53 protein-coding genes and 1 tRNA gene (1 of these 54 running past the window's edge) are annotated in these 54864 nt (G+C 73.4%); 30 read left to right on the forward strand and 24 right to left on the reverse strand.

The window, feature by feature from the left end; genetic code table 11:
* Nucleotides 1-62: 62 nt before the first annotated feature.
* The gene (locus ACFYZ4_RS36285; protein ID WP_390786000.1) at nt 63-1187 is read right to left on the reverse strand and encodes a type ISP restriction/modification enzyme; all 1125 of its coding nucleotides are present in this window, start codon (nt 1185-1187) and stop codon (nt 63-65) included.
* A 147-nt stretch (nt 1188-1334) separates the two neighbouring features.
* On the opposite strand from ACFYZ4_RS36285, the gene ACFYZ4_RS36290 reads away from it, so the two are divergent.
* Nucleotides 1335-1499, forward strand: a complete 165-nt coding sequence (locus ACFYZ4_RS36290; RefSeq protein WP_351296598.1) for a hypothetical protein — start codon at nt 1335-1337, stop codon at nt 1497-1499.
* Between the two features lie 30 nt (nt 1500-1529).
* Here the strand turns inward: ACFYZ4_RS36290 and ACFYZ4_RS36295 are convergent, their stop codons facing one another.
* Both ACFYZ4_RS36295 and hmgA read right to left on the reverse strand, forming a co-directional pair.
* On the reverse strand, nt 1530-2279 hold the full coding sequence (locus tag ACFYZ4_RS36295) for a GntR family transcriptional regulator (RefSeq protein WP_030720241.1): 750 nt from the start codon (nt 2277-2279) through the stop codon (nt 1530-1532).
* Nucleotides 2280-2353: 74 nt separating this feature from the next.
* Nucleotides 2354-3682: a homogentisate 1,2-dioxygenase gene (hmgA, locus tag ACFYZ4_RS36300; protein WP_390785978.1), complete on the reverse strand. Its 1329-nt coding sequence runs from the start codon at nt 3680-3682 to the stop codon at nt 2354-2356.
* 218 nt (nt 3683-3900) lie between these two features.
* Here hmgA and ACFYZ4_RS36305 point away from each other — a divergent pair, with 218 nt between their 5' ends.
* The 8 genes from ACFYZ4_RS36305 to ACFYZ4_RS36340 all read left to right on the forward strand — a co-directional run bounded on the left by ACFYZ4_RS36305 (nt 3901) and on the right by ACFYZ4_RS36340 (nt 15824).
* Nucleotides 3901-6093, forward strand: coding sequence for a right-handed parallel beta-helix repeat-containing protein (locus ACFYZ4_RS36305; RefSeq protein WP_390785979.1), 2193 nt, complete (start codon nt 3901-3903; stop codon nt 6091-6093).
* A 142-nt stretch (nt 6094-6235) separates the two neighbouring features.
* Nucleotides 6236-7051 carry a hypothetical protein gene (locus ACFYZ4_RS36310; RefSeq protein ID WP_390786001.1) on the forward strand — a complete coding sequence of 272 codons (816 nt, stop codon included), beginning with the start codon at nt 6236-6238 and terminating at the stop codon, nt 7049-7051.
* A gap of 196 nt (nt 7052-7247) precedes the next feature.
* The gene (locus ACFYZ4_RS36315) at nt 7248-8549 is read left to right on the forward strand and encodes a hypothetical protein (protein WP_390786002.1); all 1302 of its coding nucleotides are present in this window, start codon (nt 7248-7250) and stop codon (nt 8547-8549) included.
* 55 nt (nt 8550-8604) lie between these two features.
* The gene (locus ACFYZ4_RS36320; protein ID WP_351296672.1) at nt 8605-9225 is read left to right on the forward strand and encodes a TetR/AcrR family transcriptional regulator; all 621 of its coding nucleotides are present in this window, start codon (nt 8605-8607) and stop codon (nt 9223-9225) included.
* Between the two features lie 156 nt (nt 9226-9381).
* Complete coding sequence (locus ACFYZ4_RS36325; RefSeq protein WP_390785980.1) at nt 9382-11613, forward strand: molybdopterin-dependent oxidoreductase; 2232 nt, start codon at nt 9382-9384, stop codon at nt 11611-11613.
* Between the two features lie 73 nt (nt 11614-11686).
* Nucleotides 11687-13156 carry a citrate:proton symporter gene (locus ACFYZ4_RS36330; RefSeq protein WP_351296609.1) on the forward strand — a complete coding sequence of 490 codons (1470 nt, stop codon included), beginning with the start codon at nt 11687-11689 and terminating at the stop codon, nt 13154-13156.
* Between the two features lie 102 nt (nt 13157-13258).
* Complete coding sequence (locus ACFYZ4_RS36335) at nt 13259-14671, forward strand: aldehyde dehydrogenase family protein (protein WP_384351802.1); 1413 nt, start codon at nt 13259-13261, stop codon at nt 14669-14671.
* A 73-nt stretch (nt 14672-14744) separates the two neighbouring features.
* Nucleotides 14745-15824: a Zn-dependent alcohol dehydrogenase gene (locus ACFYZ4_RS36340; protein ID WP_351296615.1), complete on the forward strand. Its 1080-nt coding sequence runs from the start codon at nt 14745-14747 to the stop codon at nt 15822-15824.
* A gap of 61 nt (nt 15825-15885) precedes the next feature.
* On the opposite strand, the gene ACFYZ4_RS36345 is transcribed toward ACFYZ4_RS36340, so the two are convergent.
* Together ACFYZ4_RS36345 and ACFYZ4_RS36350 are read right to left on the reverse strand one after the other, a co-directional pair.
* A complete protein-coding gene (locus ACFYZ4_RS36345) occupies nt 15886-17211 on the reverse strand; it encodes a HEAT repeat domain-containing protein (protein ID WP_390785981.1) in 1326 nt (441 codons plus the stop codon).
* Nucleotides 17208-17858, reverse strand: coding sequence for a TetR/AcrR family transcriptional regulator (locus tag ACFYZ4_RS36350; RefSeq protein ID WP_390785982.1), 651 nt, complete (start codon nt 17856-17858; stop codon nt 17208-17210). The genes ACFYZ4_RS36345 and ACFYZ4_RS36350 overlap by 4 nt, the downstream gene beginning before the upstream one ends.
* 70 nt (nt 17859-17928) lie before the next feature.
* Here ACFYZ4_RS36350 and ACFYZ4_RS36355 point away from each other — a divergent pair, with 70 nt between their 5' ends.
* The 3 genes from ACFYZ4_RS36355 (at nt 17929) to ACFYZ4_RS36365 (ending at nt 20198) form a co-directional block, all read left to right on the forward strand.
* A complete protein-coding gene (locus ACFYZ4_RS36355; RefSeq protein WP_390785983.1) occupies nt 17929-19080 on the forward strand; it encodes an acyl-CoA dehydrogenase family protein in 1152 nt (383 codons plus the stop codon).
* A 119-nt stretch (nt 19081-19199) separates the two neighbouring features.
* Entirely contained in the window at nt 19200-19487 is a 288-nt protein-coding gene (locus ACFYZ4_RS36360) for a YiaA/YiaB family inner membrane protein (RefSeq protein ID WP_351296626.1), read from the forward strand.
* An 84-nt stretch (nt 19488-19571) separates the two neighbouring features.
* Nucleotides 19572-20198, forward strand: coding sequence for a TetR/AcrR family transcriptional regulator (locus ACFYZ4_RS36365; RefSeq protein WP_351296629.1), 627 nt, complete (start codon nt 19572-19574; stop codon nt 20196-20198).
* On the opposite strand, the gene ACFYZ4_RS36370 is transcribed toward ACFYZ4_RS36365, so the two are convergent.
* Nucleotides 20189-20650, reverse strand: a complete 462-nt coding sequence (locus ACFYZ4_RS36370) for a MaoC family dehydratase (protein WP_351296632.1) — start codon at nt 20648-20650, stop codon at nt 20189-20191. The genes ACFYZ4_RS36365 and ACFYZ4_RS36370 overlap by 10 nt on opposite strands.
* Nucleotides 20651-20755: 105 nt before the next feature.
* Between ACFYZ4_RS36370 and soxR the strand changes: the two genes are divergently transcribed.
* Nucleotides 20756-21199 carry a redox-sensitive transcriptional activator SoxR gene (gene soxR, locus ACFYZ4_RS36375; RefSeq protein ID WP_351296635.1) on the forward strand — a complete coding sequence of 148 codons (444 nt, stop codon included), beginning with the start codon at nt 20756-20758 and terminating at the stop codon, nt 21197-21199.
* Here the strand turns inward: soxR and ACFYZ4_RS36380 are convergent.
* The 4 genes from ACFYZ4_RS36380 to ACFYZ4_RS36395 all read right to left on the reverse strand — a co-directional run bounded on the left by ACFYZ4_RS36380 (nt 21180) and on the right by ACFYZ4_RS36395 (nt 25464).
* On the reverse strand, nt 21180-21956 hold the full coding sequence (locus ACFYZ4_RS36380) for a 3-keto-5-aminohexanoate cleavage protein (protein ID WP_390786003.1): 777 nt from the start codon (nt 21954-21956) through the stop codon (nt 21180-21182). The genes soxR and ACFYZ4_RS36380 overlap by 20 nt on opposite strands.
* Nucleotides 21956-22537: a hypothetical protein gene (locus ACFYZ4_RS36385; RefSeq protein WP_351296641.1), complete on the reverse strand. Its 582-nt coding sequence runs from the start codon at nt 22535-22537 to the stop codon at nt 21956-21958. Before ACFYZ4_RS36385 ends, ACFYZ4_RS36380 begins: the two co-directional genes overlap by 1 nt.
* 95 nt (nt 22538-22632) lie before the next feature.
* Nucleotides 22633-24042, reverse strand: coding sequence for a serine-threonine protein kinase (locus ACFYZ4_RS36390; protein ID WP_390785984.1), 1410 nt, complete (start codon nt 24040-24042; stop codon nt 22633-22635).
* A gap of 84 nt (nt 24043-24126) precedes the next feature.
* Complete coding sequence (locus tag ACFYZ4_RS36395) at nt 24127-25464, reverse strand: exo-beta-N-acetylmuramidase NamZ domain-containing protein (RefSeq protein WP_390785985.1); 1338 nt, start codon at nt 25462-25464, stop codon at nt 24127-24129.
* Between the two features lie 112 nt (nt 25465-25576).
* On the opposite strand from ACFYZ4_RS36395, the gene ACFYZ4_RS36400 reads away from it, so the two are divergent.
* The 3 genes from ACFYZ4_RS36400 to ACFYZ4_RS36410 all read left to right on the forward strand — a co-directional run bounded on the left by ACFYZ4_RS36400 (nt 25577) and on the right by ACFYZ4_RS36410 (nt 28823).
* On the forward strand, nt 25577-26350 hold the full coding sequence (locus tag ACFYZ4_RS36400; RefSeq protein WP_351296650.1) for an SDR family oxidoreductase: 774 nt from the start codon (nt 25577-25579) through the stop codon (nt 26348-26350).
* A complete protein-coding gene (locus ACFYZ4_RS36405; RefSeq protein WP_390785986.1) occupies nt 26335-28149 on the forward strand; it encodes an AMP-binding protein in 1815 nt (604 codons plus the stop codon). Before ACFYZ4_RS36400 ends, ACFYZ4_RS36405 begins: the two co-directional genes overlap by 16 nt.
* Before the next feature lie 68 nt (nt 28150-28217).
* Nucleotides 28218-28823: a TetR/AcrR family transcriptional regulator gene (locus tag ACFYZ4_RS36410; RefSeq protein ID WP_351296656.1), complete on the forward strand. Its 606-nt coding sequence runs from the start codon at nt 28218-28220 to the stop codon at nt 28821-28823.
* A gap of 4 nt (nt 28824-28827) precedes the next feature.
* On the opposite strand, the gene ACFYZ4_RS36415 is transcribed toward ACFYZ4_RS36410, so the two are convergent.
* On the reverse strand, nt 28828-29934 hold the full coding sequence (locus ACFYZ4_RS36415) for an alkene reductase (protein ID WP_390785987.1): 1107 nt from the start codon (nt 29932-29934) through the stop codon (nt 28828-28830).
* Between the two features lie 53 nt (nt 29935-29987).
* Between ACFYZ4_RS36415 and ACFYZ4_RS36420 the strand changes: the two genes are divergently transcribed.
* A complete protein-coding gene (locus ACFYZ4_RS36420) occupies nt 29988-30359 on the forward strand; it encodes a MerR family transcriptional regulator (RefSeq protein ID WP_390785988.1) in 372 nt (123 codons plus the stop codon).
* Nucleotides 30360-30413: 54 nt separating this feature from the next.
* On the opposite strand, the gene ACFYZ4_RS36425 is transcribed toward ACFYZ4_RS36420, so the two are convergent.
* From ACFYZ4_RS36425 to ACFYZ4_RS36455, 7 genes are all read right to left on the reverse strand, one after another.
* Complete coding sequence (locus tag ACFYZ4_RS36425; RefSeq protein ID WP_390785989.1) at nt 30414-31646, reverse strand: acyl-CoA dehydrogenase family protein; 1233 nt, start codon at nt 31644-31646, stop codon at nt 30414-30416.
* A gap of 11 nt (nt 31647-31657) precedes the next feature.
* Nucleotides 31658-32716 carry a phosphotransferase family protein gene (locus tag ACFYZ4_RS36430; protein ID WP_390785990.1) on the reverse strand — a complete coding sequence of 353 codons (1059 nt, stop codon included), beginning with the start codon at nt 32714-32716 and terminating at the stop codon, nt 31658-31660.
* Between the two features lie 111 nt (nt 32717-32827).
* On the reverse strand, nt 32828-33739 hold the full coding sequence (locus tag ACFYZ4_RS36435; RefSeq protein ID WP_384351776.1) for an MBL fold metallo-hydrolase: 912 nt from the start codon (nt 33737-33739) through the stop codon (nt 32828-32830).
* 125 nt (nt 33740-33864) lie between these two features.
* Nucleotides 33865-34161: a hypothetical protein gene (locus ACFYZ4_RS36440; RefSeq protein WP_351304140.1), complete on the reverse strand. Its 297-nt coding sequence runs from the start codon at nt 34159-34161 to the stop codon at nt 33865-33867.
* Between the two features lie 79 nt (nt 34162-34240).
* On the reverse strand, nt 34241-34558 hold the full coding sequence (locus ACFYZ4_RS36445; protein ID WP_390785991.1) for a DUF202 domain-containing protein: 318 nt from the start codon (nt 34556-34558) through the stop codon (nt 34241-34243).
* Nucleotides 34555-34953: a DUF202 domain-containing protein gene (locus ACFYZ4_RS36450; RefSeq protein WP_351304134.1), complete on the reverse strand. Its 399-nt coding sequence runs from the start codon at nt 34951-34953 to the stop codon at nt 34555-34557. Before ACFYZ4_RS36450 ends, ACFYZ4_RS36445 begins: the two co-directional genes overlap by 4 nt.
* A 9-nt stretch (nt 34954-34962) precedes the next feature.
* The gene (locus tag ACFYZ4_RS36455; RefSeq protein ID WP_384351782.1) at nt 34963-35493 is read right to left on the reverse strand and encodes an NUDIX hydrolase; all 531 of its coding nucleotides are present in this window, start codon (nt 35491-35493) and stop codon (nt 34963-34965) included.
* 76 nt (nt 35494-35569) lie between these two features.
* Here ACFYZ4_RS36455 and ACFYZ4_RS36460 point away from each other — a divergent pair, with 76 nt between their 5' ends.
* Nucleotides 35570-37225 carry an FAD-binding dehydrogenase gene (locus ACFYZ4_RS36460; protein ID WP_384351785.1) on the forward strand — a complete coding sequence of 552 codons (1656 nt, stop codon included), beginning with the start codon at nt 35570-35572 and terminating at the stop codon, nt 37223-37225.
* Nucleotides 37226-37312: 87 nt separating this feature from the next.
* Here ACFYZ4_RS36460 and ACFYZ4_RS36465 read toward each other — a convergent pair whose 3' ends face one another.
* Entirely contained in the window at nt 37313-37738 is a 426-nt protein-coding gene (locus tag ACFYZ4_RS36465; protein WP_351304566.1) for an ASCH domain-containing protein, read from the reverse strand.
* Nucleotides 37739-38004: 266 nt separating this feature from the next.
* Here ACFYZ4_RS36465 and ACFYZ4_RS36470 point away from each other — a divergent pair, with 266 nt between their 5' ends.
* From ACFYZ4_RS36470 to ACFYZ4_RS36480, 3 genes are all read left to right on the forward strand, one after another.
* Nucleotides 38005-38952 carry a hypothetical protein gene (locus ACFYZ4_RS36470; RefSeq protein WP_351304563.1) on the forward strand — a complete coding sequence of 316 codons (948 nt, stop codon included), beginning with the start codon at nt 38005-38007 and terminating at the stop codon, nt 38950-38952.
* A 130-nt stretch (nt 38953-39082) separates the two neighbouring features.
* Nucleotides 39083-40627, forward strand: a complete 1545-nt coding sequence (locus ACFYZ4_RS36475) for an APC family permease (RefSeq protein WP_351304560.1) — start codon at nt 39083-39085, stop codon at nt 40625-40627.
* 220 nt (nt 40628-40847) lie between these two features.
* Nucleotides 40848-42287 carry an amino acid permease gene (locus ACFYZ4_RS36480; RefSeq protein WP_390786004.1) on the forward strand — a complete coding sequence of 480 codons (1440 nt, stop codon included), beginning with the start codon at nt 40848-40850 and terminating at the stop codon, nt 42285-42287.
* A gap of 125 nt (nt 42288-42412) precedes the next feature.
* Here ACFYZ4_RS36480 and ACFYZ4_RS36485 read toward each other — a convergent pair.
* Nucleotides 42413-42500 (reverse strand) — tRNA-Leu (locus tag ACFYZ4_RS36485).
* Between the two features lie 167 nt (nt 42501-42667).
* Between ACFYZ4_RS36485 and ACFYZ4_RS36490 the strand changes: the two genes are divergently transcribed.
* From ACFYZ4_RS36490 to ACFYZ4_RS36500, 3 genes are all read left to right on the forward strand, one after another.
* Nucleotides 42668-43993 carry a M20/M25/M40 family metallo-hydrolase gene (locus ACFYZ4_RS36490; RefSeq protein ID WP_351304760.1) on the forward strand — a complete coding sequence of 442 codons (1326 nt, stop codon included), beginning with the start codon at nt 42668-42670 and terminating at the stop codon, nt 43991-43993.
* Nucleotides 43994-44123: 130 nt separating this feature from the next.
* Nucleotides 44124-44357: a chaplin ChpH gene (gene chpH / locus ACFYZ4_RS36495; RefSeq protein WP_351304763.1), complete on the forward strand. Its 234-nt coding sequence runs from the start codon at nt 44124-44126 to the stop codon at nt 44355-44357.
* A gap of 156 nt (nt 44358-44513) precedes the next feature.
* Entirely contained in the window at nt 44514-45392 is an 879-nt protein-coding gene (locus ACFYZ4_RS36500; RefSeq protein WP_390785992.1) for a chaplin, read from the forward strand.
* Between the two features lie 39 nt (nt 45393-45431).
* Here the strand turns inward: ACFYZ4_RS36500 and ACFYZ4_RS36505 are convergent, their stop codons facing one another.
* Complete coding sequence (locus ACFYZ4_RS36505) at nt 45432-45620, reverse strand: DUF5703 family protein (RefSeq protein WP_351304768.1); 189 nt, start codon at nt 45618-45620, stop codon at nt 45432-45434.
* 47 nt (nt 45621-45667) lie between these two features.
* On the opposite strand from ACFYZ4_RS36505, the gene ACFYZ4_RS36510 reads away from it, so the two are divergent.
* Nucleotides 45668-46333, forward strand: a complete 666-nt coding sequence (locus ACFYZ4_RS36510) for a hypothetical protein (RefSeq protein WP_390785993.1) — start codon at nt 45668-45670, stop codon at nt 46331-46333.
* Nucleotides 46334-46397: 64 nt separating this feature from the next.
* Here the strand turns inward: ACFYZ4_RS36510 and ACFYZ4_RS36515 are convergent, their stop codons facing one another.
* Nucleotides 46398-48617: an ATP-binding domain-containing protein gene (locus ACFYZ4_RS36515; RefSeq protein WP_390786005.1), complete on the reverse strand. Its 2220-nt coding sequence runs from the start codon at nt 48615-48617 to the stop codon at nt 46398-46400.
* Nucleotides 48602-49585 carry an aldo/keto reductase gene (locus ACFYZ4_RS36520; RefSeq protein ID WP_351301217.1) on the reverse strand — a complete coding sequence of 328 codons (984 nt, stop codon included), beginning with the start codon at nt 49583-49585 and terminating at the stop codon, nt 48602-48604. The genes ACFYZ4_RS36515 and ACFYZ4_RS36520 overlap by 16 nt, the downstream gene beginning before the upstream one ends.
* Nucleotides 49586-49685: 100 nt before the next feature.
* Here ACFYZ4_RS36520 and ACFYZ4_RS36525 point away from each other — a divergent pair, with 100 nt between their 5' ends.
* Nucleotides 49686-50735, forward strand: coding sequence for an LLM class F420-dependent oxidoreductase (locus tag ACFYZ4_RS36525; RefSeq protein ID WP_351301219.1), 1050 nt, complete (start codon nt 49686-49688; stop codon nt 50733-50735).
* 218 nt (nt 50736-50953) lie between these two features.
* Nucleotides 50954-51742 carry a ferritin-like domain-containing protein gene (locus ACFYZ4_RS36530; RefSeq protein ID WP_351594463.1) on the forward strand — a complete coding sequence of 263 codons (789 nt, stop codon included), beginning with the start codon at nt 50954-50956 and terminating at the stop codon, nt 51740-51742.
* 34 nt (nt 51743-51776) lie between these two features.
* On the opposite strand, the gene ACFYZ4_RS36535 is transcribed toward ACFYZ4_RS36530, so the two are convergent.
* Nucleotides 51777-52811, reverse strand: coding sequence for a magnesium and cobalt transport protein CorA (locus ACFYZ4_RS36535; protein ID WP_351301223.1), 1035 nt, complete (start codon nt 52809-52811; stop codon nt 51777-51779).
* An 11-nt stretch (nt 52812-52822) separates the two neighbouring features.
* Between ACFYZ4_RS36535 and ACFYZ4_RS36540 the strand changes: the two genes are divergently transcribed.
* From ACFYZ4_RS36540 to ACFYZ4_RS36550, 3 genes are all read left to right on the forward strand, one after another.
* Nucleotides 52823-53542 carry a histidine phosphatase family protein gene (locus tag ACFYZ4_RS36540; RefSeq protein WP_351301226.1) on the forward strand — a complete coding sequence of 240 codons (720 nt, stop codon included), beginning with the start codon at nt 52823-52825 and terminating at the stop codon, nt 53540-53542.
* A 74-nt stretch (nt 53543-53616) separates the two neighbouring features.
* On the forward strand, nt 53617-54207 hold the full coding sequence (locus ACFYZ4_RS36545; RefSeq protein WP_351301229.1) for a DUF3090 domain-containing protein: 591 nt from the start codon (nt 53617-53619) through the stop codon (nt 54205-54207).
* Nucleotides 54171-54864, forward strand: partial view of an SCO1664 family protein gene (locus ACFYZ4_RS36550; RefSeq protein WP_390785994.1) — the 5' portion only. The gene runs 155 nt beyond the window's last position; only the first 694 of its 849 coding nucleotides appear in the window; it begins with the start codon at nt 54171-54173; the stop codon falls past the right edge of the window. The genes ACFYZ4_RS36545 and ACFYZ4_RS36550 overlap by 37 nt, the downstream gene beginning before the upstream one ends.

A 54864-nucleotide genomic window follows, 5' to 3' on the forward strand; every position in this document is an offset into this window, starting at 1 on the left:
CGGGGGTGCGGGCCCGTCGGACCGGCAGGCGGGCCCGCACCCCCGCACCCCCGCGCCGGCGCTCAGAGCAGCGCGAACTGCCCGCCCGGGCCCTCCTCGTGGTGGTCCAGCACCGAGGCCGGCCGCCGGGCCCAGCCCGGCGGCGGCAGCACCCCGGCCGCGCGCAGCCCCTCGGCCGACAGGCCCGGCCCCGGCTCGAACGCGGCCCGCTCCGGCGCCAGATCGGCCAGCAGCGCCAGGGTCGTCACCAGGGCGAGCAGCTCCGAGGTCCAGCTCTGCGGCCACTCGGCCGGCCCCAGCGCCTCCAGCCCGTCGGCGTCCGGGCCGCGGTGCGCGGTGCGCGCGGCGAACCAGGCCTCCAGCACCCGCACGCCCTGCACCTCGTACTCCCAGGCCCCGGCGGGCACGGGAGAGACCGTTCCGCTCCCGAGGCTCAGCGTCTCGCTCTGCGCGTCGTACGCGAGCCCGTGCGGCCACGCCCCGACCGCCGAGCGGACGTACGGGCGCCGGCCGCCCGGCAGCCGCGGCGGCTCGCCCCCGCGCGCCCCGCGCAGCTGGACGGTGAGCAGCCGGTGCCCCAGCTCCAGCCCGGCCCGCCAGCGCGCGGGATCGGCGGCGAGCGGGACCTCGTAGCCGTGCGGCCCCGGCCGGCCCGCGGCGAGGACCCAGCACAGGAAGTCCTCGGGGGTGGCCCAGCCCCCGTAGCGCTCGCCCAGCAGGGGCAGCAGGCCGGGGGCGAGGTTGGGCTCGGCGCCGCCGGGGCGCCGGTGCAGCGGGCGGATCCGGCCGAGCCGGCCGGCCGGGAGGTGCGCGGTGACCAGCGGGCCGGCGGTCTCTACGAGGAACACCTGGTGCTCGTCCCGGACCCGCCAGAGCTCCGGACGGGCGGTGTCGATCAGCCGCTGGTCGGGCAGGAGCCACTGCTCGTCGAAGGGCTCGCGGAGCACCCGTACGGGGTCGGGGCAGGGGCCGGGCGCGTCGGCGAAACGGGCCGTGGCCGCCGAGCGCTGGCCCGGCAGCGCGGCCGCCCCGGCGGCGGGCCTGCGCACCCGGCTCGGGCGGAACAGCCGCTCCCGCTCGGCCCCTTCGGATCCGGTCAGGAGGGCCCAGCGGGCGCGCAGGGCCGCCGGATCGGGTGCGGCCACCCAGTCCCGGCCCAGACGCAGGCCGCCCGCGGCCCAGGGCATCAGATCGTCCAGCAGCGGTACGTCTTCGCTCACGCCGCCGATGGTAGCGACGGGATCCGATGACCGGGCTGCGTCCAGGCCGAAGCGCTACGCTCCTTATGTACGCATAACTGACAGATACGTACGGGATCGACCGAGGAGACGGTCATGAGCCAGTACGACGAATACTCGACTCCGTCGCAGGCCGAGGGCGAGCGCCTCGACGAGGACATGGACGAGAAGCAGCGCAAGGAGCGGCACCCCCAGACGATGCGGACCACGCCGTCCCAGGCGGAGGGCGAGCGCATCACGGAGACCGACGAGAAGCGGTGACGCTCCGGCCGGTCGGCGTGACCGGCCAGGTCAGTGCGCGTCGACCGTCACGGTGAAGGAGAAACGGTCGCCGCGGTAGCGGATCCGCGCCACGTCCACCACCCGGCCGTCCTCGTCGTACGTCACGCCCGTGTAGTGCAGGATCGGGCTGAGCAGCGGGACCTGGAGCAGCTCGGCCGTCTCCGGGTCGGCGAGCCGGGCCTCCACGGTGTCCGTGATGCGGCTGATGCGGACGCCCACCACGTCCCGCAGCACCTTGGTCATCGGCCAGCGCTCAAGATCGGCGAGGTCCACGGCCTCGGCGAACTCCGGCAGGACCGCGTTCTCCGCCCAGTTGGTCGGCTCGCCGCTCTCCCGGTCATGGCGCAGCCGGCGGTACGTGACCACCTCCGGCGTGGCCGGGAAATGCTCCAGCAGCTCCCCGGCCACGGGCGTGCGCCCGTGGCCGAGGATCGTCGTGCGATCACCCGACTGCTGGGCCACGATCGCGTCGACCGAGCCCAGCAGCCGGACCGGGGTGCTGCGCAGCGCGCCCGGCTCGATGAAGGTGCCGCGCCGCCGGTGCCTGCTGATCAGCCCCTCGCCCTCCAGCTCCTTGAGCGCCTGCCGCATGGTCAGCACGCTCACCCCGTAGTGCTCGGCGAGCTGCTCCTCGGTGGGCAGGCGCAGCGAGGCGTCCGGAGTGCGCCCGAGTATCGAGGCGCGCAGGGACTGCGACACCTGATACCAGAGCGGCAGCTTCCGGTTCAGTACCAGCGAGTCGGGGGCGAAGGCGGTCACGGGGCTCACGGGTGGATCTCCGAACGGGGCTGGACAAGGGTGACGTGCAGCGCATGCAGGGTATGCAGTGCAGGTCAGGCGCGGAAGTGGCGCTGCAGACCCTGCCACACGTCGTCGTAGCCGCGCTGGAGGTGATCGGCGCCGGCCGCCTGGGCGGTGGCGGTGATCGGCCAGCGGGTCTCGAACATGAAGGCCAGGCCGTCGTCGATCTTCTGCGGCTTCAGCTCGGCGGTGCTCGCCCGGTCGAAGGTCTCCCGGTCCGGGCCGTGCGCGGACATCATGTTGTGGAGCGAGCCGCCGCCGGGGACGAAGCCTTCGGCCTTGGCGTCGTAGGCGCCCTCGACGAGGCCCATGTACTCGCTCATCACGTTGCGGTGGAAGTAGGGCGGGCGGAAGGTGTCCTCGCCGACCAGCCAGCGCGGGGCGAAGACCACGAAGTCCACGCCGGCCAGGCCCGGGGTGTCGGAGGGCGAGGTCAGGACCGTGAAGATCGACGGGTCCGGGTGGTCGTAGCTGATCGAGCCCAGGACGTTGAAGCGGTGCAGGTCGTAGACGTACGGGACGTGGCTGCCGTGCCAGGCGACCACGTCGAGCGGGGAGTGGTCGTAGGTGGCCGACCAGAGGTTGCCGCAGAACTTGTTGATCACCTCGGTCGGGCGCTCCACGTCCTCGTACGCGGCCACGGGGGCCTGGAAGTCGCGTGCGGCGGCGAGGCCGTTGGCGCCGATCGGGCCCAGGTTCGGCAGTTCGAAGGGCTGGCCGTAGTTCTCGCAGACGTAGCCGCGGGCGTCGGCGTCCAGCAGCTCGACGCGGAAGCGGACGCCGCGCGGGATGAGGGCCATGTCGCCCGGCCGGGCGGCGAGCAGGCCGAGTTCGGTGCGCAGCAGCAGGCCGCCGCGCTCGGGGACGATCAGCAGCTCGCCGTCGGAGTCGCTGAACACCCGGTCCGTCATCGACGCGTTGGCGGCGTAGAGGTGGATGGCCATGCCGGCGCGCTGGGCCGCGTCGCCGTTGCCGCCGAGGGTCCACAGGCCGGACAGGAAGTCGGTGCCGGGGGCCGGGTCGGGCAGCGGGTTCCAGCGCAGCCGGTTCGGGTCCGCCGGGGCCTCGGTGAAGGGGGCGGTGCGCAGGGCCCCGTTCTCGATCCGGGTGAAGGGCGGGTGCGCGGCCGAGGGGCGGATCCGGTACAGCCACGAGCGGCGGTTGTGGGTGCGGGGCTCGGTGAAGGCGCTGCCGCTGAGCTGCTCGGCGTAGAGGCCGAGGGGGGCGCGCTGGGGCGAGTTCCGGCCGAGCGGCAGGGCGCCGGGGACGGCCTCCGAGCTGTGCTCGTTGCCGAAGCCGGTGAGGTACTCCAGTGCCTCTGCCGTCTTCCTGGCCTGCTCGCTGCCGGCGTGCTCGCTCATGTGCTGCTCCCGCTCCGTCGAAGGAATCCTATGGTCGACAGTAGGATTCCGCGGCCCGCGCGTCAACGGGGTCCCGGAGACTCGCGTTCCGGGTGGTCCGGGGAGCCGGGCGACAGGGCCCTCCCGGAAGCCGCCCGCCGGTCGGTCGCCGGGGGGCCCGGAACGGATTCGCGCAGAGGGGGATCCCAAAAGATGAACATTGCTCTACTCTCACGCGCATGTCGTGGACCCGCAGGTTCCCTGCCGTGCCGGCGGCGCTCCTCGCCGCCCTCCTTGCCCTCCTGACCCTCTTCGCCGCCGCGCCCGCCGCCCGCGCGCACGAGGAACGCCCGGTCACCCTCCCCGACGGCTCCGGATCCGTACCGGAGTACCGCGACAGGGAGCCCGACCTGGTCGTCTGCAAGACCGACCGGCCCGCCTTCGAGCGCCGGATATCCGGCTTCCCGGAAGAGCTCCGCCGACGCAACCTCGCCCTGTACGAGCGGTGCGAGCAGAGCGGCTACCGCCACCTCCAGGAAGCCGTCGACGCCGTGGACCGGCCCGGGATGAACATCGCGATCCTCCCCGGCCTGTACGAGGAGGAGCCCTCGCTCCCGAAGCCGACGGGAGAGTGCGCGGCACTGAAGGCCCCCGAGTCCTCGCTCGGCTACCAGATCCTGTCCTACGAGCAGCAGGCGCAGTGCCGGCACAACCAGAACCTCGTCGCGATCCTCGGCAAGACGAACCTGCAGATCGAGGGCACCGGCGCGTCACGGCTGGACGTGGTCGTCGACGCGAAGTACCAGAAGCTGAACGCCATCCGCGCCGACAAGTCCAACGGCATCTACTTCCGCAACTTCACCGCCCAGCGCACCACCTTCAACTCGCTGTACGTGCTCGCGGGCGACGGCTTCGTCATCGACGACGTGCTGACCCGCTGGAACGACGAGTACGGCTTCCTGACCTTCGCCAGCGACCACGGGCTCTACAAGAACTGCGAGTCGTACGGCAACGGCGACTCCGGCATCTACCCCGGCAGCGCCTCCGACATCAACGACGGCCGCGGCTACGACGTCCCCCGCTACTCCATCGAGATCACCGGCTGCCGCAGCCACCACAACATGGTCGGCTACTCCGGCACCGCGGGGGACTCGGTCTGGGTGCACGACAACGAGTTCGACCAGAACATGGGCGGCGCCTCGATGGACAGCGCCTTCCCCGGGCACCCCGGACTCCCGCAGAACCACGCCAAGTTCGAGCGGAACCTGATCCACGACAACAACCAGGACTACTACCACCACGTCGCCGACGGCACCTGCGCCAAACCGCCGATCGAACGCGGCTACGAACGCGGCGTCGTCTGCCCGCAGATCTCCATGCCTTCCGGCACCGGCATCATCACCGCGGGCGGCAACTGGAACCTGTACGAGGACAACTGGGTGTACGGGCACCGGCGCGCGGGCTTCTTCCTCAGCGCGGTCCCCGCCTTCATCCGGGGCGAGGAGAAGTGGTCGAAGCAGACGGACACCTCCCACCACAACCGGTACGCCGGGAACGTCATGGGCAAGGACAAGTCCGGCGCCGCCCGCCCCAACGGCATGGACGTGTGGTGGGACGGGCAGGGCCGCGGCAACTGCTGGCAGGACGGCCCCGACGGCTCCACCCCCGGCACGGTCCCCCAGTGCGGCGACCGCCGGGGCGACGTCTCCGGGGCTTCGGCCCGGCTGGTCGGGGAACCGGTCAAGCTGGTCCAGCTCCTCGTCTGCGCCGACTACAACGTCCAGGCGCGCAAACTCCCGGCCGGCTGCGACTGGTACGGCGCGCGCGGCCTGGAGCGGGTGGAGACCCAGCTCGCGCTCGCCGTGGCCGCGGTCCTGCTGCTGGTCGGCGGGGTCCTGTGGTGGCGCCGCCTGCGCGGCTCCCGGCTGGGCACGACGGCCACCCTCCTCGGCCTGGCCGGCCTCGCCCTGGACGTGGCCGGCTCCACCATGCCGATGACCGCCACCTTCGTCCCCGCCCTCGCCCTCCTCCTGCTCGGCCTGTGGTGGACCGGTGTGGGCCTGGCCCTGCGCCCCACCCGCCCCTGGCTGGCCCGCCTGACCCTGCTGCTGGCCGCGCTCACCTTGCTCGACGCCTTCGACAAGGCCGTCCTGATGATCCCCTGGACCCCCCTCAGCCCCGCCTGGGTCCGCGCCCTGGTGGCCGTCGTCTGGATCCTGTGGGCCGTCGTGGCCTCGGCCCGCCCCGGCACCCCGGCCCACCCCTCCGCCCTGGACGCGGCCCCGGCAGGCGACCGCACCCCGGTCCCCGCCGGCCCCGCCCCGACCCTCCCCACCGCGCCCCCCGAACCCCCGACCGGCCTGACCACCTCGACCGGCTCGGCTACCCCGGCCAGCCCGACCACCCCGGCAGGCCCGGACCCGGCGCCGTGACCGCCGCCGCCCCCTTCCCGAGCGCCCCGACCACAGGAGGCCAGCCGTGACCGGCCGCCCCGACGACGAGATCCGGTGCGACGCCTGCTGTACGCCGCCCCGCGCGGCCCGCAGGACCCGCCGAGCCGCCCGCGGCGCGGCCCTGCTCGCCCTCGCCCTGCTCCTGGCGTGCGGCGCGGCGACGGGCTGTGGCGGGCGGGCCACCACCCACCACAAGCCCGGCACCAGCCACGAGCAGGCCTCCGGCAACGTGGGCACCCTGCTGACCGCGGACGACGGCGCCGGCCACCGGCTCCGCGAGGTCCCCGCCCAGGGCGCGCCGGAGGTCCAGCTGACCGTCCGCCCGGACTCCGAGGACGGCTGGAACCTCCAACTCGCGGTGAAGAACTACCGCTTCACCCCCGACAGCACCGGCGGCGCCGCCCTCCCGGGCGCCGGCCACGCCCATCTGGAGCTCGACGGACGCAAGGTGGCCCGGCTGTACGGCCCGTGGTTCCACCTGCCCGCCACGCAGGTCCCCGAGGGCGCGCACACCCTGACCGTCCGCCTCTACGCGGACGACCACACCGCCTGGGCGGTGTCCGGCAAGCCGGTGGAGGCCATGACCCAGCTCGCCGCCACCGCCCCGGGCCCCTCCGCGGGCCACGGCCACGGCGAGACCGAGGCGGCGCCGAAGCCACCGGACCCGCAGCAGGCCGACCGGACCGTCACCGTCACCGTCCGGGACGGCAAGGTCAGCCCCGCCCCCGGCCGCACCGAGCTGCGGCGCGGGGAGCGGGTCGCCCTGCGCGTCACGAGCGACCGCGCGGACACCCTGCACGTCCACGGCTACGACAAGGAGCTCGCCCTGCCGGCAGGCCAGGAGGCCACCCTGATCCTGACGGCCGACCGCACGGGCCTCTTCGAGGTCGAGACCCACGAGTCCCGCCTCGTCCTGACCCAACTCCTCGTCCGATGACCCCACCGGGCGGCGGTGGGGCACAGACCCCGGTGGGGCGGCGGTGAGCCCCGTCGGGCCGGGCCTCGCCGCATCCAACCTCGGCGCGTCGGGCTTCGGCGCATCCGGCCTCGTCGGGCCGGGCGCCGGCGCGTCGGGCTTCAGCGGCCCGGGCTCCGGCGGCCCGGGCATCGGCGGTGGCGGAGTCGGTCAGGGCGTGGTCCTTCACCCGACCGATCCGTTCGCCGTGCTCGCGCACGGGATCGGCTCCCAGCACGATCTGCCGATCTCTCCCTTCTACGCCTTCGCGGGCGCCTTCGCCGCGCTGTTCGTCTCCTTCCTCGCACTCGGCCTCCTCTGGTCCACCTCCCGCTTCCGCGGCGAGCGCGCGGGGCTCGCCCTGCCCGCCGGCCTCCAGCGGGTGGCCGACGCGCCGGCCACCCGAACCGCCCTGCGCGGACTGGGACTAGCCGCCGCACTCGCCGTCCTGCTCCACCTCCTCCTCGGTCCCGACGACCCCGCGCACAACCCCGCTCCCGGCGCCGTCTACGTCCTCCTCTGGGTCGGACTCGTCCCCGCCTCCCTCCTCCTCGGCCCCGTCTGGCGCCTGCTCAACCCGCTCCGCACCCTGCACCGCCTGCTCACCCGGGCCCTGCGCCGCCGCGGCCCCGGCCGCCCCCTCCCCGCCCAGCTGGGCCAATGGCCCGCCGCCGCCGGGCTGTTCGCCTTCACCTGGCTCGAACTCGTCGCTCCCGATCCCGCATCCACCACCACCCTCCTGATCGCCCTCACCACCTACGCCACCGCCCAGCTGCTGCTCGCCGCCCGCTTCGGCGAGCGCTGGTTCGACGACGGAGACGCCTTCGAGGCGTACTCCGCCCTCCTCGCCCGGCTCTCCCCCCTCGGCCGTCGCAGCGACGGCCGCCTGGTCCTCCGTAACCCCTTCCACGGACTCGACGCGACGCCCGAGCGGCCCGGACTCGTCGCCACCGTCTGCGTCCTGCTCGGCTCCACCGCCTACGACGGCTTCTCCGACAACCCCTCCTGGATCAACGCCCTCCAGACCTCCCCCCTCGGCCGCACCCCCGCGGCCACGCTCGGACTGCTCGCCTCCATCGCCCTCGTCGCCACCCTGTACTGCCTGTGCGCGGCCGCCACCCGCCTCGTCAGCGGCCCGCACCCCGGCCCGCTCACCGCCTTCGCGCACTCACTCGTACCGATCGCACTCGGCTATCTCATCGCCCACTACTTCTCCCTCCTGGTAGTCGAAGGACCACGCACAGTGAGCATGGCATGGGGCACTGACAACGCCCCCGAACCCGCCCCACCACTGGGTCCAGGCGCCCTCGCCGCCCTCCAGGTCATCGCCGTCGTCACCGGCCACGTGCTCGGCGTCGTGGCCGCCCACGACCGCTCCGTACGCCTCTTCCCGCCCGCGAAGGCGGTGGCCGGCCAACTGCCACTGCTGGCGCTGATGATCACGTACACCGTCGGAGGCCTCAGCCTCCTGCTGAACTGAGGGGTCTCCTGCCGAACCGATGCCCCTGCCGACCCCGGAAGCGAGGAGCGGCATGATGGACCCCGTGCCTCCCGCCCACTCACTGCGCCGTACGCCCGTCCAGCAGCGCAGCGCCGACCGGCTCGCCCGGATCCTCGACGCCTGCGCCGAGCTCCTGGACGAGACCGGGTACGAGAACCTCAGCACCCGCGCCGTCGCCCTGCGTGCCGGAGTGCCGATCGGCTCCGTCTACCGCTTCTTCGGCAACAAGCGGGCCATGGCGATCGCCCTCGCCCACCGCAACCTGGACCGCTACGCCGACGGCATCGCAAACCGCCTCGCCGGCCTCCCGGCCACCGACTGGCGGCCCGTCGTGGACGCCGTACTCGACGAGTACCTGGCGATGAAGCGCAGCGTCCCCGGATTCGCGCTCGTCGACTTCGGCGTCCCCGCGCCGCCGTCCGAGGGTCCGGAGGCCGACCCGAACCACCAGGTCGCCGCCCGCCTGACCGAACTGCTCTCCACGCACCTCGGCCTGACCCCCGACGCCGCACTGCAGCGGGCGGTCCTCGTCGCCGTCGAGGCCACCGACGCCCTCATCCAGCTGGCCTTCCGGACCGACCCGGCCGGCGATCCCGAGATCGTCGCCGAGACCCGCGCGATGATGCAGGCGTACCTCGCCCGCGTACTGGACTGATCCCCGCCCTACGCTTCCCCGGCCCCCGGCCCCCGGTCCCGGCGCACAGCCCGCGCAGTCGGTCCCGCACGCCCCTCCCCTCCCTCCCTACCGGTCGGTATGCTCGGTGCTGCTCACCGCGTGCCCGTGCCGCAGCCTGCCGCCCATGGAGGGCCCATGCCCCGCACCGCCCTGCGCATCTGCCCTCTCTGCGAAGCCACCTGCGGCCTCACCCTGACCATCGAAGGCGCCGCGGTCACCGGCGCCCGCGGTGACCGCGACGACGTCTTCAGCAAGGGCTTCATCTGCCCCAAGGGCGCCGCCTTCGGACAGCTCGACGCCGACCCCGACAGGCTCCGCACCCCTCTCGTCCGGCGCGACGGCCGGTTGCGGGAAGCCACCTGGGAGGAGGCGTACGACGCCATCGCCGCCGCCGTCCCCGCACTCGTGCGGGAGTACGGTCCCCGGTCGGTCGGCGTGGTCCTCGGCAACCCGAACGTCCACACCATGGCCGGCGCGCTCTACCCGCCGCTGCTCCTCAAGGCCCTGGGCACCCGCAACCTGTTCACCGCCAGCACGCTCGACCAGATGCCCAAGCACGTCTCCAGCGGGCTGCTCTTCGGCGACCCGTTCGCCATCCCGGTCCCCGACCTCGACAGGACCGACTTCCTGCTGCTCCTGGGCGCCAACCCGCTTGAGTCCAACGGCTCCCTGTGCACCGCCCCCGACTTCCCCGGCAAGCTCAAGGCGCTGCGCGCCCGCGGCGGCACCCTGGTCGTCGTCGACCCGCGCCGTACCCGTACCGCCGCGCTCGCCGACCGCCACCTCGCACCGCGGCCCGGCAGCGACGCCCTGCTGCTCGCCGCCCTCGCACACACCCTGCTCGCCGAGAAGCTCGCCGCCCCCGGCGCGCTCGAGGAATGGACCGAAGGACTCGGGGAACTCGAGGCCGCCCTCGGGAGTTTCACTCCTGAGGCCGTGGCCCCCGCCTGCGACCTCACGGCCGACGAGATCCGCACCCTCGCCCGCGAGCTCGCGGCCGCGCCCACCGCCGCCGTCTACGGGCGGATCGGCAGCTGCACCGTCGAGTACGGCACGCCGGCCAGCTGGCTGGTCGACGTGCTGAACATCCTCACCGGCAACCTCGACCGGCCGGGCGGAGCCCTCTTCCCGCTCCCGGCCGCCGGCCCGCGGCCCCGCCCCGCCGGGCCCGGCAAGGGGTTCGCCATCGGCCGCTGGCACAGCCGGGTCAGCGGTCACCCCGAGGTCAAGAGCGAACTGCCCACCGCCGCCCTGGCCGAGGAGATCGAGACCCCGGGGGAGGGGCGGATCCGCGCCCTGATCGCCATCGCCGCGAATCCGGTCCTGTCCGCACCCGACGGCGACCGGCTCGACCGGGCGCTGGCCGGCCTCGACTTCATGGTCTCGATCGACCCGTACCTGAACGAGACCTCACGCCACGCCCACGTCGTCCTGCCTCCGCCGCCGCCCTCGCAGAGCGCACACCACGATTTCGCCTTCAACGGCTTCGCCGTCCGCAACCAGGTCCGCTACACGCGCGCCGCCGTCCCGCTCGAAGCCGGCCGCCTCGACGAGTGCGAGATCCACGCGCGCCTCGTCCTGGCCGTCTCCGGCATGCACGGCTCGGCCGGACCGGAGGCCGTCGACGAACTGGCCGTCCAAAGCACGCTGGCCAAGGAGACCGCCGACCCGGGCTCGCCCCTCCACGGGCAGGACCCGGCGCGCCTCGCCGGCCTCCTCACCGGCGAGAGCGGCCCCGAGCGCCGGCTCGACCTGATGCTCCGACTCGGGCCGTACGGAGACCGGTTCGGCGCGGCGGCCGAGGGGGAGCTCAGCCTGGAGCGGCTGCTCGCGCACCCGCACGGCATCGACCTGGGCCCGCTGCGGCCCCGGCTCCCGGGCGTGCTGAAGACCCGCAGCGGCAGGATCGAGCTGCTCCCGGACCCGATCGCGGCCGAGCTCCCCAGGCTGCGCGCGGCGCTCGCCGACCGCCCCGCCGCCCTGGTGCTCGTGGGCCGCCGCCACCTGCGGTCCAACAACAGCTGGTTGCACAACGTCCCGGCCCTCACCGGAGGTTCCAACCGCTGCACCCTCCAGGTCCACCCGCAGGACGCCGGCCGGCTGGGCCTCACCGACGGCGGCCGGGCCCGGATCACCGCCGAGGGCGGGAGCCTGGAGGTGCCGGTGGAGGTCACCGATGCCGTCCGCACCGGGGTGGTGAGCCTTCCGCACGGCTGGGGCCACGACCGCGCGGGCGCCCGCCTCACGGTGGCCGCCGCGGCGCCCGGTGCCAACGTCAACCAGCTGCTCAACGGCACCCGGCTCGACCGGCTGTCCGGCACGGCCGTGCTCAACGGCTTCCCCGTCGAGCTCACACCCCTGCCCTGAGCTGGGGTTTTGCTCGTATTGCTCACGCGTATACGTCTTGTTGGCGCCAGGAGGCGGCACCTACCTTCCCCCCATGCTGACCTTCCTCGGCTTCGCCATGATCGCGACTTTCCTGGTCCTGATCATGATGAAGAAAATGTCGCCCATCGCGGCCCTCGTCCTCATCCCCGCACTCTTCTGCGTGTTCGCAGGCAAGGGCGCCCACCTCGGCGACTACGTCATCGACGGCGTCGGCAAGCTCGCACCGACCGCCGCCATGCTGATGTTCGCCATCGTCTACTTCGGCGTGATGATCGACGTCGGCCTCTTCGACCCGATCGTGCGCGGCATCCTGCGCTTCTGCAAGGCGGACCCGATGCGGGTGGTGGTCGGTACGGCCGTCCTCGCCGCGATCGTCTCGCTCGACGGCGACGGATCGACCACCTTCATGATCACCGTTTCGGCCATGTACCCGCTGTACAAGCGGCTCGGGCTGAGCCTGGTGGTCATGACGGGCGTCGCGGCCACGGCCAACGGCGTCATGAACACCCTGCCCTGGGGCGGCCCCACGGCCCGCGCCGCCACCGCCCTCAAGCTCGACGCCGCCGACATCTTCGTCCCGATGATCCCGGCCCTCGCGGTGGGCCTGCTCTTCGTGTTCGTCCTGGCGTACGTCCTCGGCGTGAAGGAACGCCGCCGGGTCGGCCTCCTGGCCCTCCCCGGCGAGGCTGTGGAGTCGGAGCAGGAGGCGGAGCAGGAGTCCGAGGCCCTCGTCGCGGCCGGCTCGGGCCTCCGTACCACCGGCGGCACCCCCGCCCCCGCCCCCGCGGCATCAGGCTCGGACTCCGGTGGCGAGTCCGCGGAGGCACCCGCGTCTCCCGCGTCTCCCACGTCCCCGGCCGCGCCCGACGAGGGCGACGGTTTCCAGGGCCTCGACCCTCAGCGCCCCACCCTGCGCCCGCGCCTCTACTGGTTCAACGCCGGTCTCACCGTCGCGCTCCTCACCGCGATGATCACGGAGCTGCTGCCCATCCCGGTGCTGTTCCTGCTCGGCGCCGCCCTCGCCCTCACCGTCAACTTCCCGCACATGCCCGACCAGAAGGCCCGGATCGCCGCCCACGCCGACAACGTCCTGAACGTCGCCGGCATGGTCTTCGCCGCCGCCGTCTTCACCGGGGTCCTCACCGGCACCGGCATGGTCAAGCACATGGCCGACTGGCTCGTCGGCGCCATCCCCGAGGGCATGGGCCCGCACATGGCGCTGGTCACCGGGCTGCTCAGCCTGCCGCTCACCTACTTCATGTCCAACGACGGCTTCTACTTCGGCGTCCTGCCCGTCCTGGCCGAGGCCGGCGCCGCCCACGGGGTCTCCCCGCTGGAGATCGCCCGCGCCTCCCTGGTCGGCCAGGCGCTGCACATGTCCAGCCCGCTGGTTCCGGCCGTCTACGTCCTCGTCGGCATGGCCAAGGTCGAGTTCGGCGACCACACCCGTTTCACCGTGAAATGGGCGGCCCTGACCTCTCTTGTCGTCCTCGCGGCAGGGATGCTTTTCGGCATCATCTGACCCCGGGCCGCCCCTGGCCGAGAAAAACTACCGGCGCTAGTTTGTAGGGTGTCGGGGAGGTCGGATCCACGTGCAGACGCGTACGTACTCGGGAGGAATGCCATGAAGGCCCAGGACGGGATGTACATCGACGGCGCGTGGCGGCCCGCCGTCGGAGCCGACCGGATCGAGGTCGTCAATCCGGCCGACGGCCAGGTCATCGCCGAGGTCCCGGCCGGCACCGCCGAGGACGTGGACGCGGCCGTACGCGCGGCCCGCGCGGCCCTGCCCGGCTGGGCGGCCACGCCTCCGGCCGAGCGCGCCGCCCTGATCGGGGCGCTCCGCGACGCACTGCAGGCCCGCAAGGGCGAGTTGACCGAGACCGTCACCGCCGAACTCGGCGCCCCGCTCCCCTTCGCGAAGGCGGTCCACGTCGGAGGGTCCATCGCCGTCACCGCCTCCTACGCCGAGATGGCCGCCTCGTACTCCTTCGAGGAGCGCATAGGGAACTCCACCGTCCTGCTGGAGCCGGTCGGTGTGGTCGGGGCCATCACCCCCTGGAACTACCCGCTGTACCAAGTCGTTGCAAAGGTGGCGCCCGCTCTCGCCGCCGGCTGCACCCTCGTCCTCAAGCCGGCCGAGGACACCCCGCTGACCGCACAGCTCTTCGCCGAGGCCGTGCACGACGCGGGGATCCCGGCCGGAGTCTTCAACCTGGTGACCGGTACCGGTCCGGTCGCCGGGCAGGCGCTGGCCGCGCACGAGGGAGTCGACTTCGTCTCCTTCACCGGCTCGACCGCCGTCGGCAGGAAGATCGGCGCCACGGCCGGCGCCGCCGTCAAGCGCGTCGCCCTCGAACTCGGCGGCAAATCGGCCAATGTCATCCTGCCCGGAGCCGACCTGGCCACGGCCGTCGCGGCAGGCGTCGGCCACGTCATGAACAACACCGGCCAGAGCTGTAACGCGCTCACCCGGATGCTCGTCCACCGGGACCAGTACGAGGAGGCGGTCTCGCTCGCGGCCGCCGCCGTCGCCGAATACCCCACCGGCGACCCCCGCGAGGCCGGTACCCGCATCGGCCCGGTCGTCAACGCGAAGCAGCACGAACGCGTCCGCGGCTTCATCGCCAAGGGCGTGGAGGAAGGCGCGCGCCTCGTCGCGGGCGGGACCGACGCGCCCCACGAGCAGGGCTACTTCGTGGCCCCCACCGTGTTCGCCGATGTCACGCCCGACATGACCATCGCCCAGGAGGAGATCTTCGGCCCCGTGCTGTCGATCCTCGCCTACGAGGACGAGGAGGAGGCCCTGCGCATCGCCAACGGCACCGTCTACGGCCTCGGCGGCGCCGTCTGGGCCGCGGACGAGGAGACGGCCGCGGCCTTCGCCCGCCGCATGGACACCGGGCAGGTGGACATCAACGGCGGCCGCTACAACATCCTCGCGCCCTTCGGCGGCTACAAGCAGTCGGGCGTCGGCCGCGAGCTGGGCCCGCACGGCCTCGCGGAGTACCTCCAGACCAAGTCCCTGCAGTTCTGATCCCGCGACACCGCAGAGTCCGCAGCCCCTCCACCCTCCCCCTCCCCAGCACCGGAAAGACGAGACGACGACCATGGTCCGCGCCGCCATCCTGCCCGCCGTCGGAGCCCCGCTGGAGATACGGGAGATCGTGCTGCCCGATCCCGGTCCCGGGCAGGTCCGCGTACGGCTCGCCGCAGCCGGGGTCTGCCACTCCGACCTCTCCCTCACCAACGGCACCATGCGGGTCCCCGTGCCCGCCGTCCTCGGCCACGAGGGCGCGGGCACGGTCCTCGCCGTCGGCGAGGGGGTCACGCACGTCGCGCCCGGCGACGGCGTGGTGCTCAACTGGGCGCCGTCCTGCGGGGAGTGCCACCACTGCACCCTCGGTGAGGTCTGGCTCTGCGCCAAGGCGCTCAGCGGGGTCGGGGCCGTCTACGCGCACGACGCGCAGGGCGCCGAGCTGCACCCCGGGCTGAACGTGGCCGCCTTCGCCGAGGAGACCGTCGTCGCGGCCAACTGCGTGCTGCCCGCGCCCGCCGGGATCCCGCTGGCCGAGGCAGCCCTGCTCGGCTGCGCCGTCCTCACCGGTTACGGGGCCGTCCACCACAGTGCCCAGGTCCGGCCGGGCGAGTCGGTGGCCGTCTTCGGCGTCGGCGGGGTCGGCCTGGCCGCCCTCCAGGCCGCCCGGATCGCGCAGGCGGGCCCGGTCATCGCCGTCGACGTGTCCCCGGCCAAGGAGGAACTGGCCCGCGCGGCCGGGGCCACCGCGTTCGTGCTCGCCTCCGACACCACCGCCAAGGAGATCCGCGCGCTCACCGGCGGGCAGGGCGCGGACGTCGCCGTCGAGTGCGTCGGACGGGCCGAGACCATCCGCGGAGCCTGGGAGTCCACCCGCCGCGGCGGCCGCACCACGGTCGTCGGCATCGGCGGCAAGGAGCAGCAGATCACCTTCCACGCGCTGGAGATCTTCCACTTCGCGCGCACCCTCACGGGCTGCGTCTACGGCAACAGCGACCCCGCCCGCGACCTCCCGGTGATCGCCGATCACGTCCGCGCCGGCCGCCTCGACCTCGGCGCCCTGGTCACCGACCGCATCACCCTCGACGGCATCCCGGCCGCCTTCGACGCCATGCTGGCGGGCAAGGGCGGCCGCTCCCTGGTCGTCTTCTAGCCGCGCCACCGCCGGCCCGCGCCGCCGCCCGGCCCGCGCCCGACCGGCGCGGCGGCCGATCTCAGTCGGCAGTGCCGGCCGGCGCGGCGTGCGCGCCCGCGCCCGCCGCGGCCTCTCGCCGCCGCCGCAGGTGCCGGTGTGCATCGTCCAGCGACCAGTACCCGGGCCAGTCCTCCTGGTAACCGGAGCTGATCCAGTCCAGCACCTCCTCGCCGCGCGGATCGTCGAGCAGCACGAGCGCCCGTACCGCCTCGACCTGGACCTCGACCGACGGATCGCCCAGCAGCGGCAGCAGCGCCTTGCGGAGGTCGGCGGAACGGTCCCCGCGCTCCGCCACCGCGCGGCATCCCTGGCCGCGCACCACGGCGTCGGCGTCCCGGAGGAAGTCGAGCAGCGCCGGGCGCACGCGCTCCTCGCCCGCGCAGCCGATGAACGCCCCGGCGACCGCCCGCCGGACCGCAGCGGACGGATGGCGCGCGTGGGGGAGCAGGGCGTGGGCGACGGCTGCGCCCGACCCTACGGGGTGGCAGTCCGAGAGGCCGACGAGCAGCACGGCGAGAACATCGGGCGACGGTTCGTCGGCCGCCCACGCGAGGAAGTGGTCCCACGTCAGTACCCGCAGGCAAGCGGGCCCGTCGACACAGGGACCGGCTTCGTCGCACTCGTCGAAGAGGGCCATGCAGCGCACCACTTCGGCGCCGAAGTGCCGTACGGAGGACAGCGGATGGCCGCGCAGGGCCGCCGCCTCCTCCCATGTCCCGCGGTCGGCCCGGCGGTACAGCACGCGCACGACCGCTTCGCGCGTCACGCCGTCGAGGTCGGCCTCCGCCTCGGCGCGTGCGAGGAGTTCCGCGAAGGGGGTCCGTATCCCGTGGGCCGCCTCCAGCGCGCACAGGATCGCCGTGTGCCCGGTGCGCACCCGCACGTCGGAGCCTGCCAGCCGCAGCAGGCCGGTGAAGGAGTACGCGTCGTCCGGGACGCGGCTGAGCTCCGCCGGGCCCGTGGCCCCCGTCCGGTGGCGCAGCTCGTTCTCGGCGCCCGTCTCGTGCCAGTGCCGGGCCAGTTCCAGGGCGGTGCGCCCATCGGGGCCCGTCGGCCAGGTCGGCACCGAGGAGGAAAGGAGCAGGGAGGCGACCCCGTAGGCGCCGGCGTCGACCGCGCGGAGCAGCGGGGTCCGACCGTCGGGACCCTGACGGTCCAGCCGCGCCCCGTGGCTGCGCAGGACGTCGACCACCGGGTACGCACCACGGGCCGCGGCGATGTCCAGCGCCGTCAGGCCGTCCGTGCCGACGGCCTCCAGGTCGGGACCCTCGTGCAGCACGGCCCGTACACGCACCGCGTCGTCGGCCCGCGCCGCGGCGATCAGGTCGGTGTCCCCGTGCGTCACGCAGGCTCCTTCAGCGCCTCGTACTGGAGGGCCAGGCCGTCGAGCAGCGCCGCCAGGCCCGTCTCGAAGGCGCCCTCGTCCACCTCGCGCTGCCGCTCGGCCAGCAGGTGGGCCTGGCCCAGGTGGGGGTAGTCCGCCGGGTCGTATGCGGCGCGGTCGTCCACGAAACCCCGGGCGAAGGAGCCCACGGCCGAGCCCAGGATGAAGTACCGCATCAGCGCGCCGATCCGGGTCGCCTGCGCCGGCGGCCAGCCGGCCGCCGTCATCGCGCCGAACACCGCGTCCGCCAGCCGCAGTCCGGCGGGGCGGCGGCCCGGCCCGCGGGCCACTACCGGCACGATGTTCGGATGGTCCGCCAGGGCGTCGCGGTACGAGTGCGCCCACGCGTGCAGGGACGCCCGCCAGTCCCGGCCGTCGTCGAACATCGACAAGTCGACCCGTGCGCTCACCGAGTCCGCCACCGCGTCCAGGATCTCGTCCTTGGTGCGGAAGTGGTTGTAGAGCGAGGGCCCGCTGACGCCGAGCGCGGCCGCCAGCCGCCGCGTCGACACCGCCTCCAGCCCCTCCGCGTCCACCAGCGCGCCGGCCGCCTCGACGATGCGGTCGCGGCTGAGGAGGGGCTTGCGCGGTCTGGCCATGCGCCACATAGTAGGGCCTGGCCACCATAAACTACCGGTGCTAGTTAAACGCCCCGGACGAGACGCCCGGAGGTGCCCGGTGAACCTGGAACCGAGCGAGGAGCAGAGCGCCGTACGCAGGCTCGCCCGCGAGTTCACCGAGCGCGAGGTCGTCCCGTACGCCGCCGCGTGGGACCGCGCCGAGAGCGTGGACCGGGCCATCGTCAAGAAGCTCGGCGACCTCGGCTTCCTCGGCCTGACCGTCCCCGAGGAGTACGGCGGCTCCGGCGGCGACCACCTCGCCTACGTCCTCGTCACCGAGGAGCTCGGACGCGGCGACTCCGCCGTACGCGGGATCGTCTCCGTCTCCCTCGGCCTGGTCGCCAAGACGATCGCCGCCTGGGGGACCGAGGAGCAGAAGCAGGAGTGGCTGCCCCGCCTCTGCTCCGGCGACGCGCTCGGCTGCTTCGGCCTGACCGAGCCCGGCACCGGCTCCGACGCGGGCGCCCTCACCACCCGCGCCGTGCGCGAGGGGGACGCGTACGTCATCAGCGGCAGCAAGATGTTCATCACCAACGGCACCTGGGCCGATGTGGTCCTCCTCTTCGCCCGCACCGGCGAGGAGCCCGGCCACCGCGGGATATCCGCCTTCCTCGTCCCCACCGACACGCCGGGCCTGACCCGCCGCGAGATCCACGGCAAGCTCGGCCTGCGCGGCCAGGCCACCGCCGAACTCGCCCTCGACGGCGTCCGCGTCCCCGCCTCCGCGATGCTCGGCCCCGAGGGCAAGGGCTTCTCGGTCGCCATGTCCGCCCTCGCCAAGGGCCGGATGTCGGTCGCCGCCGGCTGCGTCGGCATCGCACAGGCGGCCCTGGACGCGGCCGTCACGTACGCCGCCCAGCGCGAGCAGTTCGGCAAGCCGATCGCCCACCACCAGCTGGTGCAGGAGCTGATCGCCGACATCTCGGTCGACGTGGACGCGGCCCGGCTGCTGACCTGGCGGGTCGCCGACCTCATCGACCGCGGACAGCCCTTCGCCACCGAGTCCTCCACCGCCAAGCTCTTCGCCTCCGAGGCCGCCGTGCGCGCCGCCAGCAACGCCCTCCAGGTGCACGGAGGCTACGGCTACGTCGACGAGTACCCGGCCGGCAAACTGCTGCGCGACGCCCGCGTGATGACCCTGTACGAGGGCACCAGCCAGATCCAGAAGCTGCTCATCGGCCGCGCCCGCACCGGGGTTTCCGCCTTCTGAGCCCCAGCGGGTCGAGCGGGCCGAGCGGGTCGAGCGGGCCGAGCGGGCCGAGCGGGCTGAGTACCCGCATGAGTACGCGTGCGGATGTGCCCGCCCCCGCCGCGCCCGATGCTCGACCCATGAACGAGACACCGGTCAAGCAGCAGAGCACGGGGGCGTACTACGGCCAGGCCGTCGCCTCCTTCGGCATCGCCATCGGCGCCGTGTCCGTGGGGATCTACAACCTGGACGCGAACGGCTGGGTCCGCGCCTTCCTCGGCATCGCGGTCCTCTACCTCACCACCTCGGCCTTCACCCTCGCCAAGGTGATCCGCGACCGCCAGGAGGTCACGCAGATCGTCAGCCGGGTGGATCAGGCCAGGATGGAGAAGATGATGGCCGAGTACGACCCCTTCGCGCCGAAGTAGTCGGCAGTCGACCCGTCCGCACTAAGCGCTTGCTCACCCTCCGGTAGGGTGTTCACTTCCACACGGCGAAGAGGTGAGCGAGCGATGGACAGCGCGGAGGAGACGGTCGGCGGATACCGGCCGTGGTCCGAGGTCACCCCCGATGCCGCACGGCGGCTGCTCGTCGCCGCCGTCGAGGCCTTCGCCGAGCGCGGGTACCACGCCACCACCACACGTGACATCGCGGGCCGGGCCGGCATGAGCCCGGCCGCGCTCTACATCCACTACAAGACCAAGGAAGAGCTGCTCCACCGGATCAGCCGGATCGGCCACGACAAGGCGCTGGAGATCCTGACCACCGCGGCCGAGGGCCCCGGCTGCGCCGCCGAGCGGCTCGACGCCGCCGTACGGTCCTTCGTGCAGTGGCACGCGGCGCACCACACCACCGCGCGCGTGGTCCAGTACGAGCTCGACGCTCTCGCTCCGGAGCACCGCTCCGAAATCGTGGCACTGCGCCGGCAGAGCGACGCCGCCGTCCGCCGGATCCTCGCCGACGGGGTCGCGGCAGGGGAGTTCGACGTCCCGGACGTGCCGGGCACCACCCTCGCGGTGCTCTCGCTGTGCATCGACGTGGCCCGCTGGTTCAACGTGGGCGGGCAGCGCACGCCCGACGAGGTCGGCGGGCTCTACTCCGACCTCGTGCTCCGCATGGTGGCAGTGCCTCAGAAGTAGTAGCGGGACACCGACTCCGCCACGCACACCGGCTTGTCGCCGCCCTCGCGTTCGACCGTCACCGTGGCCGTGACCTGCACGCCCCCGCCCGCCTCCGTGACCTCCGTGATCGCGGCCGTGGCGCGCAGCCGCGAGCCGACCGGCACCGGCGCGGGGAAACGCACCTTGTTCGTCCCGTAGTTGAGACCCATCTTCATGCCCTCGACCCGCATGATCTGCGGCACCAGGATGGGCAGCAGGGACAGCGTCAGATAGCCGTGCGCGATGGTGGAACCGAAGGGTCCGCCCGCTGCCCGCTCCGGGTCCACGTGGATCCACTGGTGATCGCCCGTGGCGTCCGCGAAGAGGTCGATCCGCTTCTGGTCCACCTCCAGCCACTCGCTGGGACCGAGCGGCGCGCCGATCCCGGCGCGCAGTTCCTCGGCGGACGTGAAGACCCTCGGCTCGGCCATGCCCTGTTCCTGTCTCTCGCGGACGACTGACGGACGAATAAGCGCTTGCTCAGCATGCTGGGACCGCATGTGTATGTCAACGGACCTCCGACTACCCTCGGCCGGGTGCCGCAGATTCCCGAGAAAGTCCACGAGCTCACCGTCGGCCAGCTGTCCGCCCGTAGCGGCGCGGCCGTCTCCGCACTCCACTTCTACGAGGCCAAGGGCCTGATCAGCAGCCGTCGCACCTCCGGCAACCAGCGCCGCTACACCCGTGACGCGCTGCGTCGCGTCGCCTTCGTGCGCGCCGCCCAGCGCGTGGGCATCCCGCTGGCCAGCATCCGCGACGCCCTGGCCCAGCTCCCCGAGGAACGCACCCCCACCCGCGAGGACTGGGCCCGCCTCTCCGAGGCCTGGCGCACCGAGCTGGACGAGCGGATCATGCGGCTCGGCCGACTGCGCGACCACCTCACGGACTGCATCGGCTGCGGCTGTCTCTCGATGAAGACCTGCGCCCTGTCCAACCCCGACGACGTCTTCGGCGAACGCCTCACCGGCTCGCGGCTGTAATCCCCGCGGCGGCCGTGCCCCGCGCCATCAGGTCCCGGGCCGCCGCCACCAGTTCGGCAGTCGACCGTGCCGGCCGCCCGTCCGGCAGGTGCAGTACGTCGCCCACGCCGGTGCGCGCACCCGTTCCGCACCGCGCGGCCAGCCGCAGCACCGGCCAGGCGGCCGCCTCCCGCCCGCACACCAGCACCGCCACCGGAGGCAGCCCGCGCAGCCCGGCCATCAGCGCCGGATCGGCCGCCGCGAGCTCGACCACGAGCCGGACCCGCCCGGGCTCGCGCACCGGCCAGGCCAGGAACCGTGCCATCGGTTCCGGGCCGGCCGGTCCGCCCACCGGCACCACCGCGTCCACCGAAACCCCCCGCGCCAGCAGCGCCCGCGCCAGCTCCCCGGCCCCCGGCTCCCCGAAGCGCACCACCGCCCGGTCCGGCAGCACCGTCCACGAGCGCACCCGCTCCAGCCGCCCCGCCGGATCGGGCTCGGCCCCGATGCCCGCCGGCACCGACAGCGGTACGTGGACCCCCGCGCCCCGCATCGCCGCCAGCACCGGCCCCACCACCCGCGGCGAGAGGCTCTCCCGCCCGCACGGCGTCCGTGGGTGCACCAGCACCTCCCCGGCCCCGGCGGCGACCGCCGCCAGCGCCGACTCCGCCAGATCCGCCGGCGACATCGGCACGGCCGGGCCGTCCGCGGCGCTCCGCGCACCGTTCACCGAGGCCAGCAGCAACGGCAGCAACGGAAGCAACGGCAGCAATGGCATCACGCCGCCCCCGCCTGGGGCGTCTCCGCGAGCGCCGGTCTCGGCACCACGATCCCGCAGCCCGCGCACACCGGCCCGTCCCAGGCCCACGCGCCCTCCCACGGACCGATCGTCGTCACCGCCGGCCACCGCAGTTCGGTGTCCCCGCAGACCGGGCACGCCGTCCCGGGCTCCGACTCCAGCGCCCGGACCAGCCGCCGCAGCACCTCGCCCAGCGCCCCCTCCGGCCGCACGCCCGGATCCGCGCACCGCACCACCGCGTCCCCGCTCCCGCCCCACGCCCACTCCGGCCGGCGCAGCCCGTCGTGCTTCTCCCGGCGGCGCCGCTCCGCGAAATGGCGCTCGTACTCCAGCCAGACCGCCCGCGCGTCCTCCAGCTCCTCCAGCGCGGCGACCAGCCGCAGCGGATCCGCCCCCCGGTCCTCGGGGGCGATCCCGTGCCGGTCACACAGGTGCCACCACGTGGCCCGGTGCCCGTACGGGGCGAACCGCTCCAGGCAACGGCGCAGCGAATGGCGCCGCAAGGCCCGGTCATTGCGCGCGTCGCGCACCTGGTAGGCCAGACTCCGGAATCCCGCCATCACACCATCACCTCCGCCGATGTGCCCAACATGCCCTGCCCGGGCCGGGCGCATGCGGGGGCGGTCGAGGCGTGCGGGTGGCACATGGCCGGAACTCAGCGCCCCATGCGCCCCGCGGTCACCACCACCCGGGCCAGTTCCTCGTGGCAGATGTCGCTGTGCGCCCCCGAGGGGGCACCGCCGCGGCGGACCACGGAGCCCGCGTCCACACTGACGCAACCGGCCGCGGGCACCCCCTCGCGCAGGGCCGTGGCGAGGCTCAGCCGCGGCGCGCCCGGCACCGCCTGCACCCCGTCGTGCCCGATGGCGCCCCACCGTTCGTCGAAGCCCAGCACTCCGGCCGAATCCCCTGCCATCCGGGAGGCCAGCGGATAGAAGAGCTTGAGGGCCGAGTCGTGCGGGGAGTGGCAGGCCACCACCGGCCCGTCGACGCGGCGCTGGAGGCCGCGCAGGGCGCCGCCGGTGCTCCTGTCGTGCGGCAGCCGGTCGGCGAACGCGTAGTGGGAGAAGGCCCCCTGGAGCAGGGTCACGGACTTCACGTACCGGGCGCCGTCCGGCAGCGCGCGCAGCGCGAAGGACACCACCCGCGCCCCGAAGCTGTGTCCGATCAGGTGGAACCGCAGGGCCGGGCGGTCGCCCGCCAGCTGTGCCAGCACCGGGCCGAGACCCCGCTCGCCCACCACGCCCGCCCGCTTCTTCATCTTGTAGTACGTCGCCTGCCGCAGCAGCTCCTTGGCCCCGCCCCACAGGCCGCGCAGGGCGCCGCCGACCGCGAGGCCCGGGCCCTCGATTCCGTCGGCCCCGTCGGCCCCGTCGGCCGGCGCGCCCGCCGCGGCCAGGGCGCGGGAGAGCGCCCGGCACACCTCCAGCACGTCGTCCGTGAAGAGGGCGGGGACCGCCGGAGCCGCCGCCGCGGGCACCGCGTCCACCCCCGCCAGCTCCCGTACGAGCGCACCGAACTCGATGAACGCCGCCGCCGACTCCGGCCGCTCCTCCAGCAGCTCCGCCACCCGGTCCAGCTCCGCCTGCCGTCCCGGCCAGAACTCCCCGAGCGCCCGGCGGGTCAGGGGGTCCAGTGCCGTGCCGAAGCCGGGCTCCGCGAGGGCGCCGGGTGCGTCGAAGTCGGGGATCGGCTCGTCGGAGAACCGCATCGAGGGCCACACGACACCCACGTACCCCAGCCGTACCCCCGACCCCACCAGCCCCGGGAAGGGGGCGAAGAACCGGTCGTAGAGCCGGGTCGCGGTGGACCGGTCGCTGTTCCAGCCGTGTGCGAAGACCAGCACGTCCGTGGCCTCCATCCGGGCCACCGTGCCCTGCGTGGCCCGGTCCACGTCCCCTTCGGAGTCGAAGGTCAGCTCCGCGTACGGTCCGACGCCGATCCCGGCCGTGACCCCGGGCCGGTACCCCGCCGGGATCGCGGCCGCAGCCCCGGCCGCAGCCCCGGCCGCCGTCCCGGCCGAAGTCCCGGCCCCGATTCCGAACCCGCCACCGATGTCCGCCATGACGTCCCCCTCCACGCCGTGCCCTCCGGTGCTGCCAGCATCCTGCTGACGCGCCCGCCCGGCCAGCCCCCCGGCGCGCTCGGCTCACTCGTAGAGGAGGTATTCCCCGCGCGTCGCCCTGAACCGCGCCAGCCCCGCCGCCCAGTCGCCCGCGATCTCCTCCACCCCGGCCCCCGCGTCCACCATGGTCCGCACCCGGTCCGAGCCGGTCAGCCGGTCGATCCAGTGGTCCGTCCGCCAGCCGAAACCGCTCCACGCCCGCCGCGCGGTGACCAGCAGCCCGATCCCGGCCCGTACCGGGTCGAAGGCCTCCCGGTCGTGGACGATCAGCCGGACCCCGCCGCACACCTTCCCCACGTGCTTGGAGAAGGTCGGGGTGAAGTACGCCTCCCGGAACCACACTCCGGGCAGGCCCAGCGCGTTCGCCGCCTCCGCCCACCGCCGGTCGATCCCCTCCGCGCCCACCACCTCGAAGGGCGTGGTCGTCCCGCGCCCCTCGGAGAGGTTCGTCCCCTCGAACAGGCACGTGCCGGAGTATGCGAGGGCCGTGTCCGGGGTCGGCATGTTCGGGCTCGGCGGCACCCAGGGCAGCCCGGTCTCCCCGAAGAACGACTGCCGCCGCCACCCGGACATCGCCACCGTCCGCAGCCGCACCGGACGGTCGGCCAGGAACTCGCCGTTGAAGAGCAGGGCCAGTTCGGCCGCCGTCATCCCGTGCGCGAGCGCGATCGGCTCCCGGCCCACGAAGCTCGCGTACGGCCGTTCCAGTACGGGCCCCGCCGCCCGGCGGCCGCCCACCGGATTCGGCCGGTCCAGCACCACCACCGCCTTGCCGGCGAGCGCGGCCGCGCGCATGCAGTCGTAGAGGGTCCAGATGTAGGTGTAGAAGCGCGCCCCGACGTCCTGGATGTCGAAGACGACGGTGTCGACCCCGGCCGCCGTGAACACGTCCGCGAGCCGCTGCCCGCTCTTGTCGTACGTGTCGTACACCGGCAGCCCGGTCGCCGGATCCCGGGAGGCCCCCTCGGAGTCGCCGGCCTGCGCCGTGCCGCGGAACCCGTGCTCGGGGCCGAACACCGCGACCAGGTCCACCCGTTCGTCCGCGTGCAGTACGTCGACCAGGTGGCGGGCGTCGGCGGTGATCCCGGTGGGGTTGGTGACCACCCCGACCTTCTGCCCGGCCAGGAGGGCGTACCCGTCCGCGGCGAGCCGCTCGAAGCCGGTACGCACCCGGTCCGCCGCCCGCACCCGGTCCGCCGCCCGCACCCGGTCCGCCGCCCGCGGCGCGGAGCCCCGGCCCGCCGGTGCCGTCCCGGCAGCCCCTGCGGCGGCCGCCGTCCCCACGGCTCCCACGGCGCCCGCCGTTCCCACTGATCCCAAGGCCCCCGCCAGTCCCAGCACCCCGCGTCGCGACAGCGTCATCCGGCCACGCTACGAGTCCGGCCCCTTCCACCCGCACATACCGACTGGTTAGTCTGCCGCCATCCGGTCTTCGGATCCGGCACTCGGCACTCGGCCTCCGGCCGCACGAAAGGTGATCCCCGTGAACGCGTACCAGGACCAGCGAGTCGTCGTCACCGGCGCGGGCGGCGGCATCGGCGCCGCCCTCGCGCACCGCTTCGCGGCCGAGGGCGCCACGGTGGTGGTCAACGACCTCGACCCGGCCAAGGCCGCCGCGGTGGCGGGCGCGATCGGAGCCCGGGCGATCCCCGTGCCGGGCGATGCCTCGGAGATCGTGGCCGAGGCCCGCGAGGCCCTCGGCGGGACGGTCGACGTCTACTGTGCCAACGCCGGACTCGCCTCGGGCGGCGACGCGTTCGCCGACGAGGCCGTCTGGGAAGCGGCCTGGGACACCAACGTCATGGCCCACGTCCGCGCCGCCAGGCTGCTGCTGCCGGACTGGCTGGAGCGGGGGACCGGCCGTTTCGTGTCCACCGTCTCCGCCGCCGGACTGCTGACCATGATCGGAGCGGCCCCGTACAGTGTCACCAAGCACGGTGCGCTCGCCTTCGCCGAATGGCTCTCGCTGACCTACCGACACCGCGGTGTCCAGGTCCACGCGATCTGCCCGCAAGGGGTGCGCACCGACATGCTGACCGCCGCGGGCTCGGCGGGCGAACTCGTCCTGGCGCCGACCGCGATCGAGCCGGAAGCGGTCGCGGACGCACTGTTCGACGGCATGGAGAAGGGCCGGTTCTTGATCCTCCCGCACCCCGAGGTCGCCGACTTCTACGCCGCCCGCGCCACCGAGCCGGACCGCTGGCTGAGCGGCATGAACCACCTCCAGCAGAAATGGGAGACGCGGTGACCTCCTCGTACGCCGCCCGGCCCTGGCTCGGGCTGCTCGCACCGGCCCAGCGGGAGCCCGTCGCGCCGCCGCCCACCGTGCTGCACGCCTTCCGCGCGGCCGCCGCCCGGGCCCCGGAGCGCACCGCGCTCGCCTACTTCGACGGCCGGATCGGCTACGCCGAGGCCGACGCGCTCTCCGACTCCGTCGCCGGTCACCTCGCGGCGCGCGGCCTGCGCCGCGGGGACCGGGTCGCGGTCATGCTGCAGAACACCCCGCACTTCGTGCTGGCCGTCCTCGCCGCCTGGAAGGCCGGGGCCGTCGTCGTCCCGCTCAACCCGATGTACAAGTCCGGCGAGGTCCGGCACGTCCTGCGCGACTCCGGGGCCGCCGCGCTGGTCTGCGACGGCCGCGCGTGGACGGCGTACCTGGCCGAGGCCGTCCGGGACAGCGCCGTACGGACCGTCCTGACCGCCTCGGACCTGGACTTCCAGACGCGCAACGACCCGCGCGTCTTCGGCCCGCAGCCCGGACCGGACGCGTCCGCCCCGCCGGCCCGACCCGGCCTCCCCGCCCCACCGGAGCTCCCGGCCCGGCCCCGCCTGCCGGCCCAGCGCGGACCGGTGGCACCGGAGCGGCTCGTCCCCGTACCCGCGCCCGTACCTGCTCCCGTATCCACCCCCCTGCCCGGAGGGCACACCGCCGACCTCCTCACCGTGGCCCGCGGCGGGCGCCCCGCACCGGACGACCCGCGGCTCACCGCCGCCGACACCGCCCTCATCAGCTACACCTCCGGCACCAGCGGCACCCCCAAGGGCGCCATGAACCCGCACGGCGCGCTCACGTACAACGCCGTACGGCAGGTCACCTCCCACCCCCTGCCCGAGGGCGCCGTCTACTTCGCCCTCGCGCCCCTCTTCCACATCACCGGCATGGTCTGCGAGCTCGCCGCCTGCTTCGCCAACGCCGGCACCCTGGTCCTCGCCCACCGTTTCGAGGCGGGCACCGTCCTCGACGCCTTCCTCGAACACCGCCCCGCCTACACCGTCGGCCCGGCCACCGCCTTCATGGCCCTCGCCGCCCACCCCGCCGTCACCCCCGACCACTTCGCCTCCTTCCAGGTGATCTCCTCCGGCGGCGCCCCGCTCCCGCCCGCCCTCGTCGAACGCCTGCGCACCGCCTTCGGCTTCTACCTCCGCAACGGCTACGGCCTGACCGAGTGCACCGCCCCCTGCGCCAGCGTGCCGGTCCACCTCGAGGCCCCCGTCGACCCGGCCTCCGGCACCCTCTCCGTGGGCCTGCCCGGCGCCGACACCGTCGTGCGCATCCTCGACGAGCAGGGCGGCGAGGTCCCCTTCGGCGAGACCGGCGAGATAGCCGTCCGCGGCCCCCAGGTCGTGCCCGGCTACTGGGGGCTGCCCGCGGAATCCGCCCAGGCCTTCCCCGGCGGTGAACTGCGCACCGGGGACGTCGGTTTCATGGACCCGGACGGCTGGCTCTACGTCGTCGACCGCAAGAAGGACATGATCAACGCCTCCGGCTTCAAGGTCTGGCCGCGGGAGGTCGAGGACGTGCTCTACACCCACCCCGCCGTCCGCGAGGCCGCCGTGGTCGGCGTCCCCGACCCCTACCGCGGGGAGAGCGTCAAGGCCTACGTGAGCCTGCGCCCCGGGGCCTCGGCCGAGCCGGAGGAACTGTCCGCGTACTGTGCCGCGCGCATCGCCGCGTACAAATACCCGCGCCAGGTGGAGATCCTGCCTGTCCTTCCGAAGACGACCAGTGGCAAGATCCTGCGACGGGAACTGCGCGATCGCGGCTGAAAACAGTCGGACGGTCGTACAGCTGGTCGCAGTGACCAGGCAGGAACGAGGAAGGGAAGGTCAGCGCCATGGCGGCACGGACCACGGAACCCGCAGGCACGCACGAGGCCCCGGTACCGCAGCGGCTGCTGGCCGTCGCCACCCGGCTGTTCGCCGAGCGCGGCTACGACCGCACCTCGGTCCAGGAGATCGTCGAGGCGGCCGGTGTCACCAAGGGCGCGCTCTACCACTACTTCGGGTCCAAGGACGACCTGCTGCACGAGGTGTACGCGCGGATGTTGCGCCTGCAGCAGCAGCGGCTCGACGCGGTGGCCGATTCCGACGCGCCCGTCGAGGAGCGGCTGCGCACCGCGGCCGCCGACGTGGTCGTCACGACCATCGAGAACCTCGACGACGCGATGATCTTCTTCCGGTCGATGCACCAGCTCAGCCCCGAGAAGTTCAAGCAGGTCCGGGCGGAGCGCCGGCGCTACCACGAGCGCTTCCGCGCGCTGGTCGAGGAAGGTCAGCGCACGGGGGTGTTCTCCAGTGCCACCCCCGCCGACCTGGTCGTGGACTACCACTTCGGCTCCGTGCACCACCTGTCCACCTGGTACCGGGCGGACGGCCCGCTCACCCCGCAGCAGGTCGCCGACCACCTCGCCGACCTGCTGCTGCGCGCGCTGCGCCCCTGACGGGTCACCGCTCCAGGACGGGGTAGTCGGTGTAGCCCTCCGCCTCCTGTACGTACATCAGGAACTCCGGGCGGAGCTCGTTGAGCGGCGCGCCCGTGCGCAGCCGCTCCACGAGATCGGGGTTGGCGAGGAAGCCCCGGCCCAGGGCCACCAGATCGGCGCCCGCGGCCAGCAGCAGTTCGCCGCGCCGCCTGCCGCCGTCGGCCGCGAGCTCCTCGTGGGAGAGCGCGGGGTTGGCGATCAGCGTGCCGGGCCAGGCCCGGCGGATCTCGGTGAAGGCGGGCTGGTCCGGGGCGGCGTGGACCTGGTGGAGATAGCCCGGCCCGACGTCCGCGAGGGCCTTGACCAGCGCCGGGTAGATCTCCCCGGTGTCACCCTCGTCGATGCCGTTGACGTTCGCTCCGGGCGAGATCCGTACGCCGACCCGCTCGGCGCCGATCGCCCCGGCGACGGCCCGGACCACCTCGACGGTGAACCGGATCCGCCCCTCGACGGCCCCGCCCCACGCGTCGGTGCGCCGGTTGGTGTTCCGCGACAGGAACTGGTGGAGCAGGTGTCCGTTGGCGGCGTGCACCTCCACGCCGGCGAAGCCCGCCTCGACGGCGCCCCGGGCGGCGTCCGCGAAGTCGGCGATGGTCGACGCGATGTCCTCGGCCGTCATCTCCCGGGGCACGACGGCCTCCCGCAGCCCGCCGGGCGTGTGCAGCGGCTCGGGGAACCGCACCGCCGACGGGGCGAGCGGGACGTGCCCGCTGGTGTCGGGGTGCCCGACCCGGCCACCGTGCTGGAGCTGGAGGAACATCCGCCCGCCGGCCGCGCGCACGGCCTCGGTGACCCGGCGCCATCCGGCGATCTGCGCCGGGCTGTGGATGCCGGGGATGTGCGGATAGGTCTGGCCGACGGCGTTGGGGGTGGTGCCCTCGGCGATGATCAGACCGGCCGAGGCGCGCTGGGCGTAGTAGGTGGCCATGAGCTCGCCGGGGACCCCGTCGGCCCCGGCGCGGTTGCGCGTCAGCGGGGCCATCACCAGGCGGCTGGGCAGCTCCAGGCCGCCGAGGCGGGCCGGTTCGAAGAGACGGGATGCGGTGGGGGCCTGCTGTGTCTGCGTCATGCCGGTACCGTAAAACCTGACATTGATGTCAGATTCAAGACCTGAGGTGGGCCATGCGGATCGGGGAACTGTCGGCGCGCACCGGTGTCGGCGAGCGTTCGCTGCGCTACTACGAGACCCAGGGCCTGCTCGTGTCCGACCGGACCCCCGGCGGCCACCGGGAGTTCTCCGAGCGGGCCGTGGACCGGGTCATCCGCATCCAGGAGCTCTACGCGGCCGGCCTGAACAGTGCCAAGATCGCCCGGATCCTGCCCTGCATGCGGGACGAGGACGGCGGCCCGTCCGTGCGCGCCACCCCGCAGCTGGTGGCCGAACTGGCCGCCGAGCGCGAGCGGATCGACCGGCTGATCGGCGACCTCCGCCGCTCCCGCGAGGTCCTGGACGAGGTCATCGACGCGGCGGCGGCGGGCCGCGCCTCCGCCTGACCCGACGGCCCGGCCCGGCCGCGGGTCAGGCGGAGGTGCGGCCCGCCGGAGCCCCTACATGTGGCGCTTCAGCTCCCGCCGCGCCAGCGACCGCTGGTGGACCTCGTCCGGCCCGTCGGCCAGCCGCAGCGTCCGCGCCGCCGCCCACAGTTCGGCCAGCGGGAAGTCCTGGCTCACCCCGCCCGCACCGTGCAGCTGCACCGCGTCGTCCAGGATCCGTACGACCGCCCGCGGGGTCGCGATCTTGATCGCCTGGATCTCGGTGTGCGCGCCCCGGTTCCCGACCGTGTCCATCAGCCAGGCCGTCTTCAGCACCAGCAGCCGCAACTGCTCCACCGTGACCCGGGCGTCGGCGATCCAGTTCTGTACGACGCCCTGGGCGGCCAGCGGCTTGCCGAAGGCGGTACGGTCCACCGCACGCCGGCACATCAGATCGATCGCCCGCTCCGCCATGCCGATCAGCCGCATGCAGTGGTGGATGCGGCCCGGGCCGAGCCGGGCCTGGGCGATGGCGAAGCCGCTGCCCTCCTCGCCGATCAGGTTCGCCGCCGGGACCCGCGCCCCGTCGAAGACCACCTCGGCGTGCCCGCCGTGGTCGTGGTCCTCGTACCCGTAGACCGTCATGGCGCGCCGCACCTCGACCCCGGGGGTGTCGCGCGGGACCAAGATCATCGACTGCTGACGGCGCGGATCGGCGCCTTCCGGGTCGGTCTTGCCCATCACGATGAAGATCTTGCAGTCCGGGTTCATGGCCCCGGAGATGAACCACTTGCGCCCGGTGACCACGTACGCGTCGCCGTCGCGCTCGATCCGCGTCTCGACGTTCGTGGCGTCCGAGGAGGCCACCTCGGGCTCGGTCATCGCGAAGGCGGAGCGGATCTCCCCGGCCAGCAGCGGCTCCAGCCACTGCTTCTTCTGCGCCTCGTCACCGAACTGCGCGAGCAGCTCCATGTTCCCGGTGTCCGGGGCCGCGCAGTTCGTCGCCATCGGCGCCAGGTGCGGGCTGCGGCCGGTGATCTCGGCGAGCGGGGCGTACTGGAGGTTGGTCAGCCCGGCGCCGTGCTCGGCATCCGGCAGGCCGTGCCGGTCCACATAGAAGAGGTTCCACAGGCCCTGGCGGCGTGCCTCGGCCTTCAGTTCACCGAAGACGGCCGGGGTGTCCCAGGGCGAGGCCAGCCGTGCGCGCTGCTCGGCGGCGACGGGCTCCGCCGGGTAGACGTACTCCTCCATGAACGCGAGCAGCCGCTCGCGGAGTTCCTCGGTCCGGGCGTCGAATGCGAAATCCATGGGTGCGTGCCTCAGCCTTCCTGGCCGTTTTCGAATGGACGGAGGCCCTGCAGGGTGGTCAGTCCGTGCTCGATGAAGACCGGCACCAGCTCACCGATCCGGTCGAAGCCCGCACCGACGGTCTGCCCGAGCGTGTAGCGGTAGTGGATGCCTTCGAGGATCACCGCGAGCTTGAACCAGGCGAAGGCCGTGTACCAGGCGATGCCCCCGGTGTCCCGGCCGGAGCGGGCGGCGTACCGCTCGACCAGCTCGGCGGGGGACGGGTGGCCGGGAGCGCCGCTCGTCGTACTGACCGGCGAGCCGGTCAGGCCCAGGTCCGAGCTGTACATCGCGAGCAGCCCGAGGTCGGTCAGCGGATCCCCGAGCGTGGACATCTCCCAGTCCAGCACCGCCCGGATCGCGTCGTCCGGGCCGCCGATCAGGACGTTGTCGAGCCGGAAGTCCCCGTGCACGACGGTGGGGGCGGGGGAGACGGGCAGGGTGCGGCCGAGCGCGCCGTGCAGCTCGTCGATCCCGGCGAGCTCGCGCCCCCGGGAGGCCGCGAGCTGCTTGCCCCAGCGGCGCAGCTGCCGGTCGAGGAACCCCTCGGGCCGGCCGAAGTCGCCCAGGCCCACCGCCTGCGGATCCACGGCGTGCAGCTCGACCAGGGTGTCCACCAGGCCCAGCACCGCCTGCCGGGTGCGCTCCGGGCCGAGCGCGGCGAGTTCGCCGGCCGTCCGGTACGGCACCCCGTCCACGTACTCCATGACGTAGAACGGCGCCCCGAGCACGGCCTCGTCCTCGCACAGCAGCACCGGCTCGGGCACCGGCACGGCCGTGCCGTGCAGGGCCTCGATGACCCGGTGCTCGCGCCGCATGTCGTGCGCGGTGGCCAGTACGTGCCCCAGCGGCGGCCGGCGCACCACCCAGCGGGCGGTCCCGTCGGTGACCTCGTACGTCAGGTTCGACCGGCCGCCTTCGATGAGCCGGCCGCGCAGCGGCCCGGCCACGAGGCCCGGCCGCACGCGGTCGAGATGACCGCGCAGCCGCTCCAGATCCAGGCCGCGCGGGTCGGCCGGGGCTGAGGTCATGGGTGCGCACCTCCGTGCGGAGTGAGAACAGCGGACTGCCATCATGCCGACCAGTCGGTATGCCGTCCAGAGCGCGGGGCGAAAGAAGACCTTCCGCCCGGCGATGTCACCTCACGCGTGACACAGGATCGGTGTCCCGCCGTTCATCACCGTCATGTCCCTCAGGACCGCCAGGATGTCCAGCGGCACGCCCTCCGGCTCCCCGGCCAGTTCCGCGTACGCCCGGTGCACGTTCGCCACCAGCCGCTCGCTCTCCCGCCACGCGCCGAACTCCCCGAGGTCGGCCTGCCGGGCCACCTCCAGCGGGGACAGCCCCTTCGCCCGCCCCTCCCGGGCGAGTTCGGCCACGTACCGCAGATAGCGCTCGGTGGCCTCGTAGGCCGAGGGGTCGGTCAGCGGCCCGTGCCCCGGTACGACCGTCTCCGCGTCCAGCGAACGCAGCAGCTCCAGCGCCCGCAGGGAGCCGGCGAGGGAGCCCATCGCCAGGAACGGGGTCCCCTCGGCGAACACCAGGTCCCCGGTGAAGACCACCCGCTGCCGGGGCAGCCACACGACCGAGTCCCCGGTGGTGTGCGCGACGCCCGGGTGGATGACCTGCACCTCCGTCCCGCCCACGTGCACGGTCGCCCGCTCGCTGTACGTGAGATCGGGCGCGGTGATGTCGATCGCGCCGAAGTCGGTGGCGGGCCAGATCAGCTCCAGCTGGTGCCCGGCGGCGAGCTGTTCGGCGCGGGCGCTGTCGTGCCCGAGGATCAGCGCCTCGGGGGCGAAGACGCCGTTGCCGTAGGTGTGGTCGCCGTGGTGGTGGGTGTTCACCACGGTGCGGGGGAGCGGCACGCCGGCCGCCACGACCGCGTCGCGCAGCGCCAGGGCCCGCCGCTCGGTGGCGGCGGTGTCCACGAGCAGGGTCCGGCCGCCGTCGCTCACGAAGCCGGCGTTGTTGAGGCACCAGCCGCCGTCCGGCTGGACGTAGGCGTACACCCCCGGCGCGGGCTGGACGAGGTACGGCTCTTCGACGGGCATCTGGGCTCTCCCCGGGTCGCTTTGACGGGCGTTCGGCATCCTGCCAGCCGTCGTCGCGCCGGGGGAGAGCGGGTCTGCGGCGCCGCTCGGGGACGCCGCTCGGGGACACCGGTCAGGGGCGCCGGTCAGTGGTCGTCGTAGTGTCCGTCGTGTGCGGCGTGCCGGTGCCCGTCGTGCACGTAGTCGACGTGGTCGCCGTGCTGGACCGTCTCGTGCCCGCAGCCGGGGGCGTGCGCGTGGTCGTGGCCGTCGTGGGCGGTGTGCCCGGTGGGCTCGCACTCGTCCCAGTGCCCCGAGTGCTCCCGGTGCAGATGGCCGTCGTGCGCGTAGTCGACGTGGTCGCCGTGCCGAACCGCCTGGTGCCCGCAGTCCGTGCCGTGCGTGTGCTGGTGCGTGGGGTGTTCGTGGTGCAGGGTCGTCATGCGGCCGAGATTAGTGTGGATCACCGGGTATCGCCCGTTGTGTCCGGGCGACGCGTAAAACCGCTATCATCCGACCGGATCAGAGGACCACCGCCATCGCGAACAGCGCCAGCGCCACCGTGCACCCCGCCGCCGCCAGCGCCGCCCGCGGCGCGAGCCCCCGCGGCCGGTCCGTCGCCAGCGCCCGGATCCGCCGGTGCGCCACCCCCATGAACGCCAGCCAGAGCAGGGCGATCGCGGCGGCCCCCGCGGCCGTCACCGGCGTACCGGATCCGTGCAGGGCCTGCCGCATCCCCAGCACGGCCACCACCGAGCAGGTCAGTGTCGTACGCCGCCACGCGAGCCGGGTCCGCTCCGGCTGCAGCCCGGCGTCGCGGGTCTCCCCGTAGGCGGTCACCGGGCCCGCGTCCAGCCCAGCAGCACGACCACCACCATCGCCACGCCGACCAGCCCCACCCCCAGGCTCAGCACCACGGGGAACCGCGACAGCGGCAGGTCCTCGCCCCGCCGCATCGCCCGCTCGCACCGCACCCAGTGGTTCACCGCCCGCAGCGCACAGGCCGCGCCCACCGCGAGCAGCGCGACGGCCATCGAGACCCGCACCCCCCAGCGCAGGTCCGGCAGGAACTGGTCCACGGCGAAACCGCCGCCCACCAGGGCCAGCGCGGTCCGGATCCAGGCGAGGAAGGTCCGCTCGTTGGCCAGCGTGAAGCGGTAGTCGGGGGTCTCGCCCTCGTCCTTCAGCCGCGCGGGTGCGAACCAGAGGCGCACGTCCTTGACGAAGTCGATCACCCGGCCAATCTACTGGCCGGCCTCCCGGAACCCGCGCAGCCGCCGGTAGGCCTCCAGCCCGTCCGGCACCCAGGCCCAGTCCCCGCCCTCGACCCGCCGGTCCAGCTCCTCCTGCGTGAGGTGGGTGTGCCAGTCGACCTCCGAGACCTGCGGGTCCACCGGCAGCTCGCACCGCACCTCGTGCACGTACGACCACCAGGCCCCGCCCGGGCCCTCGTACAGGAACTTGAACAGCGGCGTCGGCTGCGGCAGCCCCCGTACGCCCAGCTCCTCCTCGGCCTCCCGCAGCGCGGCCCGCGCGTAGGTCTCGCCGGCGCCCAGCACCCCGCCCACGAACATGTCGTAGTGCGAGGGGAAGACGAGCTTCGAGGCGGTGCGCCGGTGGACGAAGATCCGCCCCTGCGCGTCCCTCGCCTGCACGAACACGCAGCGGTGGATCAGCCCGCGGGCGTACACCTCGCCGCGCGGGGCCTGCCCGGTCACCCGGTCGTCCCGGTCCACCACGTCCAGTACTTCATCAGCGGCACTCACACGGTTCATCCAACCACCCCTGTTGACTGGTTACCGCTCCGTAGCCAAGGATCTGCCCCACCACCGACGGAGGACGGGTAGCCGCATGACGTACGACGCAGACGTGATCGTGATCGGAGCCGGGCTCGCGGGCCTCGTGGCCACCGCCGAGCTCGTCGACGCGGGCCGCAAGGTCATCCTGCTCGACCAGGAGCCGGAGCAGTCCATCGGCGGCCAGGCGCACTGGTCCTTCGGCGGCCTGTTCTTCGTGGACTCGCCCGAACAGCGCCGGATGCGGATCAAGGACAGCCACGCGCTCGCCCTCCAGGACTGGCGGGGCACCGCCGGCTTCGACCGCGAGGAGGACGCCTGGCCGCGCCGCTGGGCCGAGGCCTACGTCGACTTCGCGGCCGGCGAGAAGCGCTCCTGGCTGCACGCCCAGGGCGTCCGCTTCTTCCCCGTCGTCGGCTGGGCGGAGCGCGGCGGCTACGACGCCAACGGCCACGGGAACTCCGTCCCCCGCTTCCACATCACCTGGGGCACCGGCCCCGGCCTGGTGGCCCCCTTCGAGCGGCGCGTCCGGGCCGGCGCGGCCCGCGGCCTGGTCCGGTTCGCCTTCCGCCACCGCGTCACCGGGCTCTCCGCCACCGCCGGCGCGCTGGACACCGTCACGGGCGAGATCCTGGCCCCGTCCGGCGCCGAGCGGGGTACCGCGAGCAGCCGCGAGGTGACCGGGACCTTCTCCCTGCGGGCCCAGGCCGTGATCGTCACCAGCGGCGGCATCGGCGGCAACCACGACCTGGTGCGCGCGCAGTGGCCCGCCCGGCTCGGCACCCCGCCGCAGCGGATGCTCTCCGGGGTCCCGGCGCACGTGGACGGCCTGATGCTGGGCATCGCGGAGGCGGCCGGCGCCAGCCACATCAACAAGGACCGGATGTGGCACTACACCGAGGGCATCGAGAACTGGAACCCGATCTGGGCCAGGCACGGCATCCGCATCCTGCCCGGCCCGTCCCCGCTGTGGCTGGACGCCACGGGCAAGCGGCTGCCCGTCCCGCTCTTCCCCGGCTTCGACACCCTCGGCACCCTCGACCACATCATGAAGACCGGGCACGACCACACCTGGTTCGTGCTCAACCAGCGGATCATCGGCAAGGAGTTCGCGCTCTCCGGCTCCGAGCAGAACCCCGATCTCACCGGCAAGTCGATCCGCGACGTGATCACCCGCGCCCGCCAGGCCGTACCCGGGCCGGTCAAGGCCTTCATGGACAACGGCGCCGACTTCGTCGTCGAGCGCGACCTGTCCGCCCTGGTCCGCGGGATGAACGCGGTGACCAAGGAGGACCTCCTCGACGAGGCCGCCGTCCGGGGCGAGATCGTGGCCCGCGACCGCGAGATCGCCAACCCCTTCACCAAGGACCTCCAGGTCACGGCCATCCACGGCGCCCGCAGGTACCTCGGCGACAAGCTGATCCGCACGGCCGCCCCGCACCGGATCCTGGACCCCGCCGCCGGGCCGCTGATCGCGGTACGGCTCTCGATCCTGACCCGCAAGTCGCTGGGCGGCCTGGAGACCGACCTGTCCTCGCGCGTCCTGACCGGGACGGGCGAGCCGCTGCCCGGTCTCTACGCGGCGGGCGAGGCGGCCGGGTTCGGCGGCGGCGGGGTCCACGGCTACCGGGCCCTGGAGGGGACCTTCCTCGGCGGGTGCATCTTCTCGGGGCGCGCGGCGGGCCGCGCCGCGGCCCTGGCGACCGGCTGACGGGCCCGGCTCCCGCCTGCCGATCCTGCGGCGCGGGAGCCGGCGGGCCCGCCGGCCGATCCCGCCGGCGGGAGCCGAACCGTTCCGTCAGACCAGCCGCTCGGTGACCCGGAACCGCTCCGCGATGACGAGGGTGTCGTCGTCGACCGTGAACCCCGGGTCACCCACGGCCGCGCGCACCGGCTCGCTGTGCCAGAAGTCCTCGTGTGCCGTACGCCATTCGGCCACGGACGCGAACCCCTCGCCCTCGTCGAGCGCGTGCGCCAGCCCGACGTCCCCGAGCCGCAGCACCTCCACGGCCGTCACCTCCACCACCGCCACCCCCCGCTCCCCGGAATCGACGAGCAGGGAGCGGGCGCCCGGCTCCGGCAGCGGCTCGCCCTCGGCCTCGTACTCCGCGAGCAGGCCGGTGGTGCTGGTCTTGGCCCCGCTCAGCACGGCCGCGACCAACTGGTCGCGCAGCGGGCCGGGGAACCCCAGCAGGTAGGGAGGAAGATCGTCACAAGTGGTCATGGGGCCACCCTATGACGCCGCCACCGCGACCTCCCGAACCCGCACAACCATCCCAACTCACATGGCCATCGGTGCAGTTGAAACCCGCCACGCAGTGGACTGGACCTTGACTCGGAGGCGTGCGTACCGCTTTGCTGTGCGTGATCACCGGTGTGCTCACCGACACGATTCCCCGACCACCAGGCCGAACCGCTCGCGTGCGCCCTGCGCGCGTTTCCGGCCGCCGCCGACCTTCGTCCGCCCGCGTCCTGGAGGGAAACCCGCGGATGTCCCCGCCTCCGCCGCCCCTCGGCCGCGCCCGCAAGCGGGAAGCCCAGCTCTTCGACCCGGCCCTCTGCGACGCCGAACTCGTCGACGTCCGATCCCAGTTCACCCAGGGCCGCTGGGCCAGGGCCCGCGCCCTCCTCGTCGGGACCGGCGACGACTGGGACCGCCGCGCCCACCGCGTCGTCGTCCTCGCCCAGACCCCGGCGGCCACCGCCTGGGCCCGCGAATGGCTGCTCGCCGAGCCGGAGAGCGCCGACGCCGCCACCCTCCTCGCCTGCGCCACCGTCTTCACCGCCCTGCGCCACAAGGCACCCCCCGCCGCCGCCGAGGACGCCTGCCGCCGGGCCGCCGCCCTGCTCCCCGCCGACCCCACCCCCTGGCTCGGGCTGCTCCTCCTCTCCCGCGCCTTCGGCAGCGAGGAGGAGTTCAGCCGCCACTTCGACCAGGTCCGGGCCCGCCACCGCGAGCACCACCACGCCCACCACCTGATGGTCGCCCGGCTCGCCGAACGCGCCCTCGCCTCCGGCCAGGACCCGCTCCACGAGGTCTACGACTTCGCGGCCTGGGCCGCCGAGGAGTCCCCCGCCGACTCCCCGCTCGCCGTGCTCCCCGTCGTCGCGCACGCCGAGCGCTACCGGGTCCTCGCCGCCACCCACGGCCACACCCCCGAGACGGCCGCCGCCCACTGGGCCGGCCGCCGCGCCCGCCAGGTCCTGCGCTCCGCCTTCGACTGGTGGCTGGAGTGGGAGCGCGAGGACCACCCCCGCAACCGCGTCGACCTCAACTTCCTCGCCCACGCCAAACTCTGCGAGGGCCGCCCCGCCGAGGCCGCCGCCCTCTTCCACCGGATCGGCAGCCACGCCACCCGCGCACCCTGGTCCTACCCGGACCGGGACCCGCAGAAGGCCTTCCTCGCCGCGCGCAGCGTCGCGCTCGGCACCGCCTGACACCGAAGACACCGACGCCCGAGAACGGCGCCCCGAGAGAACAGCGCCCCCAGAGAACAGCGCCCCCCCCGAGAACCGCGCTCCGCGAGAACCGCCCCCGAGAGAACCGCGCCCCCGAAAGGACGCCGCCATGCCGACGGGCAGATCCACCACGCTCCAGGACCCGGCAGAGATCCGTACGTACAAGGGCCAGGACCGCGCCCTGCGCGCCGACCGCCTCGGCACCGCCGGCCTGCTCCTGTCCGTACTCGCCGCCAGCGCACCCCTGATGGTCGTCGCCGGTGTCATGCCCACGACCTTCGGGGTCATGGGCATCGTCGGTCAGCCGCTGCTCTTCGTCATCCTCGGCGCCGTCCTCGCGCTCTTCAGCATCGGCTACGCCGAGATGAGCCGGCACGTCCACAACGCCGGCGCCTTCTACGCCTACATAGCCCGCGGCCTCGGCCCCACCGCCGGCGCCGGTGCCTCCTTCGTCGCCCTCGTCGCGTACAGCGCCATGCAGTGCGGGGTCTACGGCATCCTCGGCTTCGAGATCTCCGGCCTCTTCGCCACCTACCTGGAGATCGAGGTCTCCTGGTGGATCCCGGCCCTGCTGGCCGTCGCCCTCACCGGCGCGCTCGGCTGGCTCAAGATCGACCTCAACGCCAAGGTCCTCGGGGTCCTCCTCCTCATCGAGTGCGCCCTCGTCGTCGCCTTCGACCTCGCCGCCCTCGCCGAACCCGGCGCCGAAGGCCTCTCGCTGCACGCCTTCAACCCCGAGACCCTCAGCGGAGCCGGCCTCGGCACCGCGCTCTGCTTCTGCATCGCCGCCTTCGTCGGCTTCGAGCAGTCCCCGGTCTACGCCGAGGAGACCAGCAAGCCGCACATCGTCGTCTCCCGGGTGATGTTCCTCGCCGTCGGCTTCGTCGCCCTGTTCTTCGCCCTCAGCGCCTGGGCCCTCACCGTCGCCACCGGCCCCGCCGAGGTCGTGAAGACCTCCGCCGAAGCCGGCCCCGGCCTGCTCTTCCAGCTCACCGAGAGCCGCCTCGGCGCCACCTTCACCGACGTCCTGCACGTCCTCTTCGTGACCGGCATGTTCGCGGCCATGCTCAGCTTCCACAACGTGGTCGCCCGCTACGCCTTCGCCATGGGCCGCGAGGGACTGCTCCCCGCCGCCTTCGGCCGGACCAACGCCGGCACCGGCGCCCCCGGCACCGGCTCCCTCCTGCAGACCGGCATCGCCGCCCTCGTCGTGATCGCCTTCGCCGTCACCGACGACCTGCCCGCCGGCGACCCCACCGCCCCCGTCCTGCACCTGTTCACCTGGATGGGCAGCGTCGGCGCCCTCGGAGTGACCCTCCTCATGGCGGCCGCCTCCTTCGCCGTCATCGCCTTCTTCGTCCGCCGCGGCACCGCCGGCGCCCAGGTCTGGCGCCTCGTCGCGGCCGGCGCCGCAGGCCTCGCGCTGCTGGCCATCGCCGTCTACACCGTCAAGGACTTCGGCGTCCTCGTCGGCGCCGAGAAGGGCTCCGCGCTCAGCTGGGTCCTGCCCGGCATCATCGGCGCCGCCGTCGTGGCCGGCCTGCTCTACGGAGCCCTGCTGCGCCGCAGCCGCCCCGAGGTGCACGCCCGTATCGGCCTGGGCAACGAGGCCTTCCGCCTCGACCAGGCGGCGGGGGCCGACACCGCCGACTGACCTCGCTTTCGATCCCCTGCGAAGCCCCCGACGCCCCTTTCCAAGGTCGTCGGGGGCTTCGGTGCACAAGGGGCCGATTTTGGCGGGTGGCGGACCCTCATGGTCTCCTGGGGCGACAAATTCACCGGACCGCGACACAGGGGACACCACCCAGCTCCCCTGCGCCGTGGCACGGACCTGCCGTCCGACCCCCACGAAGGCGAAGTCATACATGAGTGACCTGAGTGACCGCACCTTGACCGAGGCTCCGGCCCCGGCGTCTTCCCGCCATGTCGACGCCGGTGACGAGGGCTACAGCAAGGACCTCAAGTCCCGCCACATCAACATGATCGCGATCGGCGGAGCGATAGGCACCGGACTGTTCCTCGGCGCGGGCGGCCGCCTCGCCGGTGCGGGCCCCTCCCTCGCGATCGCGTACGCGGTCTGCGGAGTCTTCGCCTTCTTCGTCGTCCGGGCGCTCGGCGAGCTCGTCCTGTACCGCCCGTCCTCCGGTGCCTTCGTCTCCTACGCGCGCGAGTTCATGGGGGAGAAGGGCGCCTACACGGCCGGCTGGCTGTACTTCCTGAACTGGTCGACCACCACGGTGGCCGACATCACGGCCGCCGCGACCTACGCCCACTTCTGGTCGATGTTCACCGATGTCCCCCAGTGGGTCCTCGCGTTCATCGCCCTCGCCGTCGTCCTCACCGCCAACCTGATCTCGGTGAAGTACTTCGGTGAGATGGAGTTCTGGTTCTCGCTGGTCAAGGTCGCCGCCCTGGTGATCTTCCTGATCGTCGGCATCTGGCTCGTCGCCACCAGCCACGAGATCGGCGGCCACACCCCGGGCTTCTCCTCCATCACCGACAACGGCGGCCTCTTCCCCTCCGGCGTCCTCCCGATGCTCCTGGTGATCCAGGGCGTGGTCTTCGCGTACGCCTCCGTCGAACTCTGCGGCGTCGCCGCCGGCGAGACCGAGAACCCCGAGAAGATCATGCCGAAGGCGATCAACTCGATCATGTGGCGCGTGGGCCTCTTCTACGTCGGCTCGGTCGTCCTCCTCGCCCTCCTCCTGCCCTACACCGAATACAGCACGGACCAGAGCCCCTTCGTCACCGTCTTCGACAAGCTGGGCGTCCCCGGCGCCGCCGGCATCATGAACCTCGTCGTCCTCACGGCCGCCCTCTCCAGCCTGAACTCCGGCCTCTACTCCACCGGCCGCATCCTGCGCTCGATGTCCCTGGCCGGCTCCGCCCCCAAGTTCACCGGCGTCATGAACAAGGGCAAGGTCCCCTACGGCGGCGTCCTCTTCACCGCCGCCTTCGGCGTCGCGGGCGTCGGCCTGAACGCCTGGATGCCGGGCGAGGCCTTCGAGATCGTCCTCAACCTCGCCTCCATCGGCATCCTCGGTACCTGGGCGATGGTCATGATCTGCTCGCTGTTCTTCTGGCACCGCGCTGAGAACGGGCTGGTCGAGCGCCCGTCGTACCGCCTGCCCTGGGCCCCGTACACGCAGATCGTGACCCTGGTCTTCCTCGTCACGGTCCTGGTCCTGATGTGGTGCGACGGCGGAGTCGGCCGCACCACCGTCATGTTCCTCCCGGCCATCGCGGCCGCCCTGGTCGGCGGCTGGTTCCTGGTACGCCGCCGCGTCGCCGAGCTCGCCGCCGGCCGCGACTGACCTCCCGGGCCGATACGACGAAGGACCCCGCCACCGGCGGGGTCCTTCGTCGTATCGCGCCGCATCCGTCGATCCGGCACGGCCGGGAAACGCAGAAAACCCCACACGAAGTGGGGTTCTCTCACTGGTGTCCGAGGGGGGACTTGAACCCCCACGCCCGATAAAGGGCACTAGCACCTCAAGCTAGCGCGTCTGCCATTCCGCCACCCGGACAAGGTGTCTGTCTCGCGTCCCTCGCGGGCCGTTCCGACGTGGAAAACATTACCAAACATTCCGGGGTCCTCGATCACACCCCCTGACGGCCGGGGATCGCCCTTGGGGAGAGCGGCCCGGGGCGCGAGGATGGAGGGGTTCGGTACTGATCAGTGGGAGGAAGCAGCGTGAGCGAGTCGAGCGCGGGCAGGACCGTCTCCGGCGAGGACGAGGTAGTCGACCTCTGCCGGGACCTCATCCGGATCGACACCAGCAACTACGGAGACCACTCGGGCCCCGGGGAGCGCAAGGCGGCGGAGTGGGTCGCCGAGAAGCTCGCCGAGGTCGGGCTGGAACCGCAGATCTTCGAATCGCACAAGGGGCGCGCCTCGACCGTGGCGCGGATCGAGGGGGAGGACCCCTCGCGGCCGGCGCTGCTGATCCACGGGCACACCGACGTGGTTCCGGCCAACGCCGCCGACTGGACGTACGACCCGTTCGCGGGCGAGATCGCCGACGGCTGCCTGTGGGGCCGCGGCGCCGTCGACATGAAGGACATGGACGCGATGACGCTGGCCGTCGTACGCGACCGGATGCGCAGCGGCCGCAAGCCCCCGCGGGACATCGTGCTGGCCTTCCTCGCGGACGAGGAGGCGGGCGGCATCTACGGGGCCCGGCACCTGGTCGACAAGCACCCCGGCCTGTTCGAGGGCGTCACCGAGGCGATCGGCGAGGTCGGAGGCTTCTCCTTCACGGTGAACGAGAACCTGCGGCTCTACCTCGTGGAGACCGCCCAGAAGGGCATGCACTGGATGCGGCTCACGGTGGAGGGCACCGCGGGCCACGGTTCCATGACCAACAAGGACAACGCCATCACGGAACTGTGCGAGGCAGTGGGGCGGCTCGGCCGCCACCAGTGGCCGGTGCGGGTGACCAAGACCGTACGGAGCTTCCTGGACGAGCTCTCGGACGCGCTGGGCACCCCGCTCGACCCGGACAACATGGACGAGACCCTCGCCAAGCTCGGCGGCATCGCCAAGATGGTCGGCGCGACGCTGCGCAACTCGGCCGCCCCGACGATGCTCGGCGCCGGCTACAAGGTCAACGTCATCCCCGGCCAGGCGACGGCCCACGTCGACGGCCGCTTCCTGCCGGGCTACGAGGACGAGTTCTTCGCCGACCTGGACCGCATCCTCGGCCCGCGCGTGAAGCGGGAGGACGTGCACGGCGACAAGGCGCTGGAGACCGACTTCGACGGCCGCCTGGTGGACGCCATGCAGGGCGCCCTGAAGGCCGAGGACCCGATCGCGCGCGCGGTCCCGTACATGCTCTCGGGCGGTACGGACGCCAAGTCCTTCGACGACCTCGGCATCCGCTGCTTCGGCTTCGCGCCGCTCCAGCTGCCGCCGGAGCTGGACTTCGCCGGGATGTTCCACGGCGTGGACGAGCGCGTGCCCGTGGACGGACTGAAGTTCGGCGTGCGGGTGCTCGACCGATTCCTCGACAACGCCTGAGATTCGGGTAGGTGTGCGCATTCCACTGAGAAGAGTGAATGCACTCATACGCTCGTAGCCCCGGTGATCCCTCCTCGTTACAGGTGGTGCGGTCCGCGGCTGGGACCGCATTTGCCTACTAGGAGGAACAATGATCAAGAAGGTTGTCGCCGCTGCGGCTGCCACTGGTGGCCTGGTTCTCGCGGGTGCGGGTCTGGCTGTCGCCGACGCGGGTGCCCAGGGTGCGGCCATCGGCTCCCCCGGTGTCCTGTCCGGCAACGTCATCCAGGTTCCGGTCCACGTTCCGGTGAACGTCTGCGGTAACTCGGTCTCCGTCATCGGCCTGCTGAACCCGGCCTTCGGCAACACCTGCGTCAACGCCTGACGCGTCTGAAGTCTTGGGCCCCGGAGCGCAATCCAGCGCTCCGGGGCCACCGGGCTTTCCGGCCCGGATTCCCATCTTCGGCGTACCAGGCGGGGGAGCCTGGACGGCCCGGCCGCCGAGAGCGGCCGAAACGCACTCACCAGGGGACGAGTACAGATGCGACGACCGGCACAGGTCACCAGGAAGACCCTGATCACCATGGCTGCCGCGGGGGGTGTCCTCGCACTGGGCGGGGGCTACGCACACGCGGACTCACACGCCACGGGGCACGCCGCGAACTCTCCCGGACTGCTGTCCGGGAACAACGTGCAGGCGCCCGTGGACGCACCGGTGAACGCCTGCGGGAACACGGTCACGGTGGTGGGAGGCCTCAACCCGGCCTTCGGGAACCACTGCGCCAACGGCGGCCACGGCAAGCCGGGCAAGCCGCAGCACCCCGGTCACCCGGGCAACCCCGGACACCCCGGTCACCCGGGCGGCGGCGACGAGCCGTGCGACGACCACCCCGGGAACCCCGGACACCCCGGTACGCCGGGCGGTGAGAACCCGGGCGGCGAAACCCCCGGCAATCCCGGAAACCCGGGCAATCCCGGAAACCCGGGCACGCCGGGCGGCGAGACGCCCGGAAACCCCGGTGGCGAGACCCCCGGCAACCCGGGCAACCCCGGAAACCCGGGAGGCGGGACTCCCGGCACTCCGGGCAACCCCGGCACCCCGGGTGGTGGGATTCCCGGAACCCCGGGCACTCCCGGTACCCCGGGCGGCGAGACCCCGGGGACCCCGGGCAACCCCGGTACGCCGGGCACGGGCACCCCGGGTACGCCGGCCAACCCCGGCACGGGTTCCGTCACGCCCGTCACCCCGATCACGCACCCCGGCCCGGGGACCGGCACGCAGACGGGGGGCGACACCGGGCAGACGGCCGGTCTCGCCGCCACCGGCTCCGGTGACGTCCTCACCGCCGGCCTCCCGCTCGCGGGCGGCCTGCTGCTGGCCGGCAGCGTGCTCTACCGGCGCGCCCGCAACGCAGCCTGACGGCTGTTCACGACGCGGGCCCCGTCCCCGGGGCCCGCGTCACCAGGTCGCGCGGACCTGGCGGATGATCCGGCGGCGCAGTCGCACACGGCGACTGCCGTCCCGGTACAGGCTCAGGCGGTCGAGTTCCCAGTACCCGTACTCGGCATGGTCGGTCAACAGGCGGGTCGCCTCGCTCCGAGAGACACCGCGGGGCACGTACACGTCGACAAATTCGTATTCCGGCATCGCATCTATTGTGCGGGCAGAGGCCTGCTACGGATAGCGTCTGCTCTATGTCTGATGCCGCTCTTCCCACTGTTGCCGAGGTACGCGCCGCCGCCGAGGCGGTCAAGGCCGCGCTCGACCGTCACCTCGCCGCGGTCGAGCGCAGGATCGGGGACGAGGACCCCGACGTCTACGCCGCGTTCAACGAACTCGCCGCCGCGGCCGAGGTGTACGACGAACTCCTCTACGACCGCCACGACGAGGTCACCCCCTTCGAGATCCCCACGCCCGAGGACGGCGTGCCGTACACCGGCCCCGCCGAGCCCGCCGCCTTCAGCGTGCTCATCCGCCGCGACTACGCCGTCGTCGAGCCGCCGCGGCTGATCGCCCAGGCCGAGCGGATCGCCGCGCACGACCGGGACGCCGAGTTCGTCCAGGACGGCGGCACCGCCGAGGCGCTGGGCGTCCTCTTCGGGGAGTACGAACCCGACGAGATCGCCTCCCGCTTCAAGGACTTCGGGCTGGAGGAGGGTGACTCCACGCTCTGGATCGCCGCCGCGGAGGAGATGGCGGAACCGGGGGAGTGGCTGGGCTCTCCCTTCGGGAACATCGATCCGCAGGACGTGCTGCACCGGTTCGACGTCAGCTCCGTCTTCGACGAGGAAGAGGACGAAGACGAGGATGAGGATGAGGACGAGGACGAGACCGCGGAGCCGGGGCTGACCCCGGCCTGATCCCCGGCCCTTCCCCCACCCGGCCGTGGCCCCCGCCCCGCAGGGCGGGGGCCACGGCCGGGCGTCACTCCGCCCGCTCGCCCGCCGTCGCGAGCGCCTTCAGCAGACCCGCCAGCCGTGTCGTACGCGGCTTCGGCAGCACCTCGGCCACCGCCTGCGGCAGCGCCTGGTCGACGCCGTGCACCACCGACAGGTGCCGCTCGGCCCGCCCGAACGCCGTGTACACCCAGTCCCGCGACAGCGCCTGCGCCGCGTCACCCGGCAGCACGACGACCACCGCCGGCCAGCGCGTGCCGACGGCCTGATGCGCCGTCACCGCCCAGCCGTGCCGCACCTGGGACTCGACGAGCTCCTTCGGTACGACGATCCGTACGCCCGCCCGGTCCAGGTGCAGCCCCTCGGCGTCGGCCGACACCACCCGGGCCGCGAGCGCCCGCCCGGCGGACGGCACGTGGACCACCCGGTCGCCGGGGTCGAAGCCGCCGAAGCGGCCGGGACCGGGGTTCAGCCGCTCCTTGAGGGCGGCGTTCAGCGCCCGCGTCCCCGCGGAGCCTCCGTGGCCCGGGGTGATCACCTGCACGCTGTCCGCCGGGATCCCGAAGGCCCGCGGCACCGACTCCGCCACCAGCTGCACGGCCCGGTGCACGGCCTCCCCGGCGTCCTTCACCGGGACGATGACGACCTCCTTGCCGGGGGCGTCGACCTGGTTCAGCTCACCGATCCCGACCCCGGAGACGAGCTCGCCGAGGGGGCCCGGATCCGGCGTGCGGGAGACCACCTGGGGGCACGTACGGGCCGCCAGCACATCGGCGAACACCCGTCCGGCCCCGGCGGACCCGAGGACCCCGGGGTCCCCGGAGAGCACCAGCCGGGCCCCGTCCGGCACGGACTCCACCAGGGCGGCCGCGGTCTCCACGTCCAACTGCGGCGCGTCCAGCACCACGAGGAGGTCCAGCGCGAACTGCCCGTCCGCGTCCCGCCCGGGCCCCTCCGCCCCGGAGAGCAGCCCCGCCACGGTCACCGAGTCCGGGCCGGCGGGGGAGTGCGCGGCGGGCCAGGCCCGCAGGCCCAGCTCGCGGGCGGCCGCGACCAGGGCGAACACCTCGGCACGCGCGGCCTCGCCGCCCGTGTGGGCGACCAGGCCGTGGCCCGCGACCGTGCGGATCAGTTCGGCGGCGGACGGGCCCGGCGCGGCCGCGGCGGCCTGCTCCCAGTCCGCCGTGCCGCCGAAGGTGCCGGCGAGCCGGGCCAGGCCGTCGGCCAGGCTCTCCTCGGCCATGGCGGCGCCCTCCAGGCCCACGAGGAGACGTACGGGCTGCTCCTCGCCCTCCTCGACGGGCGGCCCCAGGGGCTCGTGGAAGACCAGCACCGAGCCGTCCGCGATGGCCTGTTCCAGCGCTTCGGCCGGATCCGGTACGCCGTACTGGGCCAGGGCCTTCTCCAGCACCGGCGCTTCTAGGGCGGTGTGCCCCTTGAGCCCGGCCTGGGCCAGCAGCCAGCCCACCAGGACGGTGGCGCGGCGCTCGTCCCCGGGACCGGCCCCGGAGCCCAGCAGGGACCGGGCGAAGCCGTCCGCCTGGGTCGGGCGCACGGACGCGACCGACAGCAGCCGCCAGGGGTTCTCGGTGAGCTGCTCGGCGGCTCCCTCGCCGAGGGCCGCCGCGGCGGGACCGGCCAGGGCCTCGGGGGCGCCGCCGCGGGCCAGTACGGCCCGTACGCCCTCGACGGCATCGGCGGAGGGCGCCGCCGCGGTCACCGGCGCCGGGGCGGCCGGGCGCGGCGCGGCGGGGGCGGGGGCCGGCCTGCGGGGCGCGGCCGGGGCCTCGTCGAAGTACACCGCGGGGGGCTTGTCCCCGCTCTCCACGGCCCGTACGGCGGCCAGCAGATCGGCGGCCTTCCCGCTGAGCTTGGCCCCGGCCTCGACGGGCGCCTCCCGCTCCGCCTTGCGCCGGGCGATCCGCTCCCGCTCGACCTTCTGCGCGGCCAACTCGGCCTGTGCCTCGGTGAGCGCGGGCGCCGGGGCCTCGGCGGCCGGCGCGGCGGATTCCGCTGCTTCGGCTTCGGCTTCGGCTTCTGCTTCGGGCTCGGGCCCTGCGGGGCTCTCCCCCTCCCCGCCCCCTCCCGAAACCGGGGGCTCCGCCCCCTGTCCGGTGTCAACGGCTTCGCCGTGCGGTGCGGCAGGCCCGGCCTCGGGCCCACCCGAGTCGGCCTGTGCCCCGGCCGGTTCCTCCGCGGCAGTGGCTTCGGTCTCGGCTTGGCGGTCCGTACTCACAGCGTGCTCCAGTCCTGATCGGGGTAGCGGTGCACCGGAGCCGAAACATCGTCCAGCGCCCGGCAGATCTCCTCGGGAAGACTAAGGGCCTCCACCGACAGTGCCGCCGCGAGCTGCGCCGATGTCCGCGCGCCCACGATCGGCGCGACCACCCCCGGCCGGTCCCGGATCCACGCGAGCGCCACTTCGAGCGGGGTCACGGCCAGCCCCCGGGCCGCCGTCGCCACCGCGTCCACGATCCGGCCCGCCGCCTCGTCGAGGTACGGGTCCACGAAGGCGGCCATGGAATCCGAGGCGCCCCGGGAGTCCGCCGGCACGCCGTCCCGGTACTTGCCCGTCAGCACCCCGCGCCCCAGCGGGGACGAGGGCAGCAGGCCGATCCCGAGGTCCAGCGCGGCCGGCAGCACCTCCCGTTCCACGCCGCGCTGCAGCAGCGAGTACTCCATCTGCGTCGAGGCGATCCGGGTCCGTACCCCGGGCGCCGCGAGCTGCCAGGTCGCCGCCTTCGCCAGCTGCCAGCCGCAGTAGTTGGACACCCCGGCGTACCGGGCCCGGCCGCTGCTCACCGCCAGGTCCAGCGCCTGGAGGGTCTCCTCCAGCGGGGTCGCCGGATCGAAGGCGTGCACCTGCCAGAGGTCGACGTAGTCGGTGCCGAGCCGGTCCAGCGAGGCGTCCAGCGCGTCGAGCAGGTGCCCGCGCGAGCCGTCGAACCGCCGGTCCGGGTCCGGCACGCTGCCCGCCTTGGTCGCGATCACCAGGTCCCGGCGCGGGACGAGCCCGCCCACCAGCCGCCCGAGGAGGTACTCCGCCTCACCGCCCCCGTACACGTCGGCCGTGTCGACGAGGGTGCCGCCCGCCTCCCAGAAGGTCTTCACCTGCTCGGCGGCGGCTTCCTCGCCGGTGTCACGGCCCCAGGTGAGGGTGCCGAGGCCGATCCGGGAAACGCGCAGTCCGGTGCGGCCGAGATGCCTCTGCTCCATGACCGCTGAGACTACTGGGGCGCTGACGCGGAGCGCCCTGGCACGCTACAGTCCCCGCACACCAACGTTACTGATCGGTAAACCGGTAAGGGGACGACACATGCGGCTCGGCATCAATCTCGGTTACTGGGGCGCGGGCATGGACGGCGACAACCTCGCCGTCGCCCAGGAGGCCGACCGCCTGGGCTACGACGTCTGCTGGGCCGCCGAGGCCTACGGCTCCGACGCCCCGACCGTGCTCGCCTGGGTCGCCGCCCAGACCTCGCGCATCGACGTCGGCTCGGCGATCATGCAGATCCCGGCCCGGCAGCCCGCGATGACCGCCATGACGGCGGCCACCCTCGACTCGCTCACCAAGGGCCGCTTCCGGCTCGGCCTCGGCGTCTCCGGCCCGCAGGTCTCCGAGGGCTGGTACGGCGTCACGTTCGACAAGCCGCTCGCCCGCACCCGGGAGTACGTGGAGATCGTCCGCAAGGCCATGACCCGCGAGCGGCTCTCCTACGACGGCGAGCACTGGACCCTGCCGCTGCCGGGAGGCCCGGGCAAGCCGATCAAGCTGACCGTGCACCCCGAGCGCGAGCACATCCCGCTCTACATCGCCGCCATCGGTCCGAAGAACCTGGAGCAGACCGGCGAGATCGCCGACGGCGCCCTGCTGATCTTCCCGGCCGCCGAGCACCTGGAGGCCACCGCCCTCACCCACATCCGGGCGGGCCGCGAGAAGGCCGGGCTGACCATGGACGGCTTCGACGTCTGCCCGACCGTGCCGCTGGCCCTCGGCGAGGACGTGACCGCGCTCGCGGACATGTTCCGCCCCTACACCGCCCTGTACGTCGGCGGCATGGGCAGCCGGAAGCAGAACTTCTACAACCAGCTCGCCCAGCGCATGGGCTACGAGAAGGAAGCCGCCGAGATCCAGGACAAGTACCTGGCGGGCGACAAGACCGGCGCGGCCGAGGCCGTCCCGCACTCGCTGATCGACTCGACCACGCTGCTCGGCCCCGTCGCCCGCATCGCGGACGGGATGCGGGCCTACGCGGAGGCCGGGGTCACCACCCTCACGCTGGCCCCGGCCGGATTCACGCTGGACGAGCGGATCGCCGCCCTGCGGGCCGGCACCGAGGCCATGGAGCTCGCCGGTCTCGCCTGAGACCCGGCTCCGGCCCGCCGGACCGAGTCCGGCGTCAGTAGGAGTCTGCGGCCGTGGTGGGGGCTCGGGGGGTCTTCCCCGCCACGGCCGACACAGCCAACAACGCCCCGGGTGCCCGCGGGGTTACGCGTGGCGGTCCATCCCCTCGTTTCGTTCATTCGGACGAGTAGTGAGACCTATCGGTTGCCGGTCCCCACGCCCGGCGTTTGACTCGGTTCATGCTCTCTGCCCGCAGCCTGTTCCAGGAGATCGTCGACCACGACGACTCCTTCCAGCTGTTCTGCTCCATCGCCGCCAGCGGGGAGACCCAGGGCGGCTGGGAGAACGCCCGCATCGCGGCCCTGGTGCCCGACGCCATGCGCGACCTCGCGCCCAAGATCACCCGGCACGGCGCCGACGAGGACAAGCACGGCCGGATCTTCAACGCGCTGCTGCGCAAGCGCGGCCTGCAGCCGGTCCCGGTCCCGCCCGAGACCGACTACACGATGCTGCTGGAGCGCCGCGGCATCGGCCTCGCCCACGACAAGCTGCGCCGCGAGCAGGCGCTCAGCGAGGAGGACATCGTCGTCTACCTCGCGCACAGCCGCGTCACGGAACAGCGCGCCGCCGACCAGATGGACATGCTGGTCGGGTACTTCGGAGACCACCCCGAGTTCGGCAAGGCCATCCGCATGATCGGCAACGACGAGGCCAACCACCTCGCCTACTGCCACGAGGAACTGCTGCGCCTCGCCCGCGCGGGCCACGGCCGCACCATCCAGCGGGTGCTCCGCGACAGCGCGCTCACGGAGATCGGCGTCTACCGGGACGTCAGCCTCGCCGTCATGGACCACATGGGACGGCTGCTGCACTGGCCCGCCCCGAAGGCGGCCGTGCTCGCCGCCGGCATCCGCGCCACGTACGCGTACGAACGGTTCAGCGGCTGGCACCGGATGGTCGACCTGCGGATGCCCCAGCACCGCGACGCACTGGGCGGCGCACCGGCCACCGCCCCCGAGTTCGCCTAGAGGCCGGCCGTGCCCTGCGCCACGCCGCGCCCGGCTACAGCCAGCCCCGGCGCTTGAACATGCGGTGCAGGCTCAGGCAGATGCCCACCATGACCGCCACCACCACCGGATAGCCCCAGACCTGCCTCAGCTCCGGCATGTGCTCGAAGTTCATCCCGTAGATCCCGGCCACCATCGTGGGGACGGCCGCCATCGCCGCCCACGCCGAGATCTTGCGCACGTCGTCGTTCTGACGCACCCCCATCTGGGCCAGATGCGCGGACAGCGCGTCCGACAGCAGCCGGTCGAGCCCGTCGATGTACTCGCTCGCCTTGGTCAGGTGGTCGGCGACGTCGCGGAAGAAGGGCTGCGCGTGCTCGTGGACGAAGGGGACCTCGCCGAAGGCGAGCCGCTCCATCGGCTGGAGCAGCGGGTTCGTCGCCCGCCGGAACTCCAGCACCTGCCGCTTGAAGCCGTAGATCCGGGCCGCGGTGTTCTTCGCGTTCGAGGGGTTCGGGGAGAAGACCTCGGCCTCCAGCTCCTCCAGATCGACCTGGAGCTCGGCCGCCACCTCGATGTAGTGGTCCACCACCGCATCGGACACCGCGTACAGCACGGCCGTCGGACCGTGCCTGAGGACATCCGGCTCGTGCTCCAGCCGACGCCGTACGGCGGCCAGCGCGGCGCCCTCGCCGTGCCGGACCGTGACCACGAAGGAGTCGCCGATGAACAGCATCAACTCGCCCGTGGTCACCGTGTCGGACACCTCGTCGTACATCACCGGCTTGAGGACGACGAACAGCGAGTCGTCGTACACCTCCAACTTCGGGCGCTGGTGCGCGGTCAGCGCGTCCTCCACCGCCAGCTTGTGCAGGCCGAACTCCCGGCTGACGTGATCGAACTCCTGCTCCGTCGGCTCGTACATGCCGATCCACAGGAAGGCGTCCCCGCTCGCCCGGGCCGCGTCGAGCGCGTCCGAGAGATCCTCGGGTCCCTCGGTGCGGCAGCCGTTCTGATAGATGGCGCAGTCCACAATCACGCGGGCATTGTCCCTCGTCCACGGCCGGCCCGCACTCCGGCCCCACCGCATAGGCTGCCCCCATGGCCACGCTGATCCTCGTACGACACGGGCGGTCCACCGCCAACACCGCAGGGTTGCTCGCCGGGTGGACCCCGGGAGTCGGCCTCGACGAGCGCGGCGCCGAGCAGGCCGCCGCGCTTCCCGGAAGGCTCGCGGGCGTGCCGCTCGCCGCCGCCGTCACCAGCCCGCTGCAACGCTGCCGGGAGACCCTCGCCCCCCTGCTGGCCGCCAGGCCCGAGCTGGAGGTGCACACCGACGAGCGGATCGGCGAGTGCCACTACGGCGACTGGTCCGGCCGCAAGCTCTCCGAGCTCTCCGACGAACCGCTGATGAAGATCGTCCAGCAGCACCCCTCGGCCGCCGCCTTCCCCGGCGGCGAGTCCATGCGCGCCATGCAGGCGCGCGCCGTGGACGCCGTACGGGAATGGAACGCGCGGGTCGAGGACGAGCACGGGAGCGACGCCGTCTTCCTGATGTGCTCCCACGGCGACATCATCAAGTCCCTTGTCGCGGACGCCCTCGGGATGCACCTGGACCTCTTCCAGCGCATCCACGTCGACCCCTGCTCGGTCACCGCCGTCCGGTACACGCCGACCCGGCCGTTCGTGTTCCGGCTGGGCGACACGGGGGACTTCGGGCCGCTCGTGAAGCGTCCGGCCGCGCCGGAAGCGGTCGCTTCGGACAAAGACGCCGAAGACACGGGGAACGCCGTCGTGGGAGGCGGCGCGGGCGCGGCGTGATCGGACGGCGCAGTAGGGTGGACGGGCCACAAGGGCGCAGACCTGCCCCTGCCGCTGAGACTTGGAGACTGGACGTGCCCCGTCAGGTGTTCCTCTACGACCCCCCGGACCGCTTCGTGGCCGGCACGGTCGGTCTGCCGGGACGCCGTACGTTCTTCCTGCAGGCCTCCTCCGGCCCCCGCGTCACCAGCGTCTCCCTGGAGAAGACCCAGGTCGCGGCGCTCGCCGAGCGGATGGACGAGCTGCTGGACGAGGTCGTGCGGCGCACCGGCGGCAACGCCCCGGTGCCGGCCGTCGCCCCCGCCGAGGCCGCGGACACCGCCCCCCTCGACGTCCCCGTCGAGGAGGAGTTCCGCGTCGGCACCATGGCCCTGGCCTGGGACGGCGAGGAGCAGCGGATGATCGTCGAGGCCCAGGCCCTGGTGGAACTCGACGCCGACTCCGACGAGGACCTCGCCGAGGCGGAGGAGCGGCTCCTCCAGGACGAGGAGAACGGCCCGCCCATGCTGCGGGTCCGCCTCAGCGGCGCCCAGGCCCGCGCCTTCGCCAAGCGGGCCCTGGACGTGGTCAACGCCGGCCGCCCGCCGTGCCCGCTGTGCAGTCTGCCGCTGGACCCGGAGGGGCACGTGTGCCCGCGCCAGAACGGCTACCGGCGCCAGGCGTGACCGACACGGGGGAGATCGAGGAACTGCTCGCCAAGGGCGAGCTGACCGTCATCGGCCGGATCCGCGAGGCGTCCAACGCCGTCCTGCTGTGCACCGTCACGCACGAGGGCGCCAGCGCCGACTGCGTGTACAAGCCCGTCAAGGGCGAGCGGCCGCTGTGGGACTTCCCCGACGGGAGCCTCGCCCAGCGCGAGGTCGCCGCCTACCTGGTCTCCGAGGCCACCGGATGGGGCCTGGTGCCCACCACCGTGCTGCGCGACGGACCGTACGGCGAGGGCATGGTCCAGCGGTGGATCGAATCCGCCGAACCGGAAGGCGAATCCCCGGCCGGCGGGCTCCTCGCGCTCGTCGACGGCGAGGAGGCGGGGGAGGGCTGGAAGCCCGTCGCCCTGGCCGAGGTGGGGGAGGGCCGCACCGCGCTCCTCGTCCACGCCGACGACCCGCGGCTGCGCCGGCTCTCCGTACTCGACGCCGTGATCAACAACGGCGACCGCAAGGGCGGCCACCTGCTGCCCGCACCCGACGGCCGCATCTACGGCATCGACCACGGCGTGACCTTCCACGCCGAGGACAAGCTGCGCACCCTGCTGTGGGGCTGGGCGGGGGAGCCGCTGACCGACGAGGCGCGCGAGGTGCTGACCGGGCTGGCCGCCGGGC

It is taken from the genome of Streptomyces sp. NPDC001513 (genome assembly GCF_042894695.1).
Lineage (GTDB): Bacteria > Actinomycetota > Actinomycetes > Streptomycetales > Streptomycetaceae > Streptomyces.

What these genes read in the sequence shown, in the direction of transcription:
- ACFYZ4_RS36440 (WP_351304140.1), bottom strand. Translation starts at nt 34,161, where the DNA reads ATGACGACCCTGCACCACGAACACCCCACGCACCAGCACACGCACGGC.
- ACFYZ4_RS36510 (WP_390785993.1), top strand. Translation starts at nt 45,668, where the DNA reads ATGTCTGATGCCGCTCTTCCCACTGTTGCCGAGGTACGCGCCGCCGCC.
- ACFYZ4_RS36285 (WP_390786000.1), bottom strand. Translation starts at nt 1,187, where the DNA reads ATGCCCTGGGCCGCGGGCGGCCTGCGTCTGGGCCGGGACTGGGTGGCC.
- ACFYZ4_RS36385 (WP_351296641.1), bottom strand. Translation starts at nt 22,537, where the DNA reads ATGGCGGGATTCCGGAGTCTGGCCTACCAGGTGCGCGACGCGCGCAAT.
- ACFYZ4_RS36370 (WP_351296632.1), bottom strand. Translation starts at nt 20,650, where the DNA reads ATGGCCGAGCCGAGGGTCTTCACGTCCGCCGAGGAACTGCGCGCCGGG.
- hmgA (WP_390785978.1), bottom strand. Translation starts at nt 3,682, where the DNA reads ATGAGCGAGCACGCCGGCAGCGAGCAGGCCAGGAAGACGGCAGAGGCA.
- ACFYZ4_RS36325 (WP_390785980.1), top strand. Translation starts at nt 9,382, where the DNA reads ATGCCCCGCACCGCCCTGCGCATCTGCCCTCTCTGCGAAGCCACCTGC.
- ACFYZ4_RS36465 (WP_351304566.1), bottom strand. Translation starts at nt 37,738, where the DNA reads ATGACCACTTGTGACGATCTTCCTCCCTACCTGCTGGGGTTCCCCGGC.
- ACFYZ4_RS36435 (WP_384351776.1), bottom strand. Translation starts at nt 33,739, where the DNA reads ATGCCCGTCGAAGAGCCGTACCTCGTCCAGCCCGCGCCGGGGGTGTAC.
- ACFYZ4_RS36525 (WP_351301219.1), top strand. Translation starts at nt 49,686, where the DNA reads ATGCGGCTCGGCATCAATCTCGGTTACTGGGGCGCGGGCATGGACGGC.
- ACFYZ4_RS36460 (WP_384351785.1), top strand. Translation starts at nt 35,570, where the DNA reads ATGACGTACGACGCAGACGTGATCGTGATCGGAGCCGGGCTCGCGGGC.
- ACFYZ4_RS36505 (WP_351304768.1), bottom strand. Translation starts at nt 45,620, where the DNA reads ATGCCGGAATACGAATTTGTCGACGTGTACGTGCCCCGCGGTGTCTCT.
- ACFYZ4_RS36455 (WP_384351782.1), bottom strand. Translation starts at nt 35,493, where the DNA reads ATGAACCGTGTGAGTGCCGCTGATGAAGTACTGGACGTGGTGGACCGG.
- ACFYZ4_RS36410 (WP_351296656.1), top strand. Translation starts at nt 28,218, where the DNA reads ATGGCGGCACGGACCACGGAACCCGCAGGCACGCACGAGGCCCCGGTA.
- ACFYZ4_RS36350 (WP_390785982.1), bottom strand. Translation starts at nt 17,858, where the DNA reads ATGTGGCGCATGGCCAGACCGCGCAAGCCCCTCCTCAGCCGCGACCGC.
- ACFYZ4_RS36415 (WP_390785987.1), bottom strand. Translation starts at nt 29,934, where the DNA reads ATGACGCAGACACAGCAGGCCCCCACCGCATCCCGTCTCTTCGAACCG.
- ACFYZ4_RS36395 (WP_390785985.1), bottom strand. Translation starts at nt 25,464, where the DNA reads ATGACGCTGTCGCGACGCGGGGTGCTGGGACTGGCGGGGGCCTTGGGA.
- ACFYZ4_RS36535 (WP_351301223.1), bottom strand. Translation starts at nt 52,811, where the DNA reads ATGCGGTGGGGCCGGAGTGCGGGCCGGCCGTGGACGAGGGACAATGCC.
- ACFYZ4_RS36305 (WP_390785979.1), top strand. Translation starts at nt 3,901, where the DNA reads ATGTCGTGGACCCGCAGGTTCCCTGCCGTGCCGGCGGCGCTCCTCGCC.
- ACFYZ4_RS36500 (WP_390785992.1), top strand. Translation starts at nt 44,514, where the DNA reads ATGCGACGACCGGCACAGGTCACCAGGAAGACCCTGATCACCATGGCT.
- ACFYZ4_RS36380 (WP_390786003.1), bottom strand. Translation starts at nt 21,956, where the DNA reads ATGCCATTGCTGCCGTTGCTTCCGTTGCTGCCGTTGCTGCTGGCCTCG.
- ACFYZ4_RS36430 (WP_390785990.1), bottom strand. Translation starts at nt 32,716, where the DNA reads ATGACCTCAGCCCCGGCCGACCCGCGCGGCCTGGATCTGGAGCGGCTG.
- ACFYZ4_RS36365 (WP_351296629.1), top strand. Translation starts at nt 19,572, where the DNA reads ATGGACAGCGCGGAGGAGACGGTCGGCGGATACCGGCCGTGGTCCGAG.
- ACFYZ4_RS36390 (WP_390785984.1), bottom strand. Translation starts at nt 24,042, where the DNA reads ATGGCGGACATCGGTGGCGGGTTCGGAATCGGGGCCGGGACTTCGGCC.
- ACFYZ4_RS36470 (WP_351304563.1), top strand. Translation starts at nt 38,005, where the DNA reads ATGTCCCCGCCTCCGCCGCCCCTCGGCCGCGCCCGCAAGCGGGAAGCC.
- chpH (WP_351304763.1), top strand. Translation starts at nt 44,124, where the DNA reads ATGATCAAGAAGGTTGTCGCCGCTGCGGCTGCCACTGGTGGCCTGGTT.
- ACFYZ4_RS36335 (WP_384351802.1), top strand. Translation starts at nt 13,259, where the DNA reads ATGAAGGCCCAGGACGGGATGTACATCGACGGCGCGTGGCGGCCCGCC.
- ACFYZ4_RS36520 (WP_351301217.1), bottom strand. Translation starts at nt 49,585, where the DNA reads ATGGAGCAGAGGCATCTCGGCCGCACCGGACTGCGCGTTTCCCGGATC.
- ACFYZ4_RS36425 (WP_390785989.1), bottom strand. Translation starts at nt 31,646, where the DNA reads ATGGATTTCGCATTCGACGCCCGGACCGAGGAACTCCGCGAGCGGCTG.
- ACFYZ4_RS36340 (WP_351296615.1), top strand. Translation starts at nt 14,745, where the DNA reads ATGGTCCGCGCCGCCATCCTGCCCGCCGTCGGAGCCCCGCTGGAGATA.
- ACFYZ4_RS36540 (WP_351301226.1), top strand. Translation starts at nt 52,823, where the DNA reads ATGGCCACGCTGATCCTCGTACGACACGGGCGGTCCACCGCCAACACC.
- ACFYZ4_RS36330 (WP_351296609.1), top strand. Translation starts at nt 11,687, where the DNA reads ATGCTGACCTTCCTCGGCTTCGCCATGATCGCGACTTTCCTGGTCCTG.
- ACFYZ4_RS36405 (WP_390785986.1), top strand. Translation starts at nt 26,335, where the DNA reads ATGGGAGACGCGGTGACCTCCTCGTACGCCGCCCGGCCCTGGCTCGGG.
- ACFYZ4_RS36290 (WP_351296598.1), top strand. Translation starts at nt 1,335, where the DNA reads ATGAGCCAGTACGACGAATACTCGACTCCGTCGCAGGCCGAGGGCGAG.
- ACFYZ4_RS36475 (WP_351304560.1), top strand. Translation starts at nt 39,083, where the DNA reads ATGCCGACGGGCAGATCCACCACGCTCCAGGACCCGGCAGAGATCCGT.
- ACFYZ4_RS36420 (WP_390785988.1), top strand. Translation starts at nt 29,988, where the DNA reads ATGCGGATCGGGGAACTGTCGGCGCGCACCGGTGTCGGCGAGCGTTCG.
- ACFYZ4_RS36320 (WP_351296672.1), top strand. Translation starts at nt 8,605, where the DNA reads ATGGACCCCGTGCCTCCCGCCCACTCACTGCGCCGTACGCCCGTCCAG.
- ACFYZ4_RS36360 (WP_351296626.1), top strand. Translation starts at nt 19,200, where the DNA reads ATGAACGAGACACCGGTCAAGCAGCAGAGCACGGGGGCGTACTACGGC.
- ACFYZ4_RS36530 (WP_351594463.1), top strand. Translation starts at nt 50,954, where the DNA reads ATGCTCTCTGCCCGCAGCCTGTTCCAGGAGATCGTCGACCACGACGAC.